This window comes from Actinoallomurus bryophytorum, from assembly GCF_006716425.1.
Classification (GTDB): domain Bacteria; phylum Actinomycetota; class Actinomycetes; order Streptosporangiales; family Streptosporangiaceae; genus Actinoallomurus; species Actinoallomurus bryophytorum.
Genome location: NZ_VFOZ01000001.1, coordinates 2162779 through 2219585, shown reverse-complemented (window position 1 = coordinate 2219585; position 56807 = coordinate 2162779). Strand labels below are relative to the sequence as shown.

The 56807-nt window shown below is 67.8% G+C and carries 56 protein-coding genes and 4 tRNA genes; 37 read left to right on the top strand and 23 right to left on the bottom strand.

Annotated elements, in window-relative coordinates; genetic code table 11:
• Positions 1–35: 35 nt before the first annotated feature.
• The 7 genes from FB559_RS10430 (at position 36) to FB559_RS10400 (ending at position 8670) form a co-directional block, all read left to right on the top strand.
• On the top strand, positions 36–470 hold the full coding sequence (locus FB559_RS10430; protein ID WP_185792128.1) for an ATP-binding protein: 435 nt from the start codon (positions 36–38) through the stop codon (positions 468–470).
• Positions 471–1081: 611 nt separating this feature from the next.
• On the top strand, positions 1082–1393 hold the full coding sequence (locus tag FB559_RS10425; RefSeq protein WP_141955421.1) for a hypothetical protein: 312 nt from the start codon (positions 1082–1084) through the stop codon (positions 1391–1393).
• Between the two features lie 986 nt (positions 1394–2379).
• Positions 2380–3369, top strand: coding sequence for a MarR family transcriptional regulator (locus FB559_RS10420; RefSeq protein ID WP_141955420.1), 990 nt, complete (start codon positions 2380–2382; stop codon positions 3367–3369).
• Positions 3370–3460: 91 nt separating this feature from the next.
• Positions 3461–4711, top strand: coding sequence for an AAA family ATPase (locus tag FB559_RS46145; protein WP_141955419.1), 1251 nt, complete (start codon positions 3461–3463; stop codon positions 4709–4711).
• A gap of 37 nt (positions 4712–4748) precedes the next feature.
• Complete coding sequence (locus tag FB559_RS10410) at positions 4749–6566, top strand: hypothetical protein (protein WP_141955418.1); 1818 nt, start codon at positions 4749–4751, stop codon at positions 6564–6566.
• A 262-nt stretch (positions 6567–6828) separates the two neighbouring features.
• Positions 6829–7284, top strand: a complete 456-nt coding sequence (locus FB559_RS10405) for a hypothetical protein (protein ID WP_221639954.1) — start codon at positions 6829–6831, stop codon at positions 7282–7284.
• Positions 7285–8118: 834 nt separating this feature from the next.
• On the top strand, positions 8119–8670 hold the full coding sequence (locus tag FB559_RS10400; protein ID WP_141955416.1) for a hypothetical protein: 552 nt from the start codon (positions 8119–8121) through the stop codon (positions 8668–8670).
• A 412-nt stretch (positions 8671–9082) separates the two neighbouring features.
• Here the strand turns inward: FB559_RS10400 and FB559_RS10395 are convergent, their stop codons facing one another.
• The gene (locus tag FB559_RS10395; protein WP_141961609.1) at positions 9083–9292 is read right to left on the bottom strand and encodes a DUF4314 domain-containing protein; all 210 of its coding nucleotides are present in this window, start codon (positions 9290–9292) and stop codon (positions 9083–9085) included.
• A gap of 436 nt (positions 9293–9728) precedes the next feature.
• Between FB559_RS10395 and FB559_RS10390 the strand changes: the two genes are divergently transcribed.
• The 4 genes from FB559_RS10390 (at position 9729) to FB559_RS10375 (ending at position 11770) form a co-directional block, all read left to right on the top strand.
• Positions 9729–10061: a hypothetical protein gene (locus tag FB559_RS10390; protein WP_141955415.1), complete on the top strand. Its 333-nt coding sequence runs from the start codon at positions 9729–9731 to the stop codon at positions 10059–10061.
• Between the two features lie 11 nt (positions 10062–10072).
• A complete protein-coding gene (locus FB559_RS10385; protein ID WP_141955414.1) occupies positions 10073–10417 on the top strand; it encodes a hypothetical protein in 345 nt (114 codons plus the stop codon).
• A gap of 274 nt (positions 10418–10691) precedes the next feature.
• A complete protein-coding gene (locus tag FB559_RS10380) occupies positions 10692–11525 on the top strand; it encodes a MarR family transcriptional regulator (protein ID WP_141955413.1) in 834 nt (277 codons plus the stop codon).
• A complete protein-coding gene (locus FB559_RS10375; protein WP_141955412.1) occupies positions 11522–11770 on the top strand; it encodes a hypothetical protein in 249 nt (82 codons plus the stop codon). The genes FB559_RS10380 and FB559_RS10375 overlap by 4 nt, the downstream gene beginning before the upstream one ends.
• A gap of 263 nt (positions 11771–12033) precedes the next feature.
• On the opposite strand, the gene FB559_RS46140 is transcribed toward FB559_RS10375, so the two are convergent.
• The 9 genes from FB559_RS46140 to FB559_RS10330 form a co-directional block, all read right to left on the bottom strand.
• Positions 12034–13164: a C40 family peptidase gene (locus FB559_RS46140; protein WP_141955411.1), complete on the bottom strand. Its 1131-nt coding sequence runs from the start codon at positions 13162–13164 to the stop codon at positions 12034–12036.
• Positions 13161–13805 carry a hypothetical protein gene (locus tag FB559_RS46135; RefSeq protein ID WP_141955410.1) on the bottom strand — a complete coding sequence of 215 codons (645 nt, stop codon included), beginning with the start codon at positions 13803–13805 and terminating at the stop codon, positions 13161–13163. Before FB559_RS46135 ends, FB559_RS46140 begins: the two co-directional genes overlap by 4 nt.
• Positions 13802–14704, bottom strand: coding sequence for a replication-relaxation family protein (locus FB559_RS10360; RefSeq protein WP_141955409.1), 903 nt, complete (start codon positions 14702–14704; stop codon positions 13802–13804). Before FB559_RS10360 ends, FB559_RS46135 begins: the two co-directional genes overlap by 4 nt.
• 47 nt (positions 14705–14751) lie before the next feature.
• Positions 14752–17256 carry a type IV secretory system conjugative DNA transfer family protein gene (locus tag FB559_RS46130; RefSeq protein WP_141955408.1) on the bottom strand — a complete coding sequence of 835 codons (2505 nt, stop codon included), beginning with the start codon at positions 17254–17256 and terminating at the stop codon, positions 14752–14754.
• Positions 17253–19118 (bottom strand): VirB4 family type IV secretion system protein, encoded by a 1866-nt coding sequence (locus FB559_RS10350; RefSeq protein WP_141955407.1) that lies wholly within the window; start codon positions 19116–19118, stop codon positions 17253–17255. The genes FB559_RS46130 and FB559_RS10350 overlap by 4 nt, the downstream gene beginning before the upstream one ends.
• The gene (locus FB559_RS10345) at positions 19115–20107 is read right to left on the bottom strand and encodes a PrgI family protein (protein WP_141955406.1); all 993 of its coding nucleotides are present in this window, start codon (positions 20105–20107) and stop codon (positions 19115–19117) included. Before FB559_RS10345 ends, FB559_RS10350 begins: the two co-directional genes overlap by 4 nt.
• The gene (locus FB559_RS10340) at positions 20104–21459 is read right to left on the bottom strand and encodes a TrbL/VirB6 family protein (RefSeq protein ID WP_141955405.1); all 1356 of its coding nucleotides are present in this window, start codon (positions 21457–21459) and stop codon (positions 20104–20106) included. Before FB559_RS10340 ends, FB559_RS10345 begins: the two co-directional genes overlap by 4 nt.
• 401 nt (positions 21460–21860) lie before the next feature.
• Positions 21861–22202, bottom strand: a complete 342-nt coding sequence (locus tag FB559_RS10335) for a pilin (RefSeq protein ID WP_141955404.1) — start codon at positions 22200–22202, stop codon at positions 21861–21863.
• Entirely contained in the window at positions 22199–23137 is a 939-nt protein-coding gene (locus FB559_RS10330; RefSeq protein ID WP_221639952.1) for a sigma-70 RNA polymerase sigma factor region 4 domain-containing protein, read from the bottom strand. The genes FB559_RS10335 and FB559_RS10330 overlap by 4 nt, the downstream gene beginning before the upstream one ends.
• Before the next feature lie 661 nt (positions 23138–23798).
• On the opposite strand from FB559_RS10330, the gene FB559_RS10325 reads away from it, so the two are divergent.
• The 5 genes from FB559_RS10325 (at position 23799) to FB559_RS10305 (ending at position 27823) form a co-directional block, all read left to right on the top strand.
• A complete protein-coding gene (locus tag FB559_RS10325; RefSeq protein WP_141955402.1) occupies positions 23799–24812 on the top strand; it encodes a TRM11 family SAM-dependent methyltransferase in 1014 nt (337 codons plus the stop codon).
• Between the two features lie 231 nt (positions 24813–25043).
• On the top strand, positions 25044–25280 hold the full coding sequence (locus FB559_RS10320) for a DNA-binding protein (protein ID WP_246121499.1): 237 nt from the start codon (positions 25044–25046) through the stop codon (positions 25278–25280).
• A 5-nt stretch (positions 25281–25285) separates the two neighbouring features.
• Complete coding sequence (locus FB559_RS10315) at positions 25286–26824, top strand: tyrosine-type recombinase/integrase (protein ID WP_141955401.1); 1539 nt, start codon at positions 25286–25288, stop codon at positions 26822–26824.
• A gap of 60 nt (positions 26825–26884) precedes the next feature.
• The gene (locus tag FB559_RS44535; protein WP_221639951.1) at positions 26885–27379 is read left to right on the top strand and encodes a hypothetical protein; all 495 of its coding nucleotides are present in this window, start codon (positions 26885–26887) and stop codon (positions 27377–27379) included.
• Between the two features lie 198 nt (positions 27380–27577).
• Complete coding sequence (locus FB559_RS10305; RefSeq protein WP_141955400.1) at positions 27578–27823, top strand: hypothetical protein; 246 nt, start codon at positions 27578–27580, stop codon at positions 27821–27823.
• A 1346-nt stretch (positions 27824–29169) separates the two neighbouring features.
• Here the strand turns inward: FB559_RS10305 and FB559_RS10300 are convergent.
• The 6 genes from FB559_RS10300 to FB559_RS10275 form a co-directional block, all read right to left on the bottom strand.
• On the bottom strand, positions 29170–30642 hold the full coding sequence (locus FB559_RS10300) for an SAVED domain-containing protein (protein ID WP_221639950.1): 1473 nt from the start codon (positions 30640–30642) through the stop codon (positions 29170–29172).
• Complete coding sequence (locus FB559_RS10295) at positions 30639–31169, bottom strand: Mov34/MPN/PAD-1 family protein (RefSeq protein ID WP_141955398.1); 531 nt, start codon at positions 31167–31169, stop codon at positions 30639–30641. The genes FB559_RS10300 and FB559_RS10295 overlap by 4 nt, the downstream gene beginning before the upstream one ends.
• On the bottom strand, positions 31166–32449 hold the full coding sequence (locus tag FB559_RS10290) for a ThiF family adenylyltransferase (protein WP_221639949.1): 1284 nt from the start codon (positions 32447–32449) through the stop codon (positions 31166–31168). Before FB559_RS10290 ends, FB559_RS10295 begins: the two co-directional genes overlap by 4 nt.
• Before the next feature lie 2 nt (positions 32450–32451).
• Positions 32452–33018, bottom strand: coding sequence for a hypothetical protein (locus FB559_RS43755; protein WP_185792126.1), 567 nt, complete (start codon positions 33016–33018; stop codon positions 32452–32454).
• Between the two features lie 2 nt (positions 33019–33020).
• Complete coding sequence (locus FB559_RS10280; protein WP_141955397.1) at positions 33021–33992, bottom strand: hypothetical protein; 972 nt, start codon at positions 33990–33992, stop codon at positions 33021–33023.
• Positions 33993–34608: 616 nt separating this feature from the next.
• A tRNA-Lys gene (locus tag FB559_RS10275) sits at positions 34609–34684 on the bottom strand.
• A gap of 148 nt (positions 34685–34832) precedes the next feature.
• Between FB559_RS10275 and FB559_RS10270 the strand changes: the two genes are divergently transcribed.
• Together FB559_RS10270 and FB559_RS10265 are read left to right on the top strand one after the other, a co-directional pair.
• A complete protein-coding gene (locus FB559_RS10270; protein ID WP_141955396.1) occupies positions 34833–35204 on the top strand; it encodes a VOC family protein in 372 nt (123 codons plus the stop codon).
• 10 nt (positions 35205–35214) lie between these two features.
• Positions 35215–35898, top strand: a complete 684-nt coding sequence (locus FB559_RS10265) for a GNAT family N-acetyltransferase (RefSeq protein ID WP_246121498.1) — start codon at positions 35215–35217, stop codon at positions 35896–35898.
• A 310-nt stretch (positions 35899–36208) separates the two neighbouring features.
• Here FB559_RS10265 and FB559_RS10260 read toward each other — a convergent pair whose 3' ends face one another.
• Both FB559_RS10260 and FB559_RS10255 read right to left on the bottom strand, forming a co-directional pair.
• Complete coding sequence (locus FB559_RS10260) at positions 36209–36610, bottom strand: DUF7144 family membrane protein (protein ID WP_141955395.1); 402 nt, start codon at positions 36608–36610, stop codon at positions 36209–36211.
• 117 nt (positions 36611–36727) lie between these two features.
• A complete protein-coding gene (locus tag FB559_RS10255) occupies positions 36728–37879 on the bottom strand; it encodes an acyl-CoA dehydrogenase family protein (protein ID WP_141955394.1) in 1152 nt (383 codons plus the stop codon).
• A 43-nt stretch (positions 37880–37922) separates the two neighbouring features.
• Between FB559_RS10255 and FB559_RS10250 the strand changes: the two genes are divergently transcribed.
• Both FB559_RS10250 and FB559_RS10245 read left to right on the top strand, forming a co-directional pair.
• Complete coding sequence (locus tag FB559_RS10250; protein WP_185792125.1) at positions 37923–38984, top strand: protein-L-isoaspartate O-methyltransferase family protein; 1062 nt, start codon at positions 37923–37925, stop codon at positions 38982–38984.
• A 70-nt stretch (positions 38985–39054) separates the two neighbouring features.
• Complete coding sequence (locus FB559_RS10245) at positions 39055–39339, top strand: PspC domain-containing protein (protein ID WP_141955392.1); 285 nt, start codon at positions 39055–39057, stop codon at positions 39337–39339.
• Here FB559_RS10245 and FB559_RS10240 read toward each other — a convergent pair.
• Positions 39336–40604 carry an MFS transporter gene (locus tag FB559_RS10240; RefSeq protein WP_141955391.1) on the bottom strand — a complete coding sequence of 423 codons (1269 nt, stop codon included), beginning with the start codon at positions 40602–40604 and terminating at the stop codon, positions 39336–39338. The two genes, FB559_RS10245 and FB559_RS10240, sit on opposite strands and share 4 nt — an antisense overlap.
• A gap of 110 nt (positions 40605–40714) precedes the next feature.
• Positions 40715–41074, bottom strand: a complete 360-nt coding sequence (locus FB559_RS10235) for a metallopeptidase family protein (RefSeq protein ID WP_141955390.1) — start codon at positions 41072–41074, stop codon at positions 40715–40717.
• A gap of 89 nt (positions 41075–41163) precedes the next feature.
• On the opposite strand from FB559_RS10235, the gene FB559_RS10230 reads away from it, so the two are divergent.
• The 4 genes from FB559_RS10230 (at position 41164) to FB559_RS10215 (ending at position 43033) form a co-directional block, all read left to right on the top strand.
• Positions 41164–42663, top strand: a complete 1500-nt coding sequence (locus tag FB559_RS10230; RefSeq protein ID WP_141961604.1) for a metallophosphoesterase family protein — start codon at positions 41164–41166, stop codon at positions 42661–42663.
• A 97-nt stretch (positions 42664–42760) separates the two neighbouring features.
• A tRNA-Glu gene (locus FB559_RS10225) sits at positions 42761–42833 on the top strand.
• Between the two features lie 27 nt (positions 42834–42860).
• Positions 42861–42935, top strand: a tRNA-Asp gene (locus FB559_RS10220).
• Positions 42936–42959: 24 nt separating this feature from the next.
• A tRNA-Phe gene (locus FB559_RS10215) sits at positions 42960–43033 on the top strand.
• Between the two features lie 660 nt (positions 43034–43693).
• On the opposite strand, the gene FB559_RS10205 is transcribed toward FB559_RS10215, so the two are convergent.
• Positions 43694–44320, bottom strand: a complete 627-nt coding sequence (locus FB559_RS10205) for a hypothetical protein (protein WP_246121496.1) — start codon at positions 44318–44320, stop codon at positions 43694–43696.
• 257 nt (positions 44321–44577) lie between these two features.
• On the opposite strand from FB559_RS10205, the gene FB559_RS10200 reads away from it, so the two are divergent.
• The 3 genes from FB559_RS10200 (at position 44578) to FB559_RS10190 (ending at position 47172) form a co-directional block, all read left to right on the top strand.
• Positions 44578–45777: a sensor histidine kinase gene (locus tag FB559_RS10200; RefSeq protein ID WP_141955389.1), complete on the top strand. Its 1200-nt coding sequence runs from the start codon at positions 44578–44580 to the stop codon at positions 45775–45777.
• Positions 45774–46445, top strand: coding sequence for a response regulator (locus FB559_RS10195; protein ID WP_141955388.1), 672 nt, complete (start codon positions 45774–45776; stop codon positions 46443–46445). Before FB559_RS10200 ends, FB559_RS10195 begins: the two co-directional genes overlap by 4 nt.
• A 319-nt stretch (positions 46446–46764) precedes the next feature.
• Positions 46765–47172, top strand: coding sequence for a hypothetical protein (locus FB559_RS10190; protein ID WP_141955387.1), 408 nt, complete (start codon positions 46765–46767; stop codon positions 47170–47172).
• Positions 47173–47252: 80 nt separating this feature from the next.
• Here the strand turns inward: FB559_RS10190 and FB559_RS10185 are convergent, their stop codons facing one another.
• Positions 47253–48122 carry a LysR family transcriptional regulator gene (locus FB559_RS10185; protein ID WP_141955386.1) on the bottom strand — a complete coding sequence of 290 codons (870 nt, stop codon included), beginning with the start codon at positions 48120–48122 and terminating at the stop codon, positions 47253–47255.
• Positions 48123–48508: 386 nt separating this feature from the next.
• On the opposite strand from FB559_RS10185, the gene FB559_RS45370 reads away from it, so the two are divergent.
• From FB559_RS45370 to FB559_RS10140, 10 genes are all read left to right on the top strand, one after another.
• The gene (locus FB559_RS45370; protein WP_246121494.1) at positions 48509–48829 is read left to right on the top strand and encodes a dihydrofolate reductase family protein; all 321 of its coding nucleotides are present in this window, start codon (positions 48509–48511) and stop codon (positions 48827–48829) included.
• Between the two features lie 14 nt (positions 48830–48843).
• On the top strand, positions 48844–49023 hold the full coding sequence (locus FB559_RS44530; protein WP_221639947.1) for a hypothetical protein: 180 nt from the start codon (positions 48844–48846) through the stop codon (positions 49021–49023).
• A gap of 72 nt (positions 49024–49095) precedes the next feature.
• Positions 49096–49443 carry a cysteine dioxygenase family protein gene (locus FB559_RS44525; RefSeq protein ID WP_221639946.1) on the top strand — a complete coding sequence of 116 codons (348 nt, stop codon included), beginning with the start codon at positions 49096–49098 and terminating at the stop codon, positions 49441–49443.
• Between the two features lie 755 nt (positions 49444–50198).
• A complete protein-coding gene (locus tag FB559_RS10170; protein ID WP_221639945.1) occupies positions 50199–50741 on the top strand; it encodes a flavoprotein in 543 nt (180 codons plus the stop codon).
• 804 nt (positions 50742–51545) lie between these two features.
• Positions 51546–51863 carry a hypothetical protein gene (locus FB559_RS10165; protein WP_141955384.1) on the top strand — a complete coding sequence of 106 codons (318 nt, stop codon included), beginning with the start codon at positions 51546–51548 and terminating at the stop codon, positions 51861–51863.
• A 74-nt stretch (positions 51864–51937) separates the two neighbouring features.
• Positions 51938–52669, top strand: a complete 732-nt coding sequence (locus FB559_RS10160) for a DUF1453 domain-containing protein (protein WP_185792124.1) — start codon at positions 51938–51940, stop codon at positions 52667–52669.
• A gap of 32 nt (positions 52670–52701) precedes the next feature.
• Complete coding sequence (locus FB559_RS10155) at positions 52702–53892, top strand: sensor histidine kinase (RefSeq protein ID WP_185792123.1); 1191 nt, start codon at positions 52702–52704, stop codon at positions 53890–53892.
• Entirely contained in the window at positions 53889–54554 is a 666-nt protein-coding gene (locus tag FB559_RS10150; protein WP_141955382.1) for a response regulator, read from the top strand. The genes FB559_RS10155 and FB559_RS10150 overlap by 4 nt, the downstream gene beginning before the upstream one ends.
• A 364-nt stretch (positions 54555–54918) precedes the next feature.
• On the top strand, positions 54919–55455 hold the full coding sequence (locus FB559_RS10145) for a hypothetical protein (protein ID WP_141955381.1): 537 nt from the start codon (positions 54919–54921) through the stop codon (positions 55453–55455).
• Positions 55456–55593: 138 nt separating this feature from the next.
• The gene (locus FB559_RS10140; protein ID WP_141955380.1) at positions 55594–55986 is read left to right on the top strand and encodes a VOC family protein; all 393 of its coding nucleotides are present in this window, start codon (positions 55594–55596) and stop codon (positions 55984–55986) included.
• Here FB559_RS10140 and FB559_RS10135 read toward each other — a convergent pair.
• Entirely contained in the window at positions 55926–56651 is a 726-nt protein-coding gene (locus tag FB559_RS10135) for a helix-turn-helix domain-containing protein (protein WP_141955379.1), read from the bottom strand. The genes FB559_RS10140 and FB559_RS10135 overlap by 61 nt on opposite strands.
• Between the last annotated feature and the right edge of the window lie 156 nt (positions 56652–56807).

The following is a 56807-nucleotide window of genomic DNA, read 5'->3' as shown; positions in this document are numbered from 1 at the left end:
GCAGGCGTGCGCTACCGCCACTGTCCCCATGTGCCATGACGCAAGACGATCACGCCATCAGCACCGCAACGACGATCAGCCCTGGCGGCGATACACATATCTGCAGTCAGACTTTTCCCGCCTCCGCTGAACAGATCGCCCGTGCCCGCGACTTCGTCAGAGACAACCTCAAAGACCACCCTGCGCGTGAAACCGCCGCGGTTTTGACCAGCGAGGCAGCCACCAACTCCGTCCGGCACAGCGGCACACGATTCTTCGGTGTGAAGATCACCGTCCTCGCGGGTAACTGCCTACGTGTCACGGTCACCGATGAAGGACGAGCAGGGACCCCCCACCTGCGAAACGGCACCACCGACACCGACACCGAAAACGGACGCGGCATGCACATCATCGACCTGATGGCCGAACGCTGGGGCACCGTCCGCCGGCCAGGCGTCGGAGCGGCCCTATGGTTCGAGTGCACCGCCTGACCCGCGCGACAGCCCCCAATGACTTCCGGTCACAGGTAGTACAGGAAAGCCTGAAGGCGACGGCGGTAAAGGACCAGAATAGGCGAACCCTGGCGGGGTTCACTAATGAATTCATATCGGCGGGGAAGTTGAGGCCTGAGACAAGCACGCGGACAGCGGGCCCGATCATGGGAGCGTATAGCGTCCGCGCTCGCCGATGCCAATGGGGTCACCGGCCGTCTACTGGTCGGCCTACCGACCAGGCTGGTAGACATCCGAGGAGCCATCTATGCAGGTCGGACCCATTTCGGGCCTGCCGATGGTCCTCCCGACTCATATAGCGATCCTCATATCGATAGGGGCGGAGCCCCTCGTGAGGGCGAACCACCGACAGTCGCGCACCCCGAACTACTCCATATCTAACCTCCTATGTATGTGGCTATTTCTTTTACGTGCTTCCTTGTAATTCGCGTCGGACAATGTTTTGGCCGGGTGTGATCTCTTCGAAAGAGTCCGACGAAAGAGTCTTGAAAATGGTGGCCGATGACATTGATTCGCAATGATGGTACGAGTTAAAATTAAATCACGAACGAAAACGGTGATCGAAAGGGGAAATGGAAATGATGACAGAAATGGACGAATTCAACGGGGAATTCACCCACATCACCGCCCGTGAAATCCGGCACCGCGACGTGATCTTGGGTGGCGCCCGCGCCGTCACCGCCCCGCCCGAAACCGCGATCACCACCGGCACCGTGATCGTGACCACCGGCGTCGGCACCGACACCTACGCACCCGATGCGCCCGTGTACGTGTTCCGCCCGGCGTCCGCGTGCGCGAACGAACCATGCCCCGAATGTGGCACCGAACCCGGCGAACCGTGTGATTGGGCATGTCTTAGCTATGCGGCGCTAGATGACGCGGCCGGAACGTCCCCCGCGTGACCACCACATCGGCCCCATGCGGGGGACATCCCCGTGGGCCCGCGTCGGCCGCACCGCAACGGCGCGTGCCCGGGGATGCCGTTGCCGGTCGGGGAATCGTGCGGGGGCGCCGACATGGCCGGGCATATGTGTCCCGTCAGCCGGGCGTTCGCCGACGGGGCGGGGCGGGATCGCATGGCCATCGCGGCCGATGGCCTACCGTGTGAACGGGTTAGGCCATCCCCCGGCTCCGGCGGGGGATGACCTAACCCGTTTTCGTGCGTCGCCCCCGTTGGCTCCTGATCGGCGCCGTGCTATCGCGACGGGTTCAATGCCATGTCCGGGGCTGGTAGCGCGTGGCGCGGGAACGGCGGCGGCGACCCGGGGGATTGGCCGTGGTAAACGGGGTGACCACTGTTGATCTCGCCCGCTGATCGGCACGCGTAGTCATCTTCGGTTCGGGCGATCACGCGAGCCGCGTCGATCTGGTGTTTGTAGCCGGGTTAAGTGGCTCCGGTGTGGGGTGACAGAACCCCCGCGCGACCATCGAAAGATATGCCGTGGGTTGAGCCCCCGGGCGAGTGTTTTCGGCGCCACCCCCACTCGTTCACGTAATTATTTCGTGATTATTTATTGGCATGCCGTCGGCACCCGGCGCCGTGTGATCCGCGCATCGCGAAATCGGCCTTGTTGGAAGTCTCGCGAAACTTTTGTGTTGGTCGGTTAATCGACCCGGCGACATGCGTCATTTCTGTGATGTGTGTCGCCGTCGCTATCTCGTTCGGCCCATCAGCTCGTGTCAAGTAGGAAATGTCATTTTTTGCATCACAACTTAGGTGGAACGTCGATCATTTTGTTGTCCAGGTGAGGTGGTCCAGCCGTTTCGGTTAGCGAGAAAATCCGGCGGCCCTATTGCTTCGATCTCCGGTGTCGAGAAATGGTCGAGCTCCGAACAACGGAATACGGCACCCGATGAATGGTGTCGGACCGACTAATGGAGTCCCGTGATGGCCACTAAGGAAATCGCCACCCGCACCCCGGCGGACGCCGCCGAAGAAACCCCCGGAAACGGTGCCGAGATGGCCGCTGCGACGCCCGGAACCGCGACCACTACCGACGCTCACCCGACGCCGGAACGGGTCGGTGGGGCCGTCTGGTACGCGCTGAGCGACCACCCGGGCGGAACCGTCGCGACGCTGGCGGCGGAATCCGGGGTGGGTAAGGCCACCGCCCGCCGCGTATTGAACGACTTGGAAAAGGCGGGGTATGCCGCCCGCACATCCGGCGGACATGCAGGAGGCAAACGCAACCCCGACACCTGGCACCCCACCACCGACGCCACGACCGACACGACCGTGGGGGCGGTGGCGGACGAGGCGCCCGCCACCCCGCCGCCGGACCGGCCCTCGGGAACGGCATCCGGCACGATCGACGACGCCACCTCCAGCGACGTCACCGACGAGGCGGTCGCCACGGATGAGGCGGACCCGCAGACCGGCGACGGCGCCGGGGTCAACGGGCCGGACGGCGATGAGGCCGAGGCGGCGGAGACGTTGGATCTAGCGATGGTGGCCGATGCCCGTGAGGCGTTGTCGGCGCTGGCCGATGTGATCGAGGCGGCGGGTATCGCGTTGGATTCCGGGGACCGTACGGCGGCGCTGGGTGCGGCCGAGACGATTTACGGCGATTCGGCGCGGCTCCGCCGGTTGATCAAGACCGCGACCAAACACCGCGTTCGTAGCGGGTCGGGTCAACCGCATGCCCACCCGGGGGAGCTGCGAGGCAAGGTCGCGGCACACCTGGCCGCCCACCCGGGACTTCAACTCACCCCGCACGAGGTCGGCAAGGCGATCGGGCACTCGGCGGGCGCGGTCGCCAACGCGCTGGACAAGCTCACCGAAACCGGTCAGGCGGTTCTGACATGTGATCGCCCCCGGCGCTACACCGCCACGGCTCAATCCGGCGCTGAGGCCCGTCCCGCCGCTGTCACGGCATGACCGCCGCCGGGTGGGCGCCCGGTATCGGACGCCCACCCGGCGGTAACCAACCCGTCGGTTTCCCGGCCGACCGTCCCGTGGAGGTTCTGTCATGACCAGCCCCGTCCCCACCACGCCGCCTGTGGGCGGGCCGGTGGGTTTCGCCGCCCGCCCTACCCCGACGGGCCGTCTGGGCCAAGGTGAGCTGCGTCGTCAGGTGGCCGCGCATCTGGCCGCCAACCCCGGCGGCCACACCCCCGGACAGGTCGCCCGCGCGCTGGGCAACCGGTCTTCTGGGGCGGTGGCGAACGCGCTGGAGACGCTTGTGGCCAGCGGTCACGCCGTTCAGGTGAGCACCAAACCCCGGCGCTTCGCCGCCACCTCGACCACCAAGGACGCCGCCCGGGGCGCCTCCCCACCACGCCCCCACGTCGCCACGACCGCCACCACATCGTCTGGTGAGGACCCTTCGGCCAGCGGCGGCTCGCCCACGACCAGCACCGCCCCAACGACCACCACGCCCACCTCTTCGGCCACCGCCTCCCCCCAGAAGGCGACCTCAGACCCTGCGGGTGCGGTGCGGCGGCCGAACGGGCAGACCTACCATCCGCGCGTCCTGGCCGATCTTGCGGATGTGGACGCGTTGCGGCGGCTACGCAAAGCGCAGATTCCCGCCCTGTTGTACGGGCCGCCGGGCACGGGCAAGACCAGTCTGGTCGAGGCCGCGTTCGATGACCTGATCACGGTGGCGGGGGACGGGGATACCGCCGTGGCCGATTTCGTGGGTGAGTACACCCAGACCGAGGCCGGGGCGTACGCGTTCGTCTATGGGCCGCTGGTGACCGCCATGCGTGAGGGCCGGTGCCTGTTCATCGATGACGCCACGCTGATCTCACCGAAGGTGCTGGCGGTGGTGTATCCGGCGATGGATGGCCGCCGTCAGATCACCGTCAAGGCCCACACCGGCGAGACCATCAGGGCCGAGGACGGTTTCTATGTGATCGCCGGACACAACCCCGGAGTGCACGGCGCGGTCCTCACCGACGCCCTCGCCTCCCGGTTCTCGGCCCAGATCCGGGTGTCGACCGACTATGACCTCGCCCGCACCCTGAAGATCGACCACCGCGCGATCAAGGTCGCCCGTAACCTCGCCGCCCGCGTGGAGTCGGGCGTCATCGGGTGGGCGCCGCAACTGCGTGAGCTGATCGCCTACCAGAAGATCGCGCGGGTGCTCGGGGTCGAGGCGGCGGTGGCGAACCTGATCGGCATCGTCCCTGAAGAAGACCGTGACGAGGCTGCCGCCGTCATCCGTTCGGTTTACGGCCAGACCGTCGCCCCCTTGTCTTTGGGCCGCCAGCTGTGAACAGGCCCACCCCGTGACCTCGTGGAAGGACTTTGTGATGACCGGACATCTGATCGCCGCCACCCCTGCCCGCCGTGTGCCCGCAGGTGCCTGGCTACGGCTGTCGGCTGCATTGACCGCTCAGGCTGAGACCCTCACCGGCCGCGATGACCTCACCGTCACCTGCGCACCCGGCGCCGGGCACGGCGCGCCGGGATGTTTCATCCCGAGCCTGGCCACCATCGAGCTGGACGGCGCCCATCTCGGCCATGTCCCCTCGACGTGTGATCCCCGGCGCCCGTCGGACCGCGAGCGATACCCGGCCCTGTGGGGAGTGTTCCTGCACGAGACCGCGCACGTCCGCCACAGCGACTGGCACGCCCGTATCGCCCCCACACTGACGCCTCTCACCCCCGCGAGCACCGGCCCCGGCGCGGGCGCCACCACCGCACATCTGCAAGCCGCGACCCTGCTGGAGGAATCCCGGATCGAAGCCGTCCACCTGCGAACTCGCCCCGCCGACCGGCGCTGGCTGCGCGCCTGCACCAGCCAGCTCATCCTCGCCGACTTCACCGCCCCGCCCACCTCACCCGGCATCACTCCCTCCGGGACACCCATGATCCCCGGGACGCCTGCGGTGACACCGCAGGTGGCGATGACGCCCTGGGAGGCCGCCCACGCCGCCGCCCTGCTGCTGGCGCGCGTCGACGCCGGAGTCTTGGAAGCCGAGGAGACACAGACCCTCGCCACCACCATCACAGGCATCCTCGGCGCGAGCCGCCTGAGCGCCTTGTCCGCACTGTGGCACACCGCCCATGCCACCGCCGATGATGATCACGAGACGATGCTCGACCTCGGCCGCCGCTGGTGCACCATCCTCGGCGCCCACGCGGACGAACCACCACCAGATTCTCAGGAGATGGAGAAGAACGCCGGCGAGTCGAGCGGGCCCTCACCACTTGCCGAAGCGATCACCGCCGCGCTGACCGCCGTCGCGGACGCGGACGCACCCCCACCCCAACCCGTGTCTGGTCCCGGCCCCGCACACGAACGCGCTGCCGAACAACAGGCCCGCCGCAGCGCCTCCAACGCCGCCCGACGCGTGTTCGACCCCGGCCACCAAGACGGCGGACCGGATCGAATCACCGGCACGCGGCCGCCGACCCCCGCCGAACAGGCGGCCGCACGGAAGCTCGCGGGCCACCTGAAGGGCGCCGCCCACCGCGACCGCATCCCTACCGCAACCACCTCGGCCACACCACCCGGAAGGTTGCGGATGCGCGGCGCGCTCGCCGCTGACGCCCAACGCGCCGCCGGGGCCACCCCTACCGCCGAACCGTTCACCCGAACGACCCGCCGCCATGTCCCCACCCCGCCGCTACGGCTCGGCATCGCCTGTGACGTGTCCGGATCCATGCGCGAACTGGCCGCCCCGATCGCCTCCGCCGCCTGGATCCTCGCCAAAGCCGCCGCCAGCGTCCCCGACGCCCGCTCGGCCACCGTCATCTTCGGCAGGGGCGTCCAGCCCATCACCTACCCCGGCAAAACCCCCGCCCGCGTGCGAGAGTTCAAAGCCGTCGATTCCTATGAGAAGTTCTGCGACGCCATCGACGCCCTTGACGGCGCCGTCCAGCTCTCACGCCCGGACGCGGCCCGCCTGCTCGTCATCGTCTCCGACGGCTGCTTCCGCGAGCCAGAGCTGATCGGCGGGCAACAGCGCGTCACCCGCCTGATCCGTAATGGCTGCGCCGTGCTGTGGCTCGCCCTCGATATGGCCGTGTGCATGGACGGCGCCCACCTGATCACTCTTACGACCCCCGCCGATGCGGCTGATGTCATCGGCCGCGCCGCCGTCCGCGCCCTACGCGCCACCTGACCAATCCCGGGCACCCCCAGGATGTCCCCGCCCCGATGGGGGTTTGCCTGGACCGGCGGCCACCAGGCGGGCCACCCTCACTCCGCGCACCGGACGGCCGCTGCCCAAGACCATCGGGCCAACTATCCGGAGCGCATGCTCACCGGCTCGTAAGAACGACCCGACAGACGATGAAGGAGAACATCAATGGACACCTTCTGCGATCACCTGTTCAGGGGCCCTGGACGAGGCCATGCGCGCACGCGAGGAGCTCACCCTCGTCTTGGACGAGAGCGAGGACCCGAAGTTCGCCCGGGCAATGGAACATGTCGCACACGCCCAGCCGTACGCCCGCTGGTGGATGGCCGTCACCGACGAGATCGAACACGGCGGACTAGAGGCAATGGCCGCGCTCACCAAAGTCCGTGCCGCCGCCCGGCAAGCCCTCCTGCTGCCCCACCCCACGCCCGGCGATTCATGGTTCAACGTTGCGCATTCGCACGCCGCCACCGAAGCGGCCCGCCGCTTTTTCCGCGACACCGCGCTCTTCAACCTCGACACCATCACCGGATCCGAATCCGCTGCTCCTGCCATCACCGGAACGGGAGTGCCGCATGCCGCAGCGGCACCACCCCATCAGACCACCGGCCCTACCTGGCCACCCGCCAGCGGCCACGGCACCCCGACAGTGGGACAGTCCCACCACGGTCCAGACACTCCAACCGGCAACGAACGATGAACCCGTGATGCCCCATCCACCGGCAGACGAACCAACGCCCGAACTGTTCCCCAGCGAACACCATGTGGCGATCGGGCAACCAGGCGCCAGGGCTGCCAGCACCTCACCGAAACACTCATCTGCGCGCCGGCCTTCAGCGGTGGAGAAGAACGCCGGCGAGTCGAGCGGCCCCCCACCGTTGGCTGAGGCGATCACCTCCGCACTGACCGCCGTCGCGGACACGGACGCACTTTCGTCCCCCCGCAGCTAGCCCCCGTTCCGCACGCGAACGCGCCGCTGAGCAATCGGCCACACCACCCGGACGGTCGCGGACGCTCGGCGCACCGGCCGCCGACGCCCAACGCGCCGCTGGGGCCACCTCCACCGCCGAACCGTTCACCCGAATAACCCGCCGCCATGTGTCCCCACCCCGCCGTACGACTCGGCATCGCCTGTGACGTGTCCGGATCCATGCGCGAGCTGGCCACTCCGCGCCCCGCCGCCTGGATCCTCGTAAAGCCGCCAGCGTCCCGGACGCCCGCTCGGCCACCATCATCTTCGGCATGAGCGTCCAACCCATCACCTGCCCCGGCAAACCCCACCCGCGTGCGGGAGTTCAAAGCCATCGACTCGAGTGAGAAGTTCTGCGACGCCATAGACCGCGCCGCAACCCGCACCTGCGCACCACCTGAGCCGACGCCTACGCAGTACGCGGTACGGCCCACGCCCCGCGCGCGGCCATCGGGTTGGACTGGACCAGCGGGTCCGAGGCGAGCAACCCTCACCCGTCCACCGGCACCCGCCCGCTGGGCAGCCACCGAGGAGCCACCGACAACCCGACATCGGGGGGACACGATGACCATATTCCGTGATCACCTGTTCAAGATGTGTGAGCAGGCAGTGGACGCCGTGATCCGAGCGCGTTCGGATCTTCGCGATGCCATGGACAAACACGAGGACACCGCACTCGCCGCCGCCATGGACCAGGCCGCGCACACCGTGCCGTACGCACGCTGGTGGATCGACCTCACACGCACGATCGAGCACGGCGGCCTGGACCCGATGATCGCCCTGACCAACGCCCGTACCGCCGCCCGCCAATCGCTCCTGCAGTCCGGGCAACCGATACCGAACAGGTCATGGTTCACCATCGCGCAATCCCATGCCACCGCCGAGGCGACCCGCCGCTTCTACCACGACACCGCGATCTTCAATGTCGAGGCCATCACCGGACCCGGGCCCTCCGCCCCGAGCATCACCGGCCCCGCCTATCCAACGCCGCCACGCACCACAGCGACGCCACCACACCAGGCCACCCATCCCGCCTGGCGACCCGCCATCAACCCCGGCCCGGTCCTACGACCACATCCCGGCCCGGACACGCCCCTGGATCCGAACAGGTGGTGAACCACCGCGACCACCCCACCTGCCCACACCTCGCTCGCAGAGGACAATGTTGTTCCCCCGGCGACCAAGCCCCCCGCCATCCAGCGCTTCAGCCAGCGGTATCGGCATTTCAGCGAAACCTTGACCCACACGCCGGCTCTCGCCAAGACAGCCACCTCGGCCGAGACCAAGCTCAAGGCGAACAACCTCAAGACGAGGCTCTCCGCGGGGTCGAGCGTTGTCCACGCCCGTGACCTGGATACCGCTACTGGCTACGAGATCGCCCGCCGCACAATCATCGGCTGAACACCCGCTCGCCCTTTTTGAGGCTGAGAGAAGCCGAGAGCTGACCGGGCATCAGCCTCCGGAGGGGGTTGCTGATGCCCGGCCAGCGGGCGGCGTTGCGTCGACCGCGAGCCTGACCATGGGTCTGTCATTCGTGGGCCTGCGCCAGGGGTAGCAGGACCTCGAAGTGGTCGGCGCCGGGAATGAGCCCCAAGAGGTGCCCGTCGTCCCAAGCGATGTGGACGGTCCCGGCCCCGTCGATGAGCCGGACGGTACCGCGTGCACCGACCGGCAGACGGGTGTACGGGTCGGTTGTCCGAACCAGCCGAACGCGGTCACCAGGGTGACACTTCGCCATTACGTCCAAGAGGTTCCTCCGTCGGTGAGGAGCGGCCGAGGACGACCGGTGGCGCTGTCTCCGGTCGACCGGCGAACGTCCAAGGCCGCCAGGCGGGCGCATGCTGCCGGGTATACAGGGTCACGTGACTCCGATACCGGCATCACGTGTTTCCCGTTCCGGGCGCGTCCGCTACCTGTTCGGCTATTCGTGTCGCCTCTGCGGGAACGGCCGGTCCTTGGGTACTTCTTGGCGTCTGCTGCGCGTGACTGGACAGCGCGGGTGAAGGCGCTTCATCCTCCCGCTCCCGGGTCGCCATCGGCACCGTGCCGGACCACATGGAACCCCAGGCCCGGGAGAAGGAGGATCAACGATGGAGGACTTGACTCAGACTCTGCTCACACGCCAAGAGCAGGTCCTTCAGGCATCGCGAGTCGCCAGCCAAACACTCATCTGCATGCTCCGAAGTGACGAACCGGTCCCGGCCGCCGTGATCGCCGAGGCCCTCGAACGCCGCGCCTACGCGCGTTGGTGGACCACCCTGACCGACCACGTTGTACACGACGGGCAGGCCGATCCCGCAGCCGCACTGGCCGCCGCTCGTAAGGTCGCCCACGACGCGTTGCTGGTCCTGCCAACGCCCCGAAGCGAATGTCACCACACCAACGCCCAAGCGATCACGACACTCGAAGCGGCCCGCGCTTTCTTCCACGACACCGCCACCCTCTACCCGCCCACCACCGAACCCGCCGCCGCACCGGGCACCACCGCTACCGGCCACGCGGAATGAACTTCCGTGACATGAAAAGAAAGAAACGGCCACCGGGTCTGGCGAGAACGCCGACCCAAAAAGGTCTCTCGCGGCTCATTCGAGGAGAAATATCCACACAGGCCTACGACAGGTCGCTGTATCCGTGGGCCTATGCCGGTCGATTCCTCGAACGGCATTGGATGACGTTCTGGAGTTATCTGCCGCGCGAAGTCCACCAACGCTACGCCGAGCGGGACTTCCAGGCCGACGATGCCGAGCTGATCATCCACGCCTGGGTGGCCCGATATCGGCCGGATCAAGGAATTACCGCCGAGTGGGTCGCTGGAGAACTGGCTGAGGCATTCCTCGCTGAGGGCGGCATCGAAGCGCCATAGCGAGGCGGGGCCGGTTCGCCAGATCTCCCTCATGGCTTCCATATGAGGCTGCCTCAACGAAGGAGTGGTCGGGTCGCCCTCTGGCCCGGCGTCGGGGAGTCATTCCGGTATCTCCGGCCCCGCCAGGCCGGTCCGCGTAGCCGCCGCGAACTGAAACTCAGGCACGAATCTGCAAGCGGCTTTTGACCCGGGAAATCCAGAGGTGAGGCGAAGGCTCCGCCCCGGTGTGCAGCGTGCGCCTGCCCGCCGAATTGTTGAGAAGGGATAGATCGCGATGGTGAATCGCAGTATTTCCGTCGACCAACAGGTGTACGACAAGATCGCGTGGCTGCAAGCGCGGTCAGCTGCGCCTTCGGTGAACGACGCAATGCGGCTGCTGTTTGGCTTTCCCGGGCGACCGCGACGGTCCCGGCCACACAGCACCGATGCCGTCATCACGGCGCTGGATACCCATCCCGGCTCTACGCCGGTACAGCTCGCCAGTGTCGCCGGCCTGGCGTATTCCACGACGGTGAGCATCCTGGCAGAGCTAAAAAAAGCCGGTATCGCCCAGCGCGTCCCCGATCCGCCCCGCGGGCCCGGTGCGATCACCTACCGGTGGCACCTCACCGCCCCGACAATGCACCCGCAGGCCACCGAATTGCGCCATCGGGCGGCCGAGCTGCGCGAAGACGCCGAGAACGAAGCCGTCAAGGCACACGCCGGACTCGCCGAGCAACTGACCGAGTGCCCGGCGGAGACCACGGTGGACCTGTTCGCCGCCATGTACAGCCTTATCTATTGGCGTGCCTACGCCTCCTGGTGGGCGATCGTCACCGATCGCATCACCTGTGGCTCCGACCCGGCCACCGCGCTGGAGTACGCGCGCGAGGCGGCCCGCCAGAGCCTGCTACGCACCGACGCCCGCACACCGTGCACACCGTGTCCCCGCACCAAGGACCCTGAATTGATCCACCGCCAGGCCACCGCCGACTTCCACCAACGAGCCGAACTCTCCGCGCTGCAGGCGAGATGCCGCAGCACGTCATTTGAGCAGGCGTCATCGCCCGGCACCGACACCGGCCTCTGCCCGCCCAACCCTGACCTCGCCCTGGAGGTCGACTCATGAACACCGGCATCACGATCACCTCGGCCACAGCCCGGGAAAAACTCGCCGACCACCGCGCCTATCTCGAGCTGCACTCGATCGTGTGCCGCGAATGCGACTTCATCACCGGAACCCTCGACGCCGACGAACCCGCCGTCTACGCCCTGCACAACGACCACTTCGATCAGACAGGCCACAACCGATTCTGGAAATACACCATCAGCCGCTCGAACGGCAGAATCGGCCACCGCATTTCAGACCTGTAACTACCTCATGGCCGGGCCTACCGGTAAGCGAGGCCGAGCCGTCCGCCCCCGCCTCGGTGCCTGGAAACCGCCCCGCGCACGTGCCATGGCCCATCAACTTTCCGTACCCGCCATCGGCGACCCTTGGACGACGCGAACGAAGGCCCCGTGTCCCCTCCGTGCCTGTCTGGAGGTACGGGTCGGGGTTCAAAACCAGGAACAACGTGCGCCTTGACGAACTCCGGATTTTGCACCTCCGGTGATCGTGATCATCCGGAAAATGTTCACTGCTCCGTGGCCCGTACACGAGAGGTCGTTGCTGGCCGGGTGAACCCGACCGGCCCGCCGGGGTAGTCGCGATAGGACTGGCGTCGTACGGTGGCGCCGGTGTGGGGTGCGACGATCATGATGCCGGTGTGGGGGTTTTCGACGATGCCGACGTGGCCGGGGCCGGTGTGGCCGGGCTTGTAGTCGAAGAAGACGAGGTCGCCGGGTTGTTCGGTCCCGAGTCGGATGCGGGGGCCGTGCCAGTACTGAGCATCGGATAGGCGGGGGATGGTGATGTGGGCGGCGCGGTAGGCCATCATCGTCAGACCCGAGCAGTCAAAGGAATCGGGTCCCTCGGCACCGTAAACGTAGGGTTTGCCGATCTGGGCGCGTGCGTAGGACAGGACAGTCGCCGCCGCGCCTCCGGGGATGTTGGTGAACGCGTCGACGTCGCCCGGACATGTGACCGGATCCAGGTCCGTGCCGGTGCCGGGTGGGGTGGTGCCGGTGCCGTAGCGGGTGGCTTGGGCGGTGACGCGTCGGACGTAGGCGGGGTCGGGGTTGTAGGCGAACACCGCGTGGGGCAGGTTGCCGGGGGCGCCGTGGGCGAGCAGGAATCGGGCCGCGCCGGGGATGGCGTCGGCGGGGTCATGGACGTCGGCCCACCCGTCGCCGTTTCCGTCGACGCCGACTCCACCGGTGGCTTGGCCGGCGGGGTGGCGGGGCGTGCCGCCCCAGTTGTTTCCGGCGGCTCCGCCGATGCCGATCTGCATGGGCCCGGCGGCCCCGGCTGAGTTCGCGCCTGCGTGGACACCGGCGCTGGGGTCGCGGCCGTGGTCGGATTCGGTCTTGCCGATGGCGGCAAGCAGGGCCCACGGCAGTCCGTACTGTCTTCCGGCCGCTTGATACAGGCGTAGGTATTCGGCGGGGATTTGGGTGCGGGCGTCGGTGGTGAGGCCGGGTTGGCTCGTCGTGGGTTGCCCGCAGGTGGCTTGGCTCGCGCCGGACAGGCCCAGGGTGATGAGCAGCGGGATCACCAGTAGGGAACCGAGAGCGAGGATGATCGCGCCGGTGGCCTGTACCGCCCCGGCATCGCGCGGCGCGTCGCGTGCGCTACGAGTTGCCGGGGCGATGGCGTGGCGGGTCATGGGGCCGGGTCGGGGGTGACGGTGAGCTCGGCGGTCTGGCCGGCGTTACCGGTGGAGGCGAGCTCGAGCGCGTACACCTTCCACTTCTCGCCGTCGGCGTCGCCGTCGCCGGGGTCGGGGTCGGTGGCGTGGGTCAGGTTCAGGGTGAGGGCGTAGTGGCTGGTATCGGCGCGGTTGGCGTGGGCGATCGCCACGTTTTGGGTGACGTGGACTAAGAAGGTGATGGAGGTGGGGCCGAGCGCGCGGATCGCGGTGGTCCGGGCTTGGGCGGTGGTGATCTCCTGCAGGCGGCGCCGCTGGGTGAGGGCGACCGGGTCGGTGGCGGCGCGTTCGATGACTGGCCGTAGCTGCGGGCTCATCATCGGTGTCAGCCGGGCGAGGTAGACCGAGGGGGGCTCGCCGTAGCGGTGGCTGGCGTAGGCGGTGGTGAACCTGGCGGCGAGGGCGGCGGCCTGGCTGATCTGGGTGGGAGTGAACGGCAGTAGCGCTTCACCGTCGGGCGGGACCGACCTGCTGGCCGCCGGGGAATCATCCGCCGACTGAGCGGCAGGTGCGCTGGTGCGGGAGTGGTGGAGGGCGATGAGCATCAGGGCAAGCAGGGCGATGCCGGCTGCAGCGAGGGTGAGTCTGGTGTTGTTCATGCGGATCCTCCGGCCATGGTCGGGGCTGTGGTGGTCAGGTCGGTGAGGCGTCGTCGCGCGCTGGTGCCGGGGGTTCGCCAGGCGGGTCCGGCGGGTCCGTTCGCGGCGAGCAGGGCGTGCGGTGTGGTGGTGGCGATGAGTGGACCGGCCGGGTTGAGGCGGGTATGGAGGTGGTCCTCGCGGGCGGTGTTCGGCAGGGCGAACAGCACGGGGGTGTCGGTGATCCCGGTCAGTTCGGCCAGTGCGGTGTAGTCGCCGATTTTGGCGAGCAGGCGGGGTAGCGGTTCGGTGCCGGTGTCGTATTCGCAGAAGAAGTCGGTTTCGTGGCCGTGTTCGTGCCAGCGGCCATAGCCGTCGGGGCGTGTGTATTTGCCCCAGGTGGCCTGGCAGCGGCGTTCGGGCCACCAGGTGAGCAGCCGGGTGGCCGGGTGGGTGCGGGCGTGGTGGGCCAGCGCGGTGAACAGGTCGTTGGCGCCGACGAGGTGGTGGAGTTTGTCGGAGTGGGCGAGCGCGAGGGCCCGGTCGAGGCGGTAGCCGAACGCGGCGACGGTCTGGCCGCGGCGGGCGGCGAGTACGGCGGCGCCGGTGGGGCCCAGAACGTAGTGCAGGGGCGCGGAGCCGGTGGCCATCGCGGGTCGGAAGCGTTCCAGGGCGCGCAGGCGCCACAGGGCCAAGAGCCGGTGGGTGGTGGTGCTGACCGAGGGGAAGGCGAGCTGTTGGATCTGGTGTGTGGTCAGCACGCGGTGTTCGTGGACCATCTCCAGCAGCCACCGGTCTCGGGGTGTGAGGCGGGTGGCCAGCGTCGCGATCAGTTCTGGGCTGACCCGTGGTCGGGGAGCGGTGGCGGTGGTGCCCGCGCCGATGTAGGAGGGGGCACGGCCGCTGGTGGGTGTGGGCACGATGAGTCCTCTCGAAGCGGTGTCGGATGGTGGCGGGGGTGTTCGGTTCAGTCCGGTGGTTGTGCCGGTGGTGGTTCGTCTGTTGCCGAGGTGTGGCTGATGGCCGAATCTGGGGAGGTGGCGTGGGCATCGTGCGGGCTGGGGTGGCGGGGGTCGTGCAGTGGTGGTGGCCGGTGGGTGGTGGCGGCGTTGATGCGGGCGGCGTCGCGGCAGGCCTCGGCGCGGCCGGCGGTGGGGTCGGGGAGGGGCCGGGTGGTGAGGGTGAAGGCGGGGGTTTCGCTGTTGTGGGTGATGAGGCGGGCGGCGGCTTGGTAGGCGGACAGGTTGGCCAGGTCGTGTTCGGTCAGGTTCGGTCGGGTGAGCGGGGCCAGGTCACGGGCGTCGTGGGGGGAGACGGCGAAGCAGAGTTTGTTGCGGGCGTTGGTGGCGACCGCGTCGCGCATTCCGGGCGGGAACTGGGCGAGGTTTTGGTGCGCGAGGGTGACGGACAGGTGGTACGCGCGGGCTTCGGCGAGCATTTCCTCGAGGCCGTGGGGGAGGTTGAGGAAGCTGTGGGCCTCGTCGATGACCAGCGCGGCGTCTCGGCGCCGGTGTTCGGGTTGGCGGGCGCGGGCGGTGATGGCCTCCCAGACTTTGGCGACGACGAAGGAGCCGAGTAGCCGCGCGGTGTCATCGCCGAGCGTGCCTTTGGGGACCCGGACGAGCAGCAGCCCACCGGTATCGAGGAGATGGGTCATGTTCAGGCCGGGTCCGGGGGTGCCGACCACGGAGCGGACGAAGGGGCGTAGGAGGAAGCTGCGGAGTTTGTTCATGACCGGCCCGATCGCGTTCGCTCGCGCTTCGGGAGACAGGCCGGAGTACCAGGTCCAAAACCCGGCCAGGATGTCGTCGGTGAGGTGGCGGGTCGCTCGCGCGCGGTAGGGGGCGTCGGTGAGCAGGCGGGGGATGTCGGCGAGGGTCGCGCCGGGGGTTTGTTGCAGGGTGAGGACGGCGGAGCGGAGGATGTCGTCGGTGCGGGGTCCCCAGGAGTCGGCGAAGATCTTGTGGAAGATCCCGACCAGGTTGTCGCTCGCGAGGTTGCGGTCGATACCGGCGAGCACGCCGAGTGCGGGTGGTGGGGTGGTGTCGGGGTCGATCAGCCACACCCGGGGGATGGCGGTTTCGGGCAGGCGGTGCAGGAGGTCGTTGATCAGGTCCCCGCGCGGGTCGATCACCACGGCGGCGCGCCCGGCGGCGGCGTCGGTGAGGACGAGGTGGGCGAGCAGGGTGGATTTCCCGGCGCCGGTCGCGCCCAGGACGTGCAGGTGCTGGCGGGCGTCGGTGACGGCCAGGGCGATGGGGCGGGTGGGTCCGGCGTCGGCGTCGCCGAGGAATTTGTGACCAGGTCCGCCGGCCGCGACTGAGGGTGGTGGCGGGATCGAGTTCGCGCCGGCGCGGGCCAGGCCGGGCACGGCAGGGTCGTAAGGCAGGTGCCCGACCGCCGCCAACTCCGGAATGGAAAGCAGGCAACCGTGGCTCATCCGCCGGTGGTCCAGAGCGCGGGCGGGGTGGGGGAGGCGGTGGCGGGTGAAGTGGTTGCGGCCGGTGAAGACGGCGAAGGCAGCGGCGAGCGCGTGCGCCCGGCCCCGTACCCAGGCCCGGCTCGCCGCAGGGTCGCTGGTGAAGGTCGTGGCAGCGGCGTAACGCAGTTCCACGGCGAAGCGCGGGGCCGCGGCCTTGTCAAGGATCGCGCGGATCTGCCCGGCTCGCTCCGGATAAGCCGCCGTGAGCACGCCGGCCCGTAGCGGCGTCCTTGAGGGCCCTGGCGTGAGTAAATCCAGGAGCCGCCCGATCATGGTGGGCTGGGTGGCGCCGCGTAGGTGCGCTGCGGCTCGGTGTGCCCGGTTCAGGCGGCGGCCGGTGACGGGGCGGGCCAGGATCTGCACCACGGCGGCCTGGCCCTCGCCGATGCCGGTCGCCGCGCCGAGCAGCGGGCGGAGCGGGTCCTCAAGATGAGTTGTGGCGATCGGATGGTGGTCGGGGCGGGCCAGCCGTAGCACTCCGCCGGTCACCACGGCGCGGGTGGCGAGCGGGGGTGTGGGGGTGGTGATGGTGGTGCGGGCGGCGGGCCAGGCCGCCTCGATGGCGCGGGCGACCAGCACGGCCGGGATCGTCCCGGGTACCCACAGCCGGATATGTAGCCGGGGCCCGGCCCACAGGTATTCGAAGACCAGGTGTGGTTGGCCGAGCAGCCAGCGCTTGAGCCGGGGCCGTAGCAATCCGATCAGGTTCGCCCAGAACACGCTCGCGCCCGCTTCACCGACCTGAGGCGGGACCTGGATGTGCACCAGGTGAGCGCCATCGGTGAGCCGCTGGTGCCGCCAGCGCAAGACGGCCGCCCGGCCACCCAACGCGAACACGCTGACCACCAGCGCCGTCCCGACCACGGTCACCAGGTGCGCGAGCAGCAGATGAGCGGCCAGGTGCCAGCCGTGAGCCAGTGCCCCGAGCGGGTCTTGGACAAGCTTGTCGACCGGTGAGCCGCTGGCGGTGCCACGACGAGCGCGGATCACAGCTCGTCCTCCTCATCCAGGCCGGACGGTGATTCCGGGCTCTCGGCGGGATCGAACTCGCCGAACTCGCTGAGGTGGCCGGTGCCTTGCCCGAGGGCGGCAAGGACGGCCGGGTCAGTGGTGGCGAGGGCGTCTTCGGCGGGACTGGCCACCACGTCGAACGCGACCCGGTCCGCACCGGCGAGCAGGAGGCCCTGGCCACGGTGGGCGGAGGCCAGCAGGTGACGTTCGCCGTCGGTGAGGGCGAAGGCTTCGGTGATCTGGTCGAGGGCTTGGGGTGCTTGGCGGAGCAGGATCTGGGTGGCGGCGTTAGCGACGACGGCCTGGCCGAGGTCAGAACCCAGCACGTCGGAGGCGTCTTGGGTGATGACGGTCAGCCCGGCCCAGTGTTTGCGTGCGGCTTTGGCCATCCGGTACAGGAACCGTGCGCCTTCGGCCTGGCGCATCAGCAGCCAGCCCTCATCGACCACGACCAACCGCGGCCTGGGCCTACCCGCGTCGGTGACGCGCCGCCAGATCGCATCCAAGGTCAGCAGCGTCCCGACCGTCTTGAGTTCGTCGGGCAGGTCGCGCAGGGAGAAGACGATCAGGTGGCCCTCGGGCCGCGTGGTGGTCGGCCCGGCGAACAACTCCCGCCACGTCCCGCTCACGTACGGCGCGAGCCGGGCCGCGAGTTGCGCGGCGGCGGGATCGCCGTCGCCCGTCAGGGCGGTGGCCAGGTCGGCCAGGAGCGGGGGTTGCCGGGTCCAGGTGCGCGGGTCGGCGGTCAGCCCCGCCTGGTGGTAGGCCGCGACGATGCCGCGATCAAGGGCGGCGCGTTCGGACGGGGTGAGCGGTGTTTCGAGAAGGACGGCGATGAAGGTATGGATGAACAGCGCCCGCCGGGTGAGCGCGTCTTTGGTCTTGTGGGCGCCGGGCGGCAGGTCGAACGGGTTGAGGCGGACACCGTCGGCACCCAAAGCGATGTGCGCGCCGCCCACGGCGGCGGACAGGCGGGCGTATTCGTTTTCGGGATCGATGACGCAGACCTCGATCCCGGTGAACAGCGACCGCAAAATCTCGAGCTTGGCCAGGTAGGACTTGCCGGCGCCGGAGCGCGCCAAGATCACCGAGTTGTGGTTGTCGCAGGTGAATCGGTCCCACATCACCAGCGACGCCGATGCCGCGTTGATCCCGTACAGCACGGCGTGCTCACCAAGGTCGGCGTGCAGGTCCGGTGAGGTGAACGGAAAGGCGGCGGCGAGCGCGGCGGTGTCGAACGTGCGGCCGGTTTGGAGCAGGTCGACGCCGAGGGGCAGCGTGGTGATCCAGCCGTGCAGGGCCCGGAACGTGGTGGGTTTGGCGTCGATCAGCAAGCCCGCGGCCAGGGCCCGCACCCGGGAGACCTCCTCGTCGAGTTCAGCGGGGGTGCGGGCGTGGACGGTCAGAGACAGCCCGGCCTGGAACAGGCGGCCTTCGCCGCGGGCGAGCTGTGCGGCCAGGTCGTGGGCGTCTCCGGCGGCGGCGTCGGCTTCGAAATCCACCAGGCGTCCCTGCTCGTAGTCCGAGCGTGCGCCGGCTTCTAGCCGGGCGAGCCGGCGCCGTAGCCGTGTGGCGGCGAGCTGGGGTGGGATCGGGTTGATGTGCATGGCGACGTCGAGGCGGCCGGGGTAGGTCAGGAGGGGTTCGAGCCAGCCGAGCCCGACCTCACGCGGATATCCGGTGACCACCAGCGACGCGCACACCCCATCGGACAACTCCAGGCGGCGCGGCTGGATCTGGATCGCGGGCGGCCCGAACGGGGCCCCCGCCGTCTCCTCGGCTGCTGGGCCGGTGGTCGGGGTCCGGAGCCAGGAGGGGAGCAACGACGTGATCGGCTTCATCGCCTGGCCTCCGTTCGGCTTCCGCTGGCGGTGATGGGCTCATCGGGCATGGCTTGGCCGGGATCCATGGGAGGTGCGGTGGGGTCGGCAGCGGCGGCCAGCACCGCGACCGCTTGGGCGCCGTCGAGGAGGTAGGCGTTGATGCCTGCGGCGGCCAGCATCCGGGTGGTCTGCTCGGCGCGCTGCAACACCCGCAGCGCCGCCGCCTCAGCGTCCCGGCGCCGGCGCGCATCAGTTCCGGCGCCTGCCGCGCCCTGGGCGGTGTACGGCTCGCGAACCACGATGAGGACCTGGCGGCCGAGGAGTTCGCGGGTGGCGGCCAGCTCGCCTAAGAATCGCGCGTGATCGAGCGCCGCTTCTTCCAGCGCTGGGTGAGGCAGACCCGCGGCGCGTTCACTCAGGATCGCGATGGCCGGGGCAAGGTTGATCGGCTGGGCGTGCACGAGGATCTGCGCCGGGCCGGTCAGAGCGTTGAGCCAGCCACCGAACGCGCCCACGAGTGCGGCCTGTTCACCGGGAGTACGCAACGCGAAACTGATGGTCGAGCAGGCGACGATCACCGCGACGCCCTCAGCACCGAGGTTGATGGCCCCGTCAGCGCGGATCGCACGGGCTGGTAGCCGCAGCGGTGCCGGGAGTGGCACCTGCCGCTCATCGGCGAGTGCCCAGGCGGGAAGCGCGGGTACCGGGTTCGGGGCCAAGACGAGGCGGCGAGGCCGGCCCGCGTGGGCGAGGGCGTGCAGGGCGAGCCGGTCCAAGGTGATGCCGTCGCGTTCGACCAGCGCCAGAGCCGCAGCGATGCCGATGAGGGGAATGGCCAGGGCGGCGAAGACCGGCAGCGGCAGGAGGGTGTTCGTGGCGAGGTAGAGCGCCCAGATAAGGACGGCGGTGGGGGCCAGGATGGCGAGCTGGCGGGCGGTCAGGTTCGCGACCAGGCGATCTTCGCGATCCAGGTTGGCCGGGATCGTCACCGTATAGGGGTGGGTCATGGGTTCCTCCGATCAGAGCGAGGTCGCCTCGCCGGGTCAGGGAGCGGTTGCGGACTCTGGCGGCGGGCGCGCGTCTCGGCCTCGCGCAGTGCCGCGGCATCGGCGAGACGGCGCGGTGAACGTCCCGCCGCGGGTGTCCCGCGAGCGGGGAAGGTGAGGGGTAGTTCTGCCTGGACCCCTGGCCGCGTGGGTGGGCTCGGCAGTCGGGTTTGGAGGTACCGGGGGCGGATCGGCAGGTGGGTCTGCGTCCAGCGCGGCGGGCGCGCAGTGGTGCCGGGTAGCCGCTGCTGCACCCATCGTGTGGCCGGGGTCTGTGGCTGCGGGGCGGGGTGTCCTGGCCGGTCCAGGGGCAGCTGAAGTTGCTCACCGTGTGCCGGTGGTGATTCCAGGGGGAGTCCGGGCTGCACCCAATGGCTCCCACCGCCCGCAGGTGGCCCCAGTGGTGGTGGGAGCGGCTGCCCGGCAGAGGGGCCCGGAGGGCGACGCGGCCTTGACCGGTTGCCGGTGTGAGAACCCGCCAGGGCCGAGACGCGCCGGAAGATCAGCAACGCGACGATGGTCCGGATCACCCGCGCAATGGGGCTGCGATTCATTCCGCCTTGGGTGATCAGACGACTGACCCAGGAGGGGATCCGGGCCAAGATGTAGAGCAGGCAGATCACCAGCACCAGATCGAGCATCGTCTGGTTGGACCGGAACCCGAAAAAAGCGAACTGGTCGGAGGTGAAAAAGACCCGCAGCGCTGTGGCCAGCACCAGCGACTGCGCGACCTGGACGGCCAGGACACCGGCGATGGCCCGCCACCACAACCGGGCAAGTCCCTCGGTCTGGGGGAGCGCATGGCAAGCCAGCGCGAGAGGGGCCGCGGCTGTCAGCAGGACCAGCAGCATGATCCGGATGAAGAACGTGAACACCACCGTCAGCGCCGCGATCACCGCGACCAACGCCAGCAGCGGCGCGAACACATCATTGCTGGAATCGGTGACCGCAGCGGCCACCAACGACTTCAGCGTCCGTGCGGCCTGATCCGGGTCGACGCCGTGTCCCATCAATGCGACCGACAACGCGTTCGCGAACTCGATGATCGGGCCGATCACGAGCAGGTTCGCGTTAGAGGCCACCGCGGCGACTACGAGGCGGGGTGCGATGTCCTTGGCGGTATAAGAGGTCTGAAGGCTCTGGTGGCCCATCACCAGCATCGCGCCGATGATCACCAGCAGGACGAAACTGGTGTTCGCGATCCACACAGAGGTTGTCCACATGCTGTGGACACGCGGCATTTCATCGACGCGAGGGGACGCCAGGATCGAGCCGGCCAGCAGCCGGAACACCGGGTTCATCGCCGCCGACACGACCGCACGGAAGAATCCGGTGATCGCCCGGCACCCCAGGTCGAGCAGACCGCACCCGCCCGACCCACTCGAAGTCCCCGGTGCGCCCGGAGGCGCCGGGCTTACACCCGGTGAGTCGGGTGTTCCCGGGGTGCTCGACGGCGCGTCCGGTGTCGGTGCGTTCGTCGACGGGATGCTGGGGGAAGGCGGATCAGGGGGAGCGGGCCTGACCGTCGTCGAAGGCGACGGTGTGGCGGACGGTGCGACCGGCGCGGTCACGCCTAAAGAAGATGCGGCCCGGGTGCGGGCGGCGGCAGGTTGGGCGAGGCCGGTGAGGATGAGCGCGGTCAGGACGGCCGCGCAGCCCACGATCAGCGTCTGCGCCCAGCAGCTACGTGAGCGTGTCAGGGATGGCATCGCCTTCACCCGCCGACGAAGCTTTGGAGGATCTTCACCAGGACCGGCGCCAAGATCGCTCCGGCGTAGCCGAGCGCGGCGTTCTTCAGCGCCTCCTTGCCTTTGGCGACCTCGCCCGGGTCACCGCCCGCGAGCAGCATCCGGATGAACCCGATGGTCAAGAACAAGGTCGCCAGGGAGACCAGCAGCCCGACCAGCCACGCGGTGATGTTGCCGATCACCGTCGGCAGGTCCTTCGGCGCAGCGCCAGGCACGGCCGCGTCCGCAGCGATAGCCCGAACCAGCAGGACCACGGTCAACGTCAGCGGAACGGCCGCGGCGGCGATGATCTGCCGCAGCCGTCTCATGAGGTGTCCCCTTGCCGGTCCGGCCGCACCGACCGCCGAGCCGGCATGCGGCTCGGCGAGGCGTCCGCCGAGCCAGATGCCGGCTCGGTCGCCTCAGCGTCGCGTTGGGGGCGGTGTGCGGGGCCGCAGAAGACTCCTTTCTCATCGCGGGCAGGTGCAGGTCCATCGGATGTGCCGTCCGAGGTGGTGGACCGGCCCCGCACACCGGGCTCAGGGTTTTGCTCCCCCGCTTGGTTAAGACCGGAATTTGTGGCCGGCGGGGACAGGCGATGTTCCACATCACCTGCGGCCATCGCGGCGGTCAGGCGTGCCTCACCGCGCTGGCGGGCTTTACGCGCCGCCTGATAGCCGACACCGAGCTCGGCGGCAGCGGCTTTGAGAGTGAGGTTTTCCAGCCGGCTCCGCCCGATCAGCTCGGCCTGCAACGGCGACAGCACGCCCTTGGCGACGGCATCGAACAAGATCAGATCCGGGTGCCCCCACGGCGGCGGCGGTGGCTGGGACTCCAGCGGCGGCAGCGGCATCGGCTGGATGCCATCACGGGTGTAGCGGGCTTTGATCGCGGCCCGGTACGCCATCCACCGCAGCCGGGTGATCACCCCGGGCCGGTCCACATCGATCCGGTTAAGGCCCTCGAGGAACCCCGTCAGGACCGCCGAACCGATATCGGCGGCGTCCCCGCGGTAGCCCTCGGCCAGCTCGGCTGCCATCTTCCGCAGCGCGGGCATCCCGACGCCGGCCGCGCCGACCACCCATGCGGGCCCTCGCGTGCGGGCGGCGTGTACCAGGTGCCGCCAGGCCGCGTCCCGGCATCGGCGGCTGGTCGCGGGATGGCACAGGATCGACCGCAGCTCATCCAGCCCGATCACCCGGCGCGGCAACCCGTACCCGATCACCCTGCCGTCGAGCGACAGCGGCTCGGGTCCGCTCGTCAACGCCCGGAAGGTCGTGACGACCGTCTCCAGTGACGTCGATGCTCCAGAAGCGGGACGGCGTCGGGGGTGCACGCGGCGCCGGTTGCCATGGCGCGCGGGGCCGGTCTGGGCGGCCGTAGTGCTGCGGGGCGGACGTTCGGTACCGGTCATCACCGGGCTCCCTTTCGGTGGGGATCGCGAATCTGTCGATCCCAGAGAGCCAGGCCGCCTAGGCACTTCTTAGGCGCACCACTCGACCTGTGTGCCTACCGATCGCCTGCCCAGCAAATGCCTAAGCCCGATACGTGCCCAACGCCATGACGACAACCACCGCCCGCGCACACTGCCACGCTCATGGGTTGCCGGCGCTGGACGTCGGGCTTGCTACGGCGTGCCCGAGGTGGACAAGCGCTTGCCTATGACATGCCCGAGGTGGACGAGCGCGTGCCTACCGCGTGCCCAAGGTAGACATCACCGTGCCTAACGGGACTGCGACGGGTCAGGAAACTTGCTAAGCCCCCGTGAGCTTGCCTACCGGTGGACATCGGCGTGCCTATGTACACCTGCGGGCTGTGCTTAAGGGTGCCGTTCGAGTGCCTACGCGCGTGCCCAAGAACTGCCTAAGCACCCGGCTTTGCTGGGGGCGTGCCGTACGAGGGATGGATACGCAGAAGCATCCGCAATGCACCACAGCCATCCCCACGACCCCTCCGACCACCAGCCCCGCTCCGGCCCCGATCACCGGTCCGCCTCCGGACCCGACCACCAGCCCGACGGACTGAACCAGCACCCCACCCTTGACCCGGATCAAAACTCGGCCAGCACCCAGGAGACGGTGCCGCTGTCGGTGTGGGCGTGCGCACAGCGTCCCGCCGTCTGGCAGCGCCGCGGCCGGTATCTGCCCGCCACTACCTCCCACCCCGCCAAGATGCTGCCCACCCTGGCGGCCACCGCGATCACCAGCTACACCCAGCCCGGTGAACTCGTGCTGGACCCGATGTGCGGAATTGGCACCACCCTGGTCGAAGCCATCCACCTGGACCGGGTTGGCATCGGGGTCGAATGCGAACGCCGGTGGGCGAACCTGGCCCGCGCCAACCTCGACCTGGCCCGCGAGCACGGCGCCAGTGGAACCGGGGCCGTCGTCACCGGCGACGCCCGCAACGCCGGTGCCCTGATCACCGACCCGCACATCCTGGGGAAGGTCGCGTTGCTGCTGACCTCACCCCCGTACGGGCAGGCCACCCACGGCCAGGTCCGCTCCACCCGCGAAACCGGCCGCGGCGGCGTCCGCAAATACGACTACGACTACGGCAAGAACCCCCGCAACCTTGCCCACGGCAGCCACGACCGGCTGCTATCGGGATTCACCGACATCCTGACCGGCTGCCTGCCGTTGCTGCGACCGGGCGGGATCGTCGCGATCACCACCCGCCCGTTCCGCCGCCACGGCCACCTCATCGACTTCCCCGCCCAAGTTTGGGCCGCCGCCCAAGACGCCGGCCTGGAACCGGTTCAGCGGCTGGTCGCCTTGTTGTGCGGCATCAAGGACGACCATCTGGTCACCCGCGCCAGCTTCTTCGCGATGCACGAAACCCGCAAAGCCCGCACCGCCGGACTCCCGCTACACGTCAACGCCCACGAGGAAGTCCTGATCCTCCGACGCCCGCCGGGAGACCGGCCCCATGATCGATAGCACCCACCGGTGGAGGCGACAGCAACGACGCACTGCTGTGAGCAGCGCCCACCACTGGATTCGGCTTGACACCCGGCGTCGAGCCGAGCGTCGATATCCACCGTCCCAGGCGGATCTACAGACCACCGGCGGCCACCTCGAACCAGGACGGCCGTCGGCCAACAAGCCCGCCTCGGATTCGCCGGTGAGGACCCGGATCATCCCGGGCTGCGCCCATGGGTGGTGGCCGTGGTGAGGGCCGGGATGTCGCTGGCGGAGCTGGGTGAACTCCCGGCCGTGGTCGACCTGATCACTGCCGGGAAAGCCCTGGGGATCGGTCGCACCAAGTCCTATGAGCTTGCCCAGTCCGGTGAATTTCCGTGCCGGGTCCTGCGGGTCGGCAAGACCTACCTGGTGCCCACCCCGGAGCTGCTCACCCTGCTCGGCTACCCAGGCGGCGCAGGCCGCCCCGAACCAGAAGGCGAGTAGAGCAGATGGCCAGCAGGAAGACGTTCAAACTCTGCGGCTGCCGCGACCAGGAGACCGGTCGCCTCCTCGGCCGCAAGTGCCCCAAACTGCGGCGCCGCAACGGCCAGTGGAGCCCCCACCACGGCACCTGGTCCTACCAACTCGAACTCCCGCCCAACGCCGACGGCACCCGCCGCAGTCCGCTGCGGCGGGGCGGGTTCGCTTCCCAGGACACGGCCGAGGAAGAGATCACTCAGGTCGTCGAGCTGCTCGGCATCAGCAAGGTCGCCCAGATTCAGATCAAGATCGCCGACTTCATCGTCGAGACCGTCAAGACCAGCCGGAAACTGCCCGACGCTGACACCGTCCGCCGTAAGGTCCGCACCGGCCAGCGTCTGGACCAAAGGATCCTGGTCGGGGAGTGGGTCGACATCTGGCTGAACGGCAAGAAGAAGATCAGCGAAGGCACCCGGGCCCGCTACGCCAGCGACATCAAGCTCTACCTCAAGCCCTACCTCGGCCATATCCCCGTCGAGGAACTCCGGGTCGCCGACATCGCCGACATGTTCGATGCGATCGAGGAATACAACGATGTCATTCGAGAAGCTCGCGTCAGCGATGACCCTGCCCTGAGGGTGAAGGTGAAATGGCGTCGGGTGGTCAACCCGCCGACCATGCGCAACATCCAAGCCACCCTGCGGCACGCGCTCAACATTGCCATCAAGCACGAACGCCTCATCGACTTCAACCCCGCCGCGATCGTCGAACTCCCGCCCGCCACCCGGCCCAAGCCGCTGGTGTGGACCGACGAACGCGTCGCCGCCTGGAAAACCGCCCACGCCGCCCACCTGGCCGCTGTGCGCGAACGCGCGGGCGGCAAACGCGTCAACGTCATCGAGGCCTACATCGGCACGCCACGGCCGTCCCCGGTCATGGTCTGGACACCGGAGCAGACCAGCCGGTTCCTCGGCCAAGCCCGAAAACACCGGCTGTACCCGCTGTACCGGCTGATCGCCCTACGTGGTTTGCGTCGCGGCGAAGCTTGCGGCGTTCGCACCACCGAAGTCGACCTCAAGAACGGCACCGTCGGGATCAGCTGGCAGATCACCCAACTCGGCTGGAACCCCCGCCAAGGCAAGCCCAAAACCGACGCCAGCGACCGCACCGTCGACCTGGACACCAACACCATCAAAATCCTCCGCCACCACCGCGCCCGGCAGAACCGCGAACGTCTCGCCGCGGGGCTGGGTGAATCAGAGTTCTTCTTCACCGACGAGGCCGGTCAGCCCCTGCACCCCGCCCACGTCACCGACCAGTTCCAATGGCTGGCCTATCAAGCCGGGCTCCCGCCGATCCGGCTGCACGACCTGCGCCACGGCGCCGCGTCCCTGATGCTCGCCGCCGGCATCGACATCAAAATCGTCCAGCACACCCTCGGCCACGTCACCAGCGCCTACACGCGCGACACCTACACCAGCGTCTACCCCCAACTCGCCAAAGACGCGGCCGAAAACACCGCCGCACTCCTCGCTCTCGCGCCGGAAGGTGAACGCGACCTCAGCTGATCCACGTGGCCTATTAGCGCGGGCACCCGGCGGTGGTTTTGTCTCTGGCACGATCGCAGCATGAAGGTCGAGGACGGCAGACGCGCTGCGGTTCGCCTGGCTACGCGCGCTCATGAGGTCGGATACGCATCCGGCCGGACAATCTGGCGTGAAGTGCTGCAGCGCGTCAGTGGTGGACGCCTCGGCAAACGGCCGGGCTGGCCGACCGTACCCCGCTTGAACGCTCCGTGGCAGGACACGGTCTCAGCCGAGCGCACTGGATGGCGCCAGCGCGCAGCCAACCTGAACGGCGAATACGCATTCGCGGTCGACTACCTGATCTGTCGGCGCTGCAAGCTCGGTTGGGTCGAACAGCCGTTCACCCTGCCGCAGTACCAGCGGTGCGGCCTGGCTTCCGCAGGACTCGCCGCGCTACGCGCCGGGCACCCAGGCCTGGCCTGGCACACCCTCGGCGGGCACTTCCGCGACTCCCAAGCCTTCTGGAAAACCGTCGCCACCGACGTCCCTGGCGGCTACCGGCAACGCCAACTATGCCCGCACCACGATGTGTCCTGACTCGGAAGATGCCCAGGGCCTGGCCCAAAACGAGGGTTGCCTGCGAGGTAGAGCGGTACACGCGAAATGGCGCCGCCCGCTCGCCGCAGCAGCGGGCACCACGGGCAACGATGCCGCCGCAGCCGGGGACTGTTCCTGTCTCGCCGCAGCGGTGGCCAGCTGCGAGAACGTACGCGGTGTACTAAAGGTGAGTGAGCCGTGGGCCTGCCGACCACCGAGCAATGCGCTACCTGGCCTGCGGCAGCGGCCCTGCGACTCCGACCGACCTTGAGCACGCCTCGACCTGCTCCGGCTACCGATCCGAGCGATGATGAGCTGGCGCAGGCCATTGAGGCTCGCCTGGCATTGACCCACATCAACGGCGATACGGGATCGGCGGGATCGCGCTGGGTGGTCCTGCTCGCCGCATCGCCGACTCTATCTGGCGTGTCGATCCTGGCCTGACCCGCCGCGTAGCTACACTTTTGGCGTGCTCAGGGGGCGCGCATGTGGTGAATTGCTCACCCGGTATGAGTAGTAAGTGACCCGCAGGGTGTGATGCCCAGCCCCTGGACTCCAGGCACTAAATAGTTCTTTCGCCATGGCCTCTGATATGCGGCCGCAGTCCGGGATGTGAGTCGCAGGGAACCAGGGGAATCATGCCGCACGTCAACGACAAACGCCGATTCGATGAGTGTGCCCGCCTGCTTGGCGGACCTGCGCAGCTCGAACTCTCAGCCCGGGTCAACGGTCGACGAGTGATCGACACCGAAATCAGGCGTCAGCAGGAATTTCAAGCACTTTTGCTTTGGTGTCTTCTAAGTCCGCGGCGATCAGTCGGATGGGACACCAAGGGAGGGCGCTCATTCAGGGACATGTTCGTCTACTACAGTTGGGTGTCGCCTCAGCCTGACCGTCTCGTTACTGGGTGGACCGTAGCCGCACGCGTCGCGAGCTATCTTCTGCCCAGAGTCCACATCAGTGCCACTGGAGTACCGCGATGCTCCGGGATCCCGGGACTTAGGCTCGATAGTACCGGGAAAAGTCAGATCCGGCTCATTCATCTGCCTACAGGCGGAAAAATGGAGCTATGCGAACCTCGCTCGATGAGCGCAGACGATGTGACGAGATCGCTACACAGCGAGACGAGTCGATCTGAGAATCGTCAACAGGACACGCCCCTGTGGGAAGAGGCAGGACTCACTCCTGTGGAGCTCACCGACCTAGCCGAGTGGACGCTGGCTCGCCACGCTACGCTGCTATCGGCAGTGATGTCCCGCATCAATATTCTATGGAGACACTGGGACAACCGAGCCGAACTAGACATCGACAAGTTCACCGGAAGGCCAAGGCTGTCCTGGTGGGACGGGCCAAGCACGCGAGAGCTAGCCAACCTTCTCACCTCATCGGCGATCGAAATTAGGGGAGCGCGTTGGGCCCATGCGCACGACGAAACTCTCCTCATAGCCGTCGGGGACGCGCTGCTAGAACTTAGAGGTCCATCCCGCGAACTAGCGGAGAAAGAAGATATAAACCTAGCCGTCTAGGAAATTAGCGGCAGCACCTGGGTGGTTAGCCCCCCGGCAATCTTCGCGTTCTTTTCGGTGGGCAGGAGCCGGCCCAACCTTTGTCGAGGTAGGGCCAGCCGGGTGACAGGTGGCGGTCCTGTCTCGCCTCAGTTGGTGCACTCTCGCCGAACGGCATACCCGTTGTATGTAGACCTCGACGCTATTGTGTTGCGGCGACGTAGCCCAGGCATTCCTTGGTTAATGGGCAAGAAATGGATATGGGATTCATTGCACCAATTTTAGTCAGGCTGAAACCGTGAAGGCTGGCAGGTAGCCATGGCCGGCGCCGAGGTCTTCATAGACAAGGGTCCGAGCGACGCGGTTCCAACGATGGCCAGTTAGTAGCGCGAGGGCGCACGGGCACGCTTGGAAGAGGTGGATTCGGTCTGCTGGTTGTCGTTCCAGTTCTGTACGGACCTGGTTGCGTAGCTCTTGGGCGAGGGTCACGGCCTGTCCGGGGCCGGCGACCGACTGATCGTGATCTCCATCTGCTGGGACGAGGGTGAGTAGTTCCCGTACCGGGATTTGGTTTTTGCGTAGGTAGCTGACGACCGCGTTCGTGGGGTCGCGTGTGATGCCGAACGCCACCGCGAGATCGTCGCCTTGACCGAGAGGAGTGCGGGTGAGGCGAAGCGCAGGGACGGGAATCCGGGGTGAGTCGCTGGACCATACGGTGCCGTAGTGGTCGTAGCTGATGCTCGTCCCGGTCACCTGAGCCAGTCGTGCACCGACGGTGAAGGCAGTTCCCAGGCGCATCTTGCCGCTTACGAGGATGTCGCGATGCCCGCCGTCTTCCAGGGTCTGGACGGCGGAACGGAGTTCGGCGTCCATGCGCGTCCATGCGTCGGATTCTTTCGGGCGTCGTCGGGCCGCGGGTTCGTCGCCTTCGTAGAGGTCGACCCAGTCCACGGCGATCGTGGCGTCGTCGGGATGGGGGTCACGGCGGATCGCCTGGATGAGGAGGATCGCTCTGGGCTCGCTGGTGCGCAGTGCCAAGGCTTCAACCTCGCCCTGTATGTCGTCGCGGGTGAGGACACGTCGGCCCTGACGTACCCATTCGGCGATGGTTGAGGTGCCCAAGAGCAAAGATTTTTTGTCGGCGCGGAGCCCGGCGGCCAACATGAGCGCGGTCGCGCGTTCTTCCTCGGCTGAGACTTTGCGGCCGGTCCGGAAGACAAGCTGCTCGAGCATTGATTGCACCGTGCCGCGGTCCACACCCAGGTGCTGCGCCCATGCAATGAGGGTCTTGCCGGCCTCGGACCGGTCGGTGATCCGGTCGGCGGCTGGCATGAGCATGTCGGTACGACCGTCGCAGAGCTTCAGCAACGGATCGGTGGCGTCCAGCTCTCGGTTGGTGACCAGTTCCAGGATGGCGCCGCCGGGACGCTCTCGGAGCAGTTTCCAGCTGCTGTAGAACTTTTCCAGCAAGGACGTGCTGCCTCGGCGGCGGGAGGTGAGGTAGCTGGTGTTGACGGGCGTCGCTGCCGAGGCTGCGTATTTGACCTGGGTGTAGCGGTGGGGGGCTGTCCGGTGGCGGACGATCACGTCATCGACGTTCCCGGCATCGTTGACCTCCATCTCGATTTGCAGCACGTCGCTGTCAGGTCGCAATGCGAGTAGTACGGCAGACCAAGCGACTAGGTCTTGATAGGCGTCACCGACACGACGCACGCCGCTGCGTGAGGCTGGTCCGCTGGCCGGGCTGGGGTAGGTCACGTCGTCTCTTTCGGCGAAGTCTTTGGTTTGTGAGCGTGGACGCGGCCGAAAACCGAGATGGGGACGGGAGTGGCTTGTCCCTGCTGGTAGGCCCAGCCGGCGATGTGCGGCTGGTCCCATCCGAGGCGGCCGGGGCAGAGGATCAATGCGAGGAATGCTTTGAATCCCAGCTCTTGGTCGGACAGCAGCTTGGCGTAGGTGGCTACGTCGCGTGCACTCGGTGCTGGATTGCCGTGCGGATGCGTATGCCAGTCACCGATCCAGACGTTGCCGCTTCGCGTGAATTCCTGGTCGGCGAGGCGTTGCGCGTGGCGGAGATCCCGGAGGAAGAAGTCGGGGGTGCGCACCGCGACCGGTCCGGGCCCACCTGCGTAATGGACCTCCGCAACGCCGTCCGGGCGGAGGGCACCTAGGAGTATCCCGCCGGTTTCGCGCCCGTCGGCTGAGTGCACTGCTTCGGCGGCGAGGCTGGTGGCGGCCTCCTGCAGCAGGTGGATCCGAGTGATCGTTTCCGGCGCTGCGGTCATGGGGCCTGGCAGGTGGGGCATCCAGGACGCGGTGGATGCGCGGGTGACCAGCGCAGTTCGCCAGAGCGCGAGAGATCAAACGGGGGAGCCGCGCCGGGCTGTGGCCTTAGCGCCCATACGGTGTGTTCACCGGGGAGCCGCTGATCGGCCTGCCCGCGACGTTCAAGCACGGTCGCGACCGCGACCTTAGCGGCAAGCTGGCCGACCAGGTGTAGGTCACCTCCGACAGCGGTCATCGGCCGGTGCCGGGTTCCGGTTCCGTATCCGGCGTCCAGGCTGGGTTCGATGTCCATTCCTCCTGCGGTGGCCAGCGTTTCACGCTCGCAGACCAGGCAGCCACGGTCGGCCCAGGGACGCAGGCGCAGGATTTCGCCGAAGGCGCCGTCTTGCAGGACACATGCGAGCACTGTGTCGATGCCGGCTCGGCGGGCCAGGTGGCTGACCACCCGGCGGGGCGCGATTCCGTCCGCGGCGCACAAGACGACGTGGGTGCGCCGCAGCAGGGGGCGGATCCGATCGGCATCGACCACAACGTCCAAGCGGAGGGCTTCGGTGCGGGTCTCGGAACGGATCTGGGCCAGCTCGTCGGCGAGTGCATCGACCTTGTAGCGGCCGACGTGCCGTGAGGAAGTGACGTGGCGGACCAGGTTGTGCCAGCCCAGACGATCCGGGTCAACCAGCAGCAGATTCCCCACTCCATAGAGCGCGAGTGCATGCGCGGCGGCACCGCCGATGCTTCCGCCGCCGACGAGCATGACGGTGGACTCGGAAAGTTCAGCAACCGGCCAGGAGGGGGCGAACTGCGAGAGCCCCAGCGTCTGAGGTTCGACCTGCGTGCTGATCGGCCAGGCGCCATCAGCGGACACGTGCCAGGCCATCAGCTCGGGAATTTGACCTTCGTTGTATGGCGGGTCATGAACGCCGGGTGCGTAGGTGAGTGCGTAGTAGGCCATGGCGCCAGGTGTCTTGAAACCCGATGGGACGTGTCCGCGGAAGCCCTCCAGCGTTAGTCCGCTGCTGCGTACGGAAACAAGCAGCGCGGCCCCGTGCAGCTCAGGGCCCACGCGGTACCAAACACCCGAGCCGGTTCCTGCGCAGCGCAGGACATGGTTCCGGGGCTCCAGCGCCGCTGGCCGCATCACCTTCTGTTGCTCTGACACGCTGATGACGCCTGCCAGCGCATCCGGCTCTGAGATTCGAAGCGACAGATGACCCCATAGGCCGCTCGTCTTGATCAGCTGAGCGGCTTCTTGCGAGATCAGAATCATGTCGGCTGTCATGACTAATCCTCCGGCGGCACGTCGGCCTCGACAGAGCGTTCAGCTGCCGAGCTGACGATCAGCGGATCAACAACCGGGTCCTCCACGATCCCGTTCGTTGACATCACCGAAATGAGGCCGTGTTTCATCAGCGCGTACTCGATATGCCAGCCCGCCGCCTTCAGCAGCAGACCAGTGACCGAATCCCGCCCTGTCCATGCGGCATCGGTCTGCATCAAGCACAGGCTGCCGTCGCCGTTGACGTGCCACTGATGTTGAGTGCGTTCCACGACCTCCGGCTCCGGATCGAGGGGGAATATGGCGGCTGGCACCATCGGGTACGCATGCCCGTAGACCACCTGCACGAGCAGACCCTTGCCGTCGACCAGGTCCTCGACTCCCTGGGGCTTGGGCCGGGCGAAGGGCCATATCGGCAACCGTCCGTGCCAACTGCCGGCTCCCGTCGCGCTCCAGTCAAGATCGGGACAGAACGCGGCGACCTCTTGTTGATCGCGAGCGAGTCGTCTGGGCTCACACCGCCACCATGTGACCGGGCCAGCGTCGGCGAGCTCGATGTTCGGCTCCGCCATTGTCATCCCTGTGGGGCGTCTTTCACCGGACGAGATGTGATCAACGCCGGCGCGGCGACACTGGGACTGGTCTGCTTCTTGGCTGGCGCAGGGAAGTCCGTGCCGAACAGCTGCGCCCAGACCTGCAGCGCGTCATCGGTGGCGCCGTTGGCCGCGGCGGCGCAAGCCTGAGTGGCCAGCTCCGACGCCTCGTTTAACGCATCCCGCAACCCGACCCGGTCCAGGTCCGGCTGGATCTCCCCGCACAGGTCGGCCGGGTCGGTGATGGGTTCGTTGACGCGTACGGCGGCGGCGCTGAAGAAGGCCCGCAACGCCTCAGGACGGCTGCCAGCGGTAGGCAAACAGTCCAGGGCAAGGATCTCCATCACCAGTGACTTGATCTTTCCTTCGACCGGCACGCCGAGCCGCCAGTTCTTCAGAACCCGGACCATCGGGCGGAAGTAAGGCCATTTCACCTGGCGCTTAGCTACTTCGTTGATCAGGTATTCAGGGTCCGCCGATACCCAGTCGCGGCTGGTCACCTCGGGAATCAGCAAGGTGTTGTCCGGCTGCCGCAGGGCGGGCATTGCATCGACGGTGAAAGCGTCCGGGTCTTCTGGGTCATCCAGGAAGCACTTGACCGCATGGTTGCGAGGGTCCGCGAGGCGCACCAACTGATCGACCGTGCCATGCGTCGCCCCGAGCAGGACGTGAACCTTGCCTCCCAGATGGGACAGGGCCTCTTGCGCGGCATCGCCCGCCGTTCCCCAGGTGGGATGGGCGTCAGCGTCGAACACCACGACCAAGTCGACATCGTGGATCGGCGCCAGCTGCGTGCTCCGAGCCAGCGACCCTGAGCCGAAGACCTCCTCCACGTCGTCCTCGGCGCCCAGTGCTTTTTTGAACACATCCCGCCTGGCGCGCGCCAACCGAACCTGCTCGATGTCGGCGTTCACCGAATCTTGATAATCATCAAAAGCCTTCACGAGACCCATGCGTGACTCCGGAAAGAACTAAGAGACGCCCCCAACCACATATTCCCCCGGGGACCCAGCGCGGGTGGTGCACTGGCCTTCAGCACGCTACTCGGGAGCTACGACAAACTGATCCGTGATGGTACGGACCATGAAGATCGAGTTCGGCCAACGCCGAACGTCCGGCCGCCGTCTTCCTCCTCGCGAAGATCCAGTCACGTCCATCTCCAGAGCATCACCGCGACGCGACGCGACCAGTACCTAGACAACCGCAGGCTCGGAACCTGCTTGCAAGCGGCTACAACGGTCATCGGGCTCACAGTTCCGCGGCCGACGACGTTCACTGCACGACCCGGTGAGCTGATCGACTTCGCGACCGTGATCCGGCGGCATTGCACCGTCGTGTGCCTGGTCCACAAGTGTCGAACAGTCGTCTGAGATAACCAGGTGAAATGCAGCGATCGCTCGGAGCTGCCCTGATGCCGACGATTACATATCGTGACGGGGGCTGGTGCGCGGAGGCGGTGCCCGCCGACAAGATCGCGACAAACGAGCAAACATCGAGCAAACATCGGCCCGGGACGATCATCGCCGCGACCGGTCGTCCCGGGAAACTGCAGGTCAGCGGCGAGATGAGTGGTAGGGCGTCCGGGACTCGAACCCGGAACCTATGGATTAAAAGTCCACAGCTCTGCCAATTGAGCTAACGCCCCGCTGGCACGAGGGTACCGGAGGGGGCGGGCCGTCGTGATCCTGAGTGTGATGCGGCGGCCTTTGTCCGGGCCCCGTCGGAGGCGGGAGGCATCGGCACCTCGTCGCCCGCCATCATGGTCCCTCTGTCCACCCTAACGAGGAGGCCCGATGCCCGCTCTCGCGCAGTTGTTCGCGGTCACCGTCGACTGTCCGGACCCGTTCGGGCTCGCACGTTTCTACCAGGCGCTCGCCGGTGGGGAGGTCGCCTCGTCCAACGACGACTTCGTCACGTTGAGTGGCGGCGCGGTGAGGATCGACTTCCAGCGCGTGGCCAACCCGGCGACGAGCTGGCCGGATGAAGACTCCCCGCGCAGGGTTCACCTCGACTTCCGGGTGGACGATCTCGAGCGGGCCGAGGAGGAGCTTCAGCGGCTCGGGGCGACCGTTGCCGAGCATCAGCCGGGCGGGCGGCGGTTTCGAGTGTTCTTCGATCCCGCCGGGCACCCCTTCTGCCTCGTCGACGCCGCCACCCAGTACTGAGAGAACCATGATGAGCGACAGCAGAGCGGCGCACGAGAGCGACCCGGTCACCGCGTTCCGTACGCTCCGGCCCGGCGGCAGCATCGAGGTCGAGGAGGACACCGGCGACTGCCGAGACAGACTCCTCGCCGCCGGGTTCATCGAGGTCACCGCGGTGAACGGCACCGTACGGGCGGTCAAGCCCCCGGCACCCGACGGCGTCACGATCCGGCCCATGCGGGAGGCGGACGCCGGCCGTGTGCTCGCCATCTACCAGGCGGGCATCGACGGTGGCCAGGCGAGCTTCGAGACCGAGGTTCCCACCTGGGAGGAGTTCGACCGGGCCAAGCTCCCGCTCCATCGCCACGTCGCGGAGTCCGACACCGGTGACCTGCTCGGCTGGGTCGCGGCCATCCCCACGTCCAGCCGCTGCGCCTACGCCGGCGTCGTCGAGCACTCGGTCTACGTCGACCCGGCCGCGCACGGGCGGGGGATCGGCGGCGCGCTCCTGCACGCGCTCATCGGTTCGACCGAGTCGGCCGGCATCTGGACCGTGCAGTCCGGGGTCTTCCCGGAGAACACCGCCAGCCTCCGCCTGCACGAGCGCGCCGGGTTCCGGGTCGTCGGTACGCGTAAGCGCGTCGGCCGTCATCACGGGAGCTGGCGCGACGTCGTCCTGATCGAGCGCCGCAGCACCGTCGCGGGGTCGGACTAAAGCCTGTCTCGAAGTCCTGGGTCTGGCCCCCCGCCTGGTCTGGGCCGCGCCCCGTCGTGGGGCCCGCCGGTCGTGGAGCCCATCGGTCGTGGAGCCCACCCGGTCCGGGGCCCACCCACCTGGGGCCCACCCACCTGGAGCCCACCCGCCCGGGGGTGCCATCCCACTTTCATTGTCCAGCGGGAACAGCGGCGGGCGGAAGTAGAGCGGGGTTCTGTGGATAACCCCGGGTGGGCGCCGACCCGGCGGCACCTGCCCAGGCGCCGCTCAGGCGGCACCACGCGGCAACAGCATGACTACGAGACAGACCCTAGGCCTCCGGATACGCCCGCGTACGGGGATGGGCCGTCAGCGCGTACACGAGCAGCACGCACATGGCGATCACGAGTACCGACCACACGGGGAACGCCCGCAGGAAGGCCAGTTGCCCGATGGCCACGAGCACGGCCATGGCCACGCCCGCCGTACGGGCCCATGACTGCTCTGCGAGGAGGCCCGCGCCGATGGCGATCTGAGCGAGCCCGAGGATCAGCCAGATCCAGCCCCAGGCGGTGAAGTTGAACACCAGGATGTCCTGCGATGTCACCTGGTAGTAGTCGTTCCTGAACAGCGCGACCAAGCCGTCCATCACGTTGAACACACCGACCACGAAGGCCACGACCCCCGCGAAGGACAACCAGCCGGTGGTGTTCGAAATGCGCGATGCCGTCATGCTTCCGACCTCCCCGAACGCAGGCGAACGCAGCCGAATGCCGGGAACATCCCCGCGAGGTCGTACGCACGAAACACGACACACCGCGCATATACCGAAACCTAGGCGTGCGCTTTGTCAGCGGTATGCGGAAATGCCGGTGATGGCCTGGCCGAGCACCAGAGTGTGAATCTCCTGCGTCCCCTCGTACGTCAGCACCGACTCCAGGTTCGTCATGTGCCGGATCACGGGGTACTCCAGCGTGACGCCGTTCGCGCCCAGGACCGAACGGGCCGAGCGCGCGACGTCGAGCGCCGCGCGTACGTTGGTGAGCTTGCCGAACGACACCTGCTGCGGCGTGGCCTCACCGGCCTCCTTCAGCCGCCCGATGTGCAGCGCGACCAGGCCCGCCTGACCCAGCGCGATCTCCATCCACGCGAGCTTCTCCTGGGTGAGCTGGAACGCCCCGATCGGCTTGCCGAACTGCTCACGCGTCTTGGCGTACTCCACGGCCGCCTCGTAACACGTACGCCCCGCTCCGATGGCGCCCCAGATGATCCCGTACCGCGCCTCCGACAGGCAGCCCAGCGGCCCCCTGAGCCCCGCGGCGTCGGGCAGCATCGCCTCGGCGGGCACGCGGACGTCGTCCAGTGAGAGCTCCGACGTCACCGACGCCCGCAGGGACAGCTTCTTGTGGATGTCACGCGAGGTGAACCCCCGCGTCTCGCGTGGGACCAGGAAGCCGCGGACCCCCTCGTCCGTACGCGCCCAGACGACGGCGACGTCCGCGACCGAGCCGTTCGTGATCCACATCTTCGAGCCGTTGAGCACCCAGTCGGAGCCCTCGCGCTTGGCGCGGGTGTTCATGTTCGCCGGGTCCGACCCGTGGTCGGGCTCGGTCAGGCCGAAGCAGCCCAGCGCTTGGCCGGCCGCCATCCGCGGCAGCCACTCCTGCTTTTGCTCCTCGGAGCCGTACTTGTGGATCGCGGTCATGGCGAGAGAGCCCTGTACGGACATGAAGCTGCGGACCCCGGAGTCGGCGGCCTCCAGCTCGCGGCAGGCGATCCCGTACGCGACCGCCCCCGCGCCCGGGCAGCCGTACCCGCTCAGGTGCATGCCCAGGAGGCCGAGCTCGCCCAGCGCCGGCGCGAGGTCACGGACGGGGAACGTGCCCGCCTCGAACCAGTCGGCCACATGCGGCTCGATCCGCTCGGCCGCGAACCGGCGGGCCGTGTCGCGTACCAGCCGCTCCTCGTCGGTGAACTGGTCGTCGATGCGCAGCAGATCCATCAAGACCTCCCAGAGGGTTCGGACCACAGCGTACGTTGGGCGTATGGCCCCCCGTGACCTGGTCCGGCTGCTGATCGACAAAGGCGTCCTCACCGATGACCGGGTGGCCGGAGCGATGGCCGAGGTCCCGCGCGAGCTCTTCGTGCCCGAGGACCGGCGCGACGAGGCGTACGCCGACAAGGTCCTAGTCACAAAGTGGGACGAAGCGGGTGTGGCGATCAGCTCGGCCAGCCAGCCCGCGATCGTCGCGATCATGCTCGAACAGCTGCGGCTCGAACGCGGTCACTCGGTGCTCGAGATCGGCGCCGGCACCGGGTACAACGCCGCGCTGCTCGGGCGGCTCGCCGAACGCGTCATCACCGTCGACATCGACGAGGACGTCGCGCATGCGGCGCGTGACCGGCTGGTCGGCGTGCCGAACGTCGAGGTGCGCACCGGCGACGGCTGGCTCGGCGCGCCGGACCACGCGCCGTACGACCGGATCGAGCTGACCATCGGCACCTCCGACATCTCGGCGTCCTGGCGTGACCAGCTCGCCGAGGGCGGCCTGCTCGTCCTCCCGCTCTGGCTGCGGGTCGGGGTGCAGGTGTCCGTGGCGTTCCGCCGCGACGGCGACGTGCTGCGCGGGGAGAGCGTGCGCGACTGCGGGTTCCAGCGGCTACGTGGGGCGCACAGCGGCCCGGAGGGGTTCATCGCGGTGGGCGGGGGAGACTTCGTCGTCCTCGACGACGCGTCGCACGCCGCGCCGCTGCGCGAGCTGCTGAGGCGCGCACCACGCGAGGAACGGTCACCGGTGGTCGATCCGGCGGTGTTCGCCCGGTTGGCGCTCGACGAGCCCCGTACGCTCGCGGTCTCCGACCTGTCCGGGGGACTACGTCCTGGTCTGTACGACCCGGAGAGCGTCGTGGTGATCGACAACGAGCGCATGCTGACGTACGGCTCACCCACCGCCCGCGACCGTCTCATCTACGGGCTGAGCACCGCGCGGCCGCTCGACCGTTCGCGGCTGCGGGTCACCGCCACCTTCGGCGCGCCACCCCCGCCGTCTCAGGGCTGGCGGTTCGTACGGCCGTCCTGCGTCGTCGATGTGTCCGAGGGGCCATAGGGGATCTCTCAGGGATGGGTCAGGGCAAGCCCCCATGGCGGTGAGCGCGCCCGGCGGGCACGATCGAGACATGAACGAAGACGCGATGAACGAGCCCACCGACACCCAGCCCCACCGACTCACCCGCACCCGCTCCGGACGCATGATCACTGGCGTCTGCTCCGGCACCGCCGCCTACTTCGGCGTCGACCCGACCCTCGTACGGCTCGCGGCCGCCATCCTGACCGTGCTCACCAGCGGCGCGGGCATCCTGCTGTACGTCGCCGCGGCGCTGATCATCCCGGAAGAGGGCAAGGACGTCTCGATCGCCCAGGAGCTCATCAACAAGCAGACCCACCGCAACGACTCCGTCTAGGCGGCGGCACTGATCGCGCGGTCGTGGGTCGAGGCGATCACCTCGGTCCGGACCTGCGTCCACGACATCGCGAGCATCGTCGCCACGGTCAGCCCCGCCACGCCGGCCAGGGCGACGACCGGCTCGGGGCCGAGCACCTGGGCCAGCGCGCCACCCGCGAGAATGCCGATCCCCTGGCTGGCGAGAATGCCCGACTGGGCCAGCCCGAACGCCTGCCCCCGGCCGGACGGGGGCACCGCGGCCACGAACGCGGCGTTCGCCGCCACCTGGTAGGCGCAGCCCACGCCGGACAGTGCCCACAACGCGACCACCGCCCACAGCGGTGGCCGCAGCCCCGAACCGATCAACGGCGCGCACGCCAGCATCGCCATCCAGCCCATCAGGCGCAGCCGGTTGTCCGGCCGGACGAACCGGCTGTACGCGAACGCCCCCACGACCATCCCCGTCGGCATCGCCGACATGAGCAGCCCGACGATGAAGGGGCTGTCCCCGAACGTCTTCGCGTACGGGACGGCCAGCCCCTCGGGCAGCACGTAGAACCCGCACAGCCAGGCGAAGCAGACGAGGGGCCGCAGCGTACGGTCGCCGAGCACGAAGCGGCCGCCACGGCGCGAGATCTGCCACAGCGACTCCCGGGCCCGGCCCTCGCGCCGGGGCGCCGGACGCCGCCGTACCCCGGCCACCACGATGATCGCGGACAGCACGAAGGTCACGGCGTCGATGGCCAGCGCCTCGTGTGTGCCCACCGCGAAGATCACCGCACTGCCCGCGAGGAACCCCAGCATCTGCGTGAACTGGTGGGTGATGTTGTTGATCGCCGACCCGACGACGTACATGTCACCGGGCAGCACTTCGGACAGCAGGGCGGCGCGCGCCGCGGTGAACGGCGTGCCCAGCAGCACACTGAAGAAGATCAGCACACACAGCATCGGGAACGGCATGTGGTGGACGGCCATCAGCGCCAGGACGCCGGCGCGTGCCAGGTCACAGACGATCATGACCCGCCGCCGGGGGATGAGGTCGGCGAGCACCGACAGGACCGGGCCGCCCATGATCGGCGGCAGGTAGGTGAGGGCGTACGCGACGGCGGTCTTCAGCGGCGAGTGGGTGTTGTTGTAGACGAGTACGGCGAGAGCGACCTGGGCGAACTGGTCGCCGATGTAGGACAACGCCTGGGCCAGCCAGAGGGAACGGAACTCACCGACACCGAACACTTCGCCATAAGTGGCCTGCCGATCCAACGGCCGTCGATGTCGTCCGCCCACGCGCGCTCCTCTACTGCGGCCGCCGCCCTGGTCGCTTTCCGTGACCGGGTGGTCTCAGAGGATTATCTCACGCTCCGTCGTTGGAGCGTGACCCATTGTGCCTGATCAGATCACCAGCCGAGTTCGTGCAACCGCTCGTCGTCGATACCGAAATGGTGGGCGATCTCATGGACGACAGTGACACGCACCTCTCGTACCAGGTCATCGCGGGTCTCACTGATGGCGAGAAGCGGCCGCCGGAAGATCGTTATACGGTCGGGCAGATAGCCCGCGTAAGTGTCTCCGCGCGCGGTCAGCGGCACTCCTTCGTACAGCCCGAGGAGTGTGCCGCCTTGCGCGGTGACCTGCGGTGGAGCGTCGTCCTCGACCACGATGACGACGTTCTTCATGACTCGGGTGAGCCGAGGTGGGATCGTGTCCAGCGCCTCACCGACAAGGTCCTCGAACTCTCCACGGCTCATCTCGATCACCCTGTCATTGTGCGTGGAGAGCGGCGGAAGCGAGCATAGGTACCAACGTGTTGACCCGAGCAAAATCAGAAATACTCCGGTTCACCGGCATGCGGCGTGTCCGGTTGCCCGCACGTATCGGGGCCATCATCGCCGTCGGGCTGATGGCCGGCTGGCTGGGCATGCTGTACGGCGGAAACGCCAAGACCGACATCGGGCCGGCCGATGTGACGTTCTCCCTCCGCCCGTCCCTTTCCGGCGGCACCGTCATCGACATCCCGCCGCTGGGCACGCTCCGCCTGGACAGCCACGCCGGTCCCGTACGCATCGACGCACAGGTCACCCGGATCCGCCCCGAACCCGCTCGCAAGCTCATAGAGGACCCGGCCGCCGTCGACCACCTCTCGCAGACGGTGGGGGCCGACATCCGGCACGGGTTCATCGTCATGATCGCCAAAGCGGTGGCGGCGGCGCTGCTGTGTGCCGGTCTCGCCGGTTTCGTGGTGTTCCGTACGTGGAAGCGGTCCCTGTGGTCGATGCTCGCGGCGTTCAACGGCCTGCTGGCCGTCGGCGTACTGGGGGCGGTGACGTTCAACCCGCAGTCGGTCGCGGAGCCGCGCTTCACCGGAATCCTCGCCAGCGCCCCGCAGGTCGTCGGTGACGCGAAGTCCATCGTGTCCCGCTTTGGGGCCTATCGCGCCCAGCTGGCCCAGCTGATCGGCAACGTCTCGCGCCTCTACGACGTGACGTCCACGCTGCCGACGTACGAGCCGGACCCGACGACCATCCGGGTGCTGCACGTGTCCGACATCCACCTGAACCCGGTGGCCTGGAGCGTCATCCGTCAGGTGACCAAGCAGTTCAACGTCCAGATGGTGATCGACACCGGCGACCTGACCGACCACGGCTCGTCGGCGGAGGAGAAGTTCGCGAACGACATCTCAAAGATCAAGGTTCCGTACGTGTTCATCCGCGGCAACCACGACTCCGGCGACACCGAAGCGTCGGTACGCCGCCAGAAGAACGCGGTGGTGCTCGACAACCAGGTCAAGGACGTCGCCGGCCTGCGGATCTTCGGCATCGGCGATCCGCGCTTCACCCCGGACAAGACCACCCGCGGCGACGACGTGGACGCCCGTGAGATGCTCGCGATCGGCCAGGGCGCCGCGGCCCAGATGGTCGCCTCCCACGACGCGCCGGACGTCGTACTCGTCCACGACCCGGCCGAGGGCCAGGCGTTCGACGGCACCGCGCCACTCGTCCTGAGCGGCCACATGCACCGGCGCTCCACACGTCTCCTGCCGTCGGGCACCCGGCTGTTCATCCAGGGCTCCACCGGCGGCGCCGGGATGCGCGGCCTGGAACACGAGGAACCGACCCCGTTCGAGATGTCGGTGCTCTACTTCAACCGCACCAGCCACCGCCTCCAGGGCTGGGACGACATCCGCCTGGGCGGCCTGGGATTGACGTCGGCCCAGATCGAACGAACCCTGGAACCGAAGCCCGACCGCCCCATAGCGCCGTCACCTGCCCAAACGCCGTCAGGTACGCCGCTTCCCCCGTCCGTATCGCCGGCGGCGCCGTCGAGCGAGGCCGGCCGACCGCGTTAGCGGGGGAATCACTTTGGTGGTTGGGGCGGTTGTCCCCTATGCTTGCGGAGTCCCCGACGGCAGGCGGCAAGGGCAAAACGGCGGCCACCGCCGTCAGGTCCCCATCGTCTAGCGGCCTAGGACTCCGCCCTTTCAAGGCGGCAGCGCGGGTTCGAATCCCGTTGGGGGCACGATACCCTTCGGGGTAGCAGTTGCAAGGTCCTGTGGAGCAGCTAGGAGTGCTCGCCACCCTGTCAAGGTGGAGGCCGCGGGTTCAAATCCCGTCAGGACCGCTGAGGCGCCTTCGGGCGCCGCGCGGGCAGGTAGCTCAGTCGGTACGAGCGTCCGCCTGAAAAGCGGAAGGTCGGCGGTTCGACCCCGCCCCTGCCCACCGCCCAAGATCATTGGAAACAGCGTCTGACCTCCGTGAACGAGGTTGGGCGCTGTTCGCTATGTGTCCGGTTGTGTTCGGCCGTCAACGGGTGGCGGTGGGCGGCTGTGCCCAATACGTGCCCACGTTTCAGCCCCGGAGAGCTGCCTCGACGCGGCGCTTGGCAATCTCGTATTGACCCTCGATGCACCTGGCGCAGACCTTGAGCAGGACGGAGACGCCGTGTTCTGCTCATTCTGCGACCTGGGTAGGGGACGCTTCCGTTGAGCCATAGGGAGACGCAGCGTGGCGGAGGTGGTAGACGTGCCGGGCGAGGGGTGAAGCGTACTCAGCGTCGGCTTTACGGGCGTTGTCCCACGCGCGCCGGTAGGTGATCGTCGCGAATTCGCCACCGCGTACGCCGCCGAATACGCGTCCCTCTGGGACCGAGGTCGAACATTGTCAGGTGCTGCCACAGGACCTTGGTCAACGGTGGTCTGCTGTGGGAGCTCGGCGCCATTGCTTTCGGGACGTGCTTTGAGCTGGCGCTGTTCGCGGCGGGCGCCGTTGTCGGTCCATTCCGTGCCGACTTCGGGGGAAGCCGAGTTCGCCCAGTTGTTACGGAAGCCACGCCGGATGTTTGCGGCGCTGAGTGCCGGGCGGGCATCCCGGCGGCGCTGGTCAGCCTAGAGAAGAGACGGCCCCGAGAATGACGACCAGCGCGATGCTAACGGCGAGGTGGGCCACCGATCGGCGAGTGGGGCGGGGACCGTCGAGAAGGATCTTGAGTCCGAAGGGTGCGAGCGCTACGCACAGCGCGACGATGGCGACGATCGACAGGGGGGTCGTACCTTTCAGCACACCTAGGGGAAGGGCCGAAGTGAGTGACAGGCAGAGGCAACTCGGCCGCCCCAGAACGCCCGTGCGCCAGGCGCCCGCGGCAAGCACGATCCAGCCGAGCATGATCGCGAAAGAAGCGTACTGGAAGATGTGGAAGCCCTGGTAGGAATCGGCGACGGCGGTGGTGGCCACGGACCGGCCCTGGACGTCGACGAGTTGGAACGCCAGGTGATCGATGCCGGCGTGGAAGGTGCGGGCGAACAGCCCTACCAACGCGAGGGTGCCGCCGAACGCGGCCCAGGTCGGCCGGAAGGCTCCGATGCGGGTGGCCAGAGCGATGACTGCCGGGCACATCACGACGGTGCCCGCGGCGAAGGCGCTGTAGGAGACGGTCATCAACGTCGGGTGCTCGTCGTAGGCGGCGAGCTGGTCGGGGAAGAAGAAATGAAAGCGAACCCGTAGCAGCACTCCAGCGAGCAGGAGCGCGGGACCAAGGAGCAGTGAGGCTCCGGCGAGCCAGCGGCCCGGGAACACGTAGGCATCGTGTGGTGAAGGCATGGCCACACCGTGCCTGGTAAGCACTGCACCGCGAATCGGCCCGGCATGGACATTTCGGATCACTCCAGTGAGGACACAGCAAGCCGATCCGCGAGCCGCTGTAGGCCCCAGGGGTGATCCACGTTGGTCCGATGCGGTCGGTGACCTGTGCGGTTAGCGTGTGACCCGTGGACGAATCCGGCTTTGAATCCCTGCAAATGCGCCGTCTGGGTCGAGGACACCTGCGTGTCCTCGACGGCGTAGTGGCCGCAGTGCTGGCGCTGGCCGGCGTGATGGTAGCCGGGAACATGCTCAAGGATCGCCCGGGGTTCACGCTGCCGTTCCTGACCTCGTGTGGGGCCGCCGTGCTTCTTGCCGCAGCCGTGGCGATGCGCCGCCGTTACCCGCAACGCGCCTTGCAGGGCGCGATGGTCGTCTCAGGCATTGCGGCGGTGTCTGGTGTCCTATGGGATCCGTTCCTCGCGGCCGCGCTGACGCTGTATCCAGTCACGGTGGTGTCGCCGGCACGCCGCTCGGCCGGTGCGCTGGGATGGTGCCTGGCCGCTGCGACGGCGGCCATCTGGATCGGCCAGATCATTCATCCTCGGTTCGGTCTGGTGCCGGCGGTCGGGTGGACGGCGGCCGCCTGGGTGTTGCTGACCGGTGCCTGGCTGATCGGGCATCTGATACGAGGCCGCCGGTGGGACACGGCATGCCTAGAGGCACAACGGCTCCGTCAGCTCGTCATCGACGAGCGGTTGCGAATCGCTCGTGAGCTGCACGACGTGGTCACTCACGGCATGGGGTTGATCGCGGTCAAAGCCGGAGTCGCCAACCACATTGCAGAAGCGCGGCCCGACGAGGCTCGCGACGCGCTGCGCGTGATCGAGGCCACGAGCCGTGACGCGCTCACCGAGATGCGCCGCCTACTCGACGTCTTGCGCCAGGACACCGACAACAGCAGTGATCTCACCCCACCTGGCCTTACCGGGCTCGCCGAACTCGCCGAACTCGCGGCGGCCTCAGGCGTCGAGGTCGAACTCACGGTTCCCGACCATCAGGATCTCCCGGAAGCGTTGCAGCTCACCATCTACCGCATCGTTCAGGAAGCTCTTACTAACGTGGTCAGACACGCCGCCCCCACCCGATGCCTGGCCACGTTGAACGTGACCTCTGATCAGGTGAGCATCGAGGTGATCGATGACGGCCCCGAACGCCCTTCCGCGCGGCTGGACTCCGGCGGGCATGGGTTGGTCGGGATGCGTGAACGCGTCGCCATGTACGGCGGGAGGCTCACAGCCGGCCCCCGGCCCGAGGGCGGGTTCGCCGTGACGGCGGTTCTCCACTACCGTCCTGCTCAGGCTTCCCACGCGGGTGGCGGCAGGTGACCAGCCCGGTGAGGGTGCTCGTCGCCGACGACCAGGCCCTGTTGCGCGGCAGCTTCCGCGCCCTCATCGAAACGGCGACCGGCCTTACCGTGGTCGGCGAGGCCGCCACCGGACGCGAGACCGTCGAACTCGCTCACGCTCTCCTGCCTGATGTCGTCCTCATGGATGTCCGCATGCCCGACATAGACGGCATCGAGGCCACCCGCCAGATCAATCATGCTCCAGAGACGGCGGGAGTGCGGGTCCTCATCCTCACCATGTTCGATCTGGACGGTTACGTCTTCTCGGCCCTGCGCGCCGGCGCCGCCGGATTCCTGCTCAAGGACACCCCGCCCGCCGATCTGCTCAACGCCATCCGCATAGTCGCGACTGGAGAAGCCCTACTGGCCCCTACTGTGACCCGGCGCCTCATCGCCGAGTTCGTCCGCCAGCCCCAGCCCGGACTTCCACCACCGCGCGACCTGGAACACATCACTGAGCGGGAACGCCAGGTCCTCACGCTGATCGCCCGCGGCCTGTCCAACACCGACATCGCCGGACAACTGCACCTCAGCCTCGCCACCGTGAAGACCTACGTGGGCCGCCTGCTGGCCAAGCTCCACGCCCGGGACCGCGCCCAACTGGTCATCATCGCCTACGAAACCGGCCTGATCACCCCCGCACCCTGAACAAGGCATCAGCACCTCGTTGGCAACGCGAGACCTGACGACAACGTTGACGACAACGTCCCCTTCCAACGGCTCACATGGGCACACGTCGAGCACCGTCTGACCTCGGCTCGGGTGCCACGAGCAGGGATGATGTCACTTCTGAAAAGCGGAAGGTCGGCGGTTCGACCCCGCCCCTGCCCACCGCCTCTGAACAGCCAAGACGCCCCGGAGCCATACGGCCCGGGGCGTTTTTGACGGCAACGTCCCCCGCCTGTGACGCTGTGCCCGAGCTGACCATTGGCTATGGGCTGTAAGACGGTGTCACTAGGCTTTAGACGTGCAACTTCGCCCATCGGCTAACAAGAACCTGGCAAAGCTGCCGTTCTTCATCGATACAGAAATCATCGATGCAACCGATGATGCAGCGACCCGTCTTCGCCGTCTTCACCGCGAGGATTGGATCCGGCTACAGCGATCCGACACGATGGATTTCGAGCTTTCAGCTGCCCCGGAGGAGAAGCGCGCTGCACTCATGGCCGCTAGCTCCTCCGACCCGGAAGCGTTCGGCGTGGCGGTGCTCGATCATTCCTTCGCCGGCACCTCCTTCCTCGCGAGCGAGGAAGATGCCAACCGCGTCGACGCCGTGTTTTCGATCATGTTGCCCAACTCCGGCAAGAGCAAGGTCCGGGATGGCCATCTCCATGATGCGATGCACATCGCGACCGCGATCGGCTACGGCGGCTAATTGTGTTGCCGCCGGAGGAAGCGGCAGCGGGCCACGGAAGGCGCCCGCCGAGGGCGCCACTAGGCCATAGCGGAGCGGCCCTACTCAGGCGGGTTGGCCGCCTCGGTCAGGGCGGTCAGGACGGCGGCCACGGCAGGTGGGTCGGGTGGGTCGCCGTAGGTCGCGGCGTGGATCTGTCGGCGGAAGCCGGTGTCGGTGGCGTGGATGTCCTCGCGACGGTGGGCTTGCAGCGCATGGCCGGGCAGGGTGGTGACGCCCGCGCCGGCGGCGACGAGGGTCTGCACGACGACCATGTCGTCGCTGTGCGAGCCGATGCGGGGGGTGAAGCCCTCGTGCCGGCACATCGCGTTCAGCTCGGCCTGGCACCGGTCGCAACCGCCGATCCAGGAGGAGAGGCGGTGGTTGGCGAGGCTGTCGTCTGGTTGCCGGCTGATGAGGTAGATCGCGTCATCGCCGACGTGAACGAGGCGGAATCCCTCGTCCTCGACCGGGTCGTCGGCGTGGCGGAAGACGAGCGCGACGTCGATTTCGCCGTGCCGCAGCATCTGCAGCGCTTCGACGGGGTGGCGGTCGAAGAGGCTCAGCTCGATTCCCGGGTACGCCTCGGTCAGTGAGGCGGCCGCCTTCGGCACGATCGTGCTCAGCGTGGACGCGTTGGCGGCCAGGCGGACCCGGCCGGACTGCAGGCCGACCTGTGCCGCCAGCTCGTTGGTCGCCGCGTCGACGCGTCCGAGGATCTCGGCGGCGCGGTTGGCCAGCAGGTGGCCTTCGGGCGTCAGCCGGATTCCGCGGCCGATCCGCTGAACGAGTTTGGCGCTGGTGGCCGCCTCCAGGCGGGACAGGTGGTGGCTCACCGAGGACTGGGAGTAGTGCAGGTGCTTCGCCGCTTCGGTCACCGAGCCGTGCCGGGCCACAGCGGACAGGACCTTCAGGTGGACCAGGTTGAGCATTAATCGAGAATATCGATGTGAGTCCCGCAGGATTGTCATTAGACGTCATGTCTTGCCTGCTCCATCCTTGAGCGATGCCCACCGCGAAGAGGACGGAGCGATGACCACACGTTCGGGCAAGGTGACCTGTGATCTCTCGATTTCGGTCGACGGATACTCTGCCGGGCTCAACCAGACCGAGGAGCGCCCGTTCGGCCATGACGGCGGCGACGGCTGGGGCTCCAAGCTCCACTCATGGATGGATGATCCGGAGGAGGCCCGGCTCCAGGCCGACTGGCTGGCGGAGACCAAGGCGTTCATCATGGGCCGCAACATGTTCGGCCCGGTGCGCGGCGAGTGGGAAGGGCTGGTGGGGGGACAACCCGCCGTACCACGCCCCGGTCTTCGTGCTCACGCACTACCCGCGCGACCCGCAGCCGATGGAGGGCGGCACCACCTTCTACTTCGTCACCGACGGGATCAAGGCCGCGTTCGAACGGGCGCGTGAGGCGGCAGGGGACGGCAACATCTCCATCCACGGCGGAGCGACCACCATCAATCAGTACCTCGCCGCCGGCCTGATCGACGAGCTGCGGCTGCGCATCATGCCGATCACGCTCGGCGCCGGCACGCGGCTGTTCGACGGCGTTCCGTCGCTGAACCTCGAGCAGGTGGAGTCGCGAGCGGCAGGCCCGATCACGCACCTGACCTATCGCGTGCTGCCGTGACAAGGGAGATCACCATGAGACCCGATGGCGCCCTGCAGACCTTCATCGACGATGTGGAGTCCGTGGTCGGCAGCACCGATGACGAGCACGAGATCACCAAGCGGGTCGCGGACCTGCTGTCCGCCCTCTTGGCGGGCGACTACCGGCTCCCACCCGAGGTCACACGGCCGTCGAACGATCACCACGTCAACTAACCGCTCTACATCGCTCCCGACCACGGCTGGTGCCTGGCCGCAGTCGTCTGGAACGTCGGTCAGCGCACGCCCGTGCACGGACACGAGACGTGGGGCGTGGCCGGAATCCACTCGGGATCCGAACACGAGTTCCGCTACGACAAGCCCACGGCCGCCGATGCGGGCCGCCCTCTCAAGCCCGCCGGGGAGAACGTGTGGGAGCCCGGCCAGGTCACCGTGTGCTGCACGACCGACGACGACGTCCACGCCGTCGCGGCCGTCGGCGATGTGCCCACCGTCGGGATCCACGTCTATGGAGCCGACATCTGCGCCATCGAACGGCGCTCGTACGACCCGGCGACCGGAGCGGTCACCCGGTTCGTCTCCGACTGGGACACCCCAGATCCCGGAGCTAATGGACGGGCAACCGGGAGATCCTGAAGGCGGGCATGCTCCCCCAGTTCCTCATGGTCGCCAGGTATGCGAGCGCGAGGTACTAATCCGATTGTAGAGCCTGACCCGCTTCCCGGAGGGCGGGACGACGGCGCAGGGGATGACCCAGGGGAGGGGACTGCGGTGCACGACCGCTGCGGTTCCGGTCCTGTCCAGCGGATCGACTGCTCACATACCAACCGCGTTCCCAGCGCCCACACCAGCCCGCCTGCTGTTGAGATCGGTACGCCTATCCAGAAGCCCCAGCCCGCCCAGCTCGCCAGCCACCACGACATGAGCAACCTTGCACTGCGTAACGGGCGAATCGCAGGTCAGCCATCAGCCCTGGACGTCCGTGGAACAGGGTCGTTGCAGGTACCGCAGCTGGATACAGCGTCCCTGCGTGATCGTTGCTGACCGCGTACCGCAGATCCGCCACCGCCCTCGCGGCCTGCTCGGCAGACCGAGGATCGCGCATTGCGGCTACCGCGGCCCGAGCGAGCTCCGAAGAATAGGCACGCGCGTCAGTTATTCGTGACCAATCGAGGGCGTCCAATGGCACTCCCGGGCGTAGGAACGATCAGGATCGTACGGCCCTGGGTCAGCAGTAACAGACTCGACGGGATCGAGCTCGGGATATACGCGGGATGACCTTGCCTCAGCGACCTGTCGCGTGATGCGAGCGCAGCTCAGCGGGCGAATGGACACCGATTCGCCGACCCTCTGCAAATCCGTCGGCGAATCCATGCGCGATGCTGGCGGGTATGACCGCTCCCGTGCTCTACGTGATCGTGTGCGCGACCACCCATGCCCGTGAGGTGGGTCGGCTGGTCCGGCTCGCTCAGGAGCGCGGCTGGGACACGTGCGTGCTGACCACTCCGATGGCGCGCCGGTTCGTCGACGTCGACGAGCTCGCCGTGTTGACGGGTCATCCCGTACGCAGTGAGTACAAGCATCCCGATGAGCCGGACGTTTTGCCGCCGGCGGACGCGGTGATCGTCGCACCCGCGACGGTGAACACCATCAACAAATGGGGTTCGGGAATCTGCGACACGCTCGCCCTCGGGATCCTGGTGGAGGGCATCGGCCTCGGCCTGCCCATCGCGGCGATCCCGGCGTCGAACCGGGCGCACACCTCCCACCCCGCGTTCGTAGAGAACATCGCCCGTCTCCGCTCATGGGGCGTCACGGTCATCTGGGAAACCGACGGCTACCCCGCGCATGATCCGGTCACCGGCGGCAACACGGCGCCGATTCCCTGGCAGGCCGCGCTCGACGCTGTCGTCGCGAAAACTGGATCAGAGTGAGCCGGGATGTCGTGGATGGACGCAGATGGCGGACCCGTTCGGCAGCAGGTCAACAGACGTCGAGAGATCGTCTTGGACACATTAAATCCGCCACAGGTCGGAAGACGGAGGGCCTATGCGCCGCCGGCGGGGGCCTTGGGCTCCGGGGATGGCCCGCTCTTGGTGTTAACAGATCTGATGGGTACGGGTGGAGTCGGATCATCCCCTCGGCCGACGCCCCAGGCGAAGCCAAGCAGACCAGGCCCTATGGGTGAAGGTCGTTCTTCCAGCGGGGAGCTCCACCTCCGCCCATAGGGCCTGGCCCGCTTCCCAGAGGGTGGGACGACGGCCAAGGGGATGACCCTCCCGAGGGCATCAGCGGACGTGCGGAGCTCACATGGGCACACGTCGACCACCGTCTGACCTCGGGTCGGGTGCCGCGAGCTGGGGTGATGTCACTTCTGAAAAGCGGAAGGTCGGCGGTTGGACCCCGCCCCTGCCCACCGCATATGAGCAGCCAAAGACCCCGGAGCGAATTCGCCTGGGGTCTTTGGCACCAACGTTTTCAGCCGCGGGCATCCCCAGCTTCCTGAGCGCCTTTTTCATCGAGCGCGGCATGCGCGTAGATCGTCATCGTGATCGGTATGTCCACGACCGGGCGGGTCCGGTCGATCGCACAAAATGGATTTCGGCCTCAGGACAGTTTCGCTTCGGGGGTGAAGGCGGGCAGCTTCTGGAGACTGCTGCGCACGGCCTCGGCGTCGTACCTCGAACATCTGCCGTTCGTAGTCGTCGACCGCGCTGAGTAGATCCTGGCGGCGTTCGTTGGTCTCGATCACCGTCATGGGCGCGGCGATCGAGACGGCGGAGGAACCGCGTAACGCGGGGACGCACAGCATCGCGCCATCGGCGGGTAGCACGGCGCACACGCACTACACCTGTGCGAGGCCCTCGCCGAGTACCCGGCCACTTCAGCACCCGCCGGTCCTGGAGCGAGCGCTGCCCGACCGGACCGATGCCTACATCAAGGTCATCCACGAGACCGGCTTGGCGGCCTCGTCCACGAAGACGGCCAGGTCGCATGAGACGTCACCGTACTCGCGCCGGGTGGAGTCGGATGTCCACCCGAGGTACGGCGGCTGACCCACGACGATGGGCCGCCTGCTTCCTAACGTTGGCGGCGCCCAGATGACGTACCCGTAGAGGAGGTGGGATCGGTGAGCGGTCCCGTCGAGGTCATTCTGATCATCGGTGCGGTCGGCTACATCCTGGCCCGCCGTTTGCTCGGCGAGCCCGCCGAGGCCAAGCGCATGCTGCTGCTCCCCGCTGTGCTCGCAGGAGTCGGGCTCGTCGATCTGACCAAGGTGACGCAGTCCCCTGCCTCCATCGGATTCCTGGTCGGCACCACCGTGCTCAGTCTGGTGCTGGGCCTGCTGCGCGGCGCGAGCATCCGCGTGTTCGACAAGGATGGCATCGTCTACCTGCGCTACACGGCCACGACTGTGGTGTTGTGGGGGATCAACCTCGGGGTCAAGTTCGGCGCGAGCGTCCTGCTGGGCCTTGTGGACCCGACGGCTGAGCATGTCGGCAGCAGTGGGCTGATGTTCACGCTCGGTGTCGGCATGGTGCTGGAAGGGCTGGCCGTGCTGTCCAAGGCGATGCGCACCAGCGGCCGGATCGTGTGGGCCAAGGGTCGCAACGACACACCCCACACGATGTCCTCCATGCTCGACGGTTTGCAGCAGAAGGTGCAGACCGCCGACGGGTCCCAGACACGCCGTCCGCGCCGGCGCGGTGGCCTCGCGTCGTTGATCGAGGACGTGCGTGACCTCGACATCCGGCAGCCGAACAGCAACGCTTCCGCCCCGTACCATGGGCCGCGACCGAACAGCGGCGGCTCTCCCGAAGACCAGGTGCGGATCATCGACCCGCACCACGATCACGGATGACCATGACCGGTATAGGTGGACGATGTCCGGCGATGAACGTCGAGTCTGACGGCACACTCCCCGCTGGGGTGCCCGTGGACGACGCGCCGGGAACATCGGCACGGTTCGCCGACGAACTGATCCGCCCGTTCGCCATCGGGACCGTTTCGGTGGTCAGCCTGATCCAGTTCGCCGAGCGCCCGCCGGGGCAGCTCGCCTGGGGCTTTGCGGTGGCCGCGATTGCCGCGGGGCTCGCGACGTCCATCGTGCCCTGGCGTCGGCTGCCGGGCCGGATGCGGATAACGCTGGTGTCGGTGTTCATGGCCCTCGGCGCGATGTTGTTCCCGCTGGCGAAGGACACGGCGGCTCCGGCGTTGGTGTTCCTCGCCTCCGGCACCGCTGGAGAGAAGCTGGCCTCGCGGCGGGCCGCGTTCACCATCGCCGGAGCCGGGACCGCCGTCGCGGCCGCTGCGACCTGGGCCGCCACCGCCGTGCTGCACCTGCCGCACGAGTCGCCCTGGTGGGTATCGCTCACCGTGGGCGTGCCCGTCTACATCGGCCGCGCTCGCCGGGAACGGGCCGACGCGCTGGCCGCCTCCGACCTCGCCGCCTGGCAGAGCCGGCGCGCGGCCGCGTCCGAGGCTCGGGAGGCCGCGCTGGAGGAACGGGGGCGTATCGCACGGGAGATCCACGATGTACTCGGCCACGCCTTGTCCAGCGTCGCCATGCAACTGGATATGGCCGACGCTCTGCACGCCGAGGGCCGCGACCTGGACGCCAATGAGGCCGTGCGGCGAGCACGAGCCCTGGCGGTATCAGGGATCGGGGAGACCCGCCGCGCGATCCACGCACTGCGCGAGGACACGTTGCCGCTTCCTGAGACCATCGCTGACATCGCGCGCGGAAGCACGGCCGGATTCGAGGTCCGGGGTGAGCCCGGCGAGGTACGGGTCGAGGCCGCCCAGGCCGTCATCCGTACCGCGCAGGAGGCGATCACCAACGCACATCGGCACGCACCCGGCGCCGAGGTGAACCTGCTGCTCGATTACGACGACCGGCTGATCCGGCTCATCGTCACCGACACGGGCACGGCCGAGCCCGGCGCCCAACCGAACCGCTCGGGCAGCGGGATGGGTCTCATCGGGATGCGCGAACGTGCCAGTCTGCTCGGGGGCACGCTGTACGCCGGTCCCGTCGAACCGGTCACCCCAGGCTGGGTAGTGCGATTGGAGTTGCCGCGATGACGTCGATCCGGCTGTTGGTCGTCGACGACCAGGCCGCGATACGGGACGCGCTCGCGGTCATGCTCGACCTCGACCCGGACATCGTTGTCGTCGGCACCGCCGCCAACGGCGAAGACGCGGTCATCGCCGTCGACGAGTACGACCCGGAGGTCGTACTGATGGACCTGCACATGCCGGTCATGGGTGGGGTCGAGGCCACCGGCCTGATTCACGCCGCCCGGCCCGGTCTGCCGGTCGTCGTGTTGACCACATTTGCCGACGACGAGTCGATCCTCGCCGCGCTGCGCGCCGGCGCCCGCGGCTACCTCACCAAGGACTCGGACCGGGCGAAGATCATTCAAGCCGTGCGCGGCGCACACGCCGGGCAGGCGGTCCTCGACCCCGACGTGCAGTCGCGGCTGCTCACGCTCGCCACCCGTCCCCCCGCGCCCGAGCCGGCCACGCCCGTGCCGCTGACCGCGCGCGAACGGGAGATCCTCGACCTCATCGGCCAGGGCCTGCGCAACAACGAGATCGCCCGGCGCCTGTACATCACCGAAGCCACGGTGAAGACGCACATCAACAATCTGTTCGCCAAAGCCGACCTGCACTCTCGCGCCGAGGCCGTACGGCTCGCCCTCACCCTTGCCGGGAGAAGACAGGAAGACGGACGCTCAGTGTGACCCCCGCGCAGGCCTTCCAGCCATTACCGGCTGTACGGGTTCGGCAATAGCATGGCTTTCATCAAGAAGAAGAGCTGACCGCGCTAAGCGGATAAATGGATTTGGTCGTTGGCCCGACCGTCAGGGTGACTTTCCACGGTGGCGGGACCATCACCCACGCACAGCGCTGCGTACGGGACGCGTGACCTCGTCATCGGCGTCAATCCCATGACCTGGCAGATCGGTCGAGTGGAGATCGGGTGGAGAGACCTCGACCCGTACGACCTCCACCTCATCTCGGTTCGTCAGCCGATGCGGGGCAGATACCCGGATTCCTAAGTTGTGGCCACAGCAAACGAAGCCACGAATCTGAAAGGCCGCAGCCATGGACATGGACGTATGGATTTTGAATCTGGCCGTACTCTTCGTCGTGCTGGAATCCGATCTCGGCCTACGGAAAGTCACCAAATTCCGCGTACTCCGTCCGGTAATCACCTCCGCAGCCATCGTGCCGATCTTCATCGCCCAAGTCGCCACGAGCGGGTACGGCCTGATGCTGGAAATCGCCGGCACAGCCGCCGGACTGTTGCTGGGGCTGCTGGCCAGCACCTTCATGCCCGTGTCTGAAGGTGTGGCCAAAGGTCGCCGATGCGCGAAGTCCCGCGCGGGGATCGGTTATGCACTGACATGGATCTCCGTGGTCGGCGCACGCATCGCCTTCTCCTACGGCAGCGCGCACGTTTTCGGCCGGCAACTGGGCGAATGGATGGCCACCCACTCCGTCTCCCAGGACGCGCTCACCGACGCACTGATCTTCATGGCGGTGATCATGATGCTCACCCGTACCGCCCTCCTCCAGGTCAAGGCCAGGGCGGCACTGACCCGCGCCGAGCCGGCCGAAGCCCCCCTGCCGGTCGAATGAGTCCCTGCGTGCTTTGAGGGCCTCGTCGCAGAGGTCGGGTAGCGGGATGGTGTGCGATCCGGTACACCGGTGCCGGCAGTCGGAACATGTCCGATCCGTTCATGCCACATGGGGATGGTGGTGCCTAGCGTGTGAGGCATGACGAATCCCAGCCTCGCGGTCATCTCCATCGTCACGAACGACATGTCGGCCGCCATCGCCTTCTACGAATCGTGCGGCCTTCGACTGAGCGGCGGAGGTCCGACCGATCAGCACTCCGAGTTCAGCGGTGCGGGCATCAAGGTCATGCTCGACACCCGAGAGGTGATCACAGCGATCGACCCACGCTGGCGACCGCCGAGTGGCGGACACGCGATGGCGCTGGCATTCGACTGCGGTACCCCCGACAACGTGGATGCCACGTTCGATCGGATGGTCGCGGCAGGAGCAGGCATCGCCAAAAAGCCGTGGGACGCGTTCTGGGGCCAGCGCTACGCCGTCATCACCGATCCCGACGGCAACCCCGTCGATCTGTTCGCGGCCCGGGGGTGAGGCTCATCGAGCGCCTGCTTGTCCCTCCACAGATGCGAGGCATCGGAGTAGCCGGCGGTGGCGGCCGCCCCCGCACGCGTGTGACCGGCCGCCACGAGGCGATCGGCCCTCCGCAGTCGTAGCACGCGCTGCAGGTGCTTGGCGCCGTAGCCGTACCACTGCCCGGCGAGCCGCTGCAGCTGTCGGGGAGAGTAGCCGGTTCGTTCGGCGACCTGGACGATGGGAAGTCCCGAACCCAGGTCGGCGGCCACGCAGACGGGGCGCCGGTCGAGCTGGAGGTCGGCGACGGCGCCGGCCGCGAGGTCCACCAACGCAAGGGCCGAGTGTTCCGCGGCGGCCAGTCGCGTTTCCCATCGCCGAGCGTCGAGCCCGATCACCGAGTCGAGGCGTACGACGCTGTCGACCAGGTGATCCGCCCCGGTCCGCAGCAGCTGCGGCAGGACTCCAGGCCAGAATCTCAGTCCGATCATGCATCCGCCTTGGCCTGGCGCGAAGACGCGAGCGTGCGAATCGGCCCCCGCGACCAACAGCTCTTCACCGGTCCACAGCAAGTCCATGCAGCCATCCGGGACGATCACGGACTCATCACCGGCAAAAGCGCTGCGCCAGATCGTCCCGCATGCGGCCGGCGCCGCGCGCTCCTCGTACCGTCTCGAGCCCGTCACGAAACAGAACCTAGCCGAGGCTGACCGTGATGGCCTACGACCTTGGTAGCGTCCGCTCCAGGCCCTCAGCCTGAAGTCGCACCCGCAAGACCCGACACGCGGCGGATGCCTCCGGCTCGGTGTCTCTTTAGCCTTTCAAGAGACACAATGAAAAAA

Coding starts and splice junctions, on each gene's coding strand:
- FB559_RS10430 (WP_185792128.1), top strand. CDS start 36: ATGACGCAAGACGATCACGCCATCAGCACCGCAACGACGATCAGCCCT.
- FB559_RS10425 (WP_141955421.1), top strand. CDS start 1,082: ATGGACGAATTCAACGGGGAATTCACCCACATCACCGCCCGTGAAATC.
- FB559_RS10420 (WP_141955420.1), top strand. CDS start 2,380: ATGGCCACTAAGGAAATCGCCACCCGCACCCCGGCGGACGCCGCCGAA.
- FB559_RS46145 (WP_141955419.1), top strand. CDS start 3,461: ATGACCAGCCCCGTCCCCACCACGCCGCCTGTGGGCGGGCCGGTGGGT.
- FB559_RS10410 (WP_141955418.1), top strand. CDS start 4,749: ATGACCGGACATCTGATCGCCGCCACCCCTGCCCGCCGTGTGCCCGCA.
- FB559_RS10400 (WP_141955416.1), top strand. CDS start 8,119: ATGACCATATTCCGTGATCACCTGTTCAAGATGTGTGAGCAGGCAGTG.
- FB559_RS10395 (WP_141961609.1), bottom strand. CDS start 9,292: ATGGCGAAGTGTCACCCTGGTGACCGCGTTCGGCTGGTTCGGACAACC.
- FB559_RS10390 (WP_141955415.1), top strand. CDS start 9,729: ATGCTCCGAAGTGACGAACCGGTCCCGGCCGCCGTGATCGCCGAGGCC.
- FB559_RS10385 (WP_141955414.1), top strand. CDS start 10,073: ATGAAAAGAAAGAAACGGCCACCGGGTCTGGCGAGAACGCCGACCCAA.
- FB559_RS10380 (WP_141955413.1), top strand. CDS start 10,692: ATGGTGAATCGCAGTATTTCCGTCGACCAACAGGTGTACGACAAGATC.
- FB559_RS10375 (WP_141955412.1), top strand. CDS start 11,522: ATGAACACCGGCATCACGATCACCTCGGCCACAGCCCGGGAAAAACTC.
- FB559_RS46140 (WP_141955411.1), bottom strand. CDS start 13,164: ATGACCCGCCACGCCATCGCCCCGGCAACTCGTAGCGCACGCGACGCG.
- FB559_RS46135 (WP_141955410.1), bottom strand. CDS start 13,805: ATGAACAACACCAGACTCACCCTCGCTGCAGCCGGCATCGCCCTGCTT.
- FB559_RS10350 (WP_141955407.1), bottom strand. CDS start 19,118: ATGAAGCCGATCACGTCGTTGCTCCCCTCCTGGCTCCGGACCCCGACC.
- FB559_RS10345 (WP_141955406.1), bottom strand. CDS start 20,107: ATGACCCACCCCTATACGGTGACGATCCCGGCCAACCTGGATCGCGAA.
- FB559_RS10335 (WP_141955404.1), bottom strand. CDS start 22,202: ATGAGACGGCTGCGGCAGATCATCGCCGCCGCGGCCGTTCCGCTGACG.
- FB559_RS10325 (WP_141955402.1), top strand. CDS start 23,799: ATGCACCACAGCCATCCCCACGACCCCTCCGACCACCAGCCCCGCTCC.
- FB559_RS10315 (WP_141955401.1), top strand. CDS start 25,286: ATGGCCAGCAGGAAGACGTTCAAACTCTGCGGCTGCCGCGACCAGGAG.
- FB559_RS44535 (WP_221639951.1), top strand. CDS start 26,885: ATGAAGGTCGAGGACGGCAGACGCGCTGCGGTTCGCCTGGCTACGCGC.
- FB559_RS10295 (WP_141955398.1), bottom strand. CDS start 31,169: ATGACCGCAGCGCCGGAAACGATCACTCGGATCCACCTGCTGCAGGAG.
- FB559_RS10290 (WP_221639949.1), bottom strand. CDS start 32,449: ATGACAGCCGACATGATTCTGATCTCGCAAGAAGCCGCTCAGCTGATC.
- FB559_RS43755 (WP_185792126.1), bottom strand. CDS start 33,018: ATGGCGGAGCCGAACATCGAGCTCGCCGACGCTGGCCCGGTCACATGG.
- FB559_RS10280 (WP_141955397.1), bottom strand. CDS start 33,992: ATGGGTCTCGTGAAGGCTTTTGATGATTATCAAGATTCGGTGAACGCC.
- FB559_RS10270 (WP_141955396.1), top strand. CDS start 34,833: ATGCCCGCTCTCGCGCAGTTGTTCGCGGTCACCGTCGACTGTCCGGAC.
- FB559_RS10265 (WP_246121498.1), top strand. CDS start 35,215: ATGAGCGACAGCAGAGCGGCGCACGAGAGCGACCCGGTCACCGCGTTC.
- FB559_RS10260 (WP_141955395.1), bottom strand. CDS start 36,610: ATGACGGCATCGCGCATTTCGAACACCACCGGCTGGTTGTCCTTCGCG.
- FB559_RS10255 (WP_141955394.1), bottom strand. CDS start 37,879: ATGGATCTGCTGCGCATCGACGACCAGTTCACCGACGAGGAGCGGCTG.
- FB559_RS10250 (WP_185792125.1), top strand. CDS start 37,923: ATGGCCCCCCGTGACCTGGTCCGGCTGCTGATCGACAAAGGCGTCCTC.
- FB559_RS10245 (WP_141955392.1), top strand. CDS start 39,055: ATGAACGAAGACGCGATGAACGAGCCCACCGACACCCAGCCCCACCGA.
- FB559_RS10230 (WP_141961604.1), top strand. CDS start 41,164: ATGCGGCGTGTCCGGTTGCCCGCACGTATCGGGGCCATCATCGCCGTC.
- FB559_RS10185 (WP_141955386.1), bottom strand. CDS start 48,122: ATGCTCAACCTGGTCCACCTGAAGGTCCTGTCCGCTGTGGCCCGGCAC.
- FB559_RS44530 (WP_221639947.1), top strand. CDS start 48,844: ATGAGACCCGATGGCGCCCTGCAGACCTTCATCGACGATGTGGAGTCC.
- FB559_RS10170 (WP_221639945.1), top strand. CDS start 50,199: ATGACCGCTCCCGTGCTCTACGTGATCGTGTGCGCGACCACCCATGCC.
- FB559_RS10155 (WP_185792123.1), top strand. CDS start 52,702: ATGAACGTCGAGTCTGACGGCACACTCCCCGCTGGGGTGCCCGTGGAC.
- FB559_RS10150 (WP_141955382.1), top strand. CDS start 53,889: ATGACGTCGATCCGGCTGTTGGTCGTCGACGACCAGGCCGCGATACGG.
- FB559_RS10145 (WP_141955381.1), top strand. CDS start 54,919: ATGGACATGGACGTATGGATTTTGAATCTGGCCGTACTCTTCGTCGTG.
- FB559_RS10140 (WP_141955380.1), top strand. CDS start 55,594: ATGACGAATCCCAGCCTCGCGGTCATCTCCATCGTCACGAACGACATG.